The following is a 56534-nucleotide window of genomic DNA, read 5'->3' on the forward strand; positions in this document are numbered from 1 at the left end:
CTGGACCCATGCGGCAGGTCGACACCGGGTGGTAGACCGTGCCCGAGCGCTGTCGGAAATCCTGGATCAGGTCGGCGTCCGACGTGACGGACGGGCCGGGCAGCACCTCCTCCTCGATGATCTCCGCCAGGGCCGGCTGCGCCGCGATCTTGCGCACGAACTTCACCGCGGCCAGCATCTCGGCGACATCCGCTTCGGTGGAATAGGCATTGGCGACGATCTTCGGATAGCCGCGCGGGTTTTGGGACCGGATCATGATCTCGCCGCGGCTCGACGGCCGACAGTTGGAGAGGCCGACCGAGAAACCCGGCCATGGGTCCGGCGTGAGGATCGGCCGCTCGCCGTTCTTCGGAATGACGGTCGAGAAGGCCTGGAAATAGAGCTGCATGTTTGGCCGCGCCATCGCCGGGTCGGTGCGGAAGAAGCCGCCCGCCGCGTTCATCGACAGCGACAGCGGCCCGCTGCGCAGGAGGATGTAGCGCATGCCGACCAGCGCCTTGCCCCACCAGGGGCGCAGGATCTGGTTCAGCGTCGGCAGCCGCCCCTTGAAGGTGTAGTTGATGCCGACGTGATCCTGCAGGTTGGCGCCGACATGGGCGTTGGCGTGTACCACCGGGATGCCGAGGCCCTGCAGCAGCGGAGCGGGACCGACGCCGGAAAGCTGCAACAACTGCGGCGAGTTGACCGCGCCGCCCGAGACGATGACCTCGCTTCCGGCTTTTGCGATATGCGTGCGGCCGTGCTGCTCGTACTCGATGCCGACAGCGCGCGCGCCGTCGAACAGGATTTTTGTCGCCAAGGCGTGCGTCTCGATGCGCACGTTTTTCCGATTCATCGCCGGGCGCAGGAAGGCGCGCGCCGCCGACATGCGGCGGCCGTTCTTGGCGTTGATCTGGTAGACGCCGGCGCCTTCCTGGCTCGGCCCGTTGAAATCAGGGTTGAGCGGCAGACCGGCCTGCCCGGCGGCGGCGAGGTAGCGCTGGGTCAGTGGATGCACCCTGTCTCTGGTGTCGGTGATGTGAACCGGGCCGCCGGCGCCGCGCCATGCGTCGGCGCCGGCTTCGTTGTCTTCGATCGCCTTGAAGACCGGCAGCAGGTCGTCATAACCCCAACCCGGATTGCCAGCGGCCGCCCAGGCGTCGAAATCCTCGCGCTGGCCCCTGATCCAGACCATGGCGTTGATCGAGCTCGACCCGCCGAGGATCTTGCCGCGCGGCCAGTGGTCGGCGTTGCCTGACAGCCCGGGGTCGGGTTCAGCACGGTAGTTCCAGTTGACGGCGGGGTCGAAGAAGGTCTTGCCGTAGCCGAGCGGCATCTGCACGTAGAAACGCCTGTCGCTGCCGCCGGCCTCCAGCACCAATACGGAGAAGCGGCCGCTCGCCGACAGCCGCTCGGCGACCACCGAGCCGGCGGAGCCGGAGCCGACGACGATGAAATCATATGTCTGCATGGCGTGGCTGGTCCCGGGAGCTTGCCGAAGCTAGTCCGGGCGCCGCCTTTGCGTCCCGCGCCCTTCCGGCATGGCTTGTGGAAATTGCGACCGGCCTTTCCTTGCGGTCGCGTCTGCGGCATGAGGGGAGGATCAGGCATCAAGCGAGGTGATCGACGTGACCCGCAACAGCACTCGACCGAATGGCGAACTGACCTTGCGCACGCTGGCGATGCCCGCCGACACCAACGCTGCCGGCGACATCTTCGGCGGTTGGGTGATGGCGCAGATGGATCTTGCCTGCGGCATCCGCGCCGCCGAACGGGCACGCGGCCGCGTGGTGACCGCTGCGGTCAAGGAGATGTCATTCGCGGCGCCGATGAAGGTCGGCGATACGCTCAGCATCTACACCGAGGTGACGCGCGTCGGCCGCACCTCGATGACGCTGAAGGTCGAAGCGTGGGCGCAGCGCTACCTGACCCACATCATGGAGAAGGTGACCGACGCCGAGTTCGTGATGGTGGCGCTGGACGGCGACGGCAAGCCAACGCCGGTGCCTGGGGAATGAACAGCCCTACTTGCCGGAAACCAAAACCGGCTTCATCTGGCCGGGCAGGTTCGCCGCATCGAACCGCGCCCGTGCGGCGTTGACGCGGTCGGTGTTGCTGCGCGCCCATTCGCCGAGCGCGTTGACCGGCTTCAGGAGCTCGCAGCCGAGTTCGGTGAGTTCGTAGTCGACCCGCGGCGGGATCGTCGGATAGACCGTACGCGTCACGAAGCCGTCGCGCTCCAGCCCGCGCAGCGTCGTCGTCAGCATCTTCTGCGAGATGCCGCCGACTGCGGTGCGCAGTTCGTTGAAGCGCAGCGGACCGTCGCCGAGCTTGCCGACCACCAGCACGGTCCACTTGTCGCCGACCCGCTGCAGGATGTCGCTGACAGCGCGGCAATCCTCGCTGCGGTGAATGTGCCTTGGTTTCAAAAAGGTGCCTCCTTGCGGCCCTCCGAGTCAGTATCCTATGTAGTTCAGGTATCCAACGGATACTAGAGCTTCATAGGAGACTGATATGTCCAAACCCAAGATCGCGGTGATCGTCGGCTCGACCCGCGCCACCCGTTTCGCCGACAAGCCGGCGGAGTGGATCGCCAATCTAGCAAAAGCGCGCGGCGATTTCGACGTCGAGATCGTGGACCTGCGCGATTATCCGATGCCGTTCTTCGAAGAGGCGGCCTCGTCGCTTTGGGCGCCGTCGAAGAACGAAGTCGCGTTGCGCTGGCAGAAGAAGGTGGCCGAGTTCGACGGCTTCATCGTGACCGTGGCCGAGTACAACCGCGGGCCGACTGCGGTGCTGAAGAATGCGATCGACTACGCGTATACCGAGTGGAACCGCAAGCCGGTGACCTTCGTGGGCTATGGCGGCGTCGGCGGAGCGCGCGCGATCGAGCAGTTGAGGCAGCATGCGGTCGAGTTGCAGATGGCGCCGAGCCGTTTCGCCGTGCACATCGTCTGGGGCGACTTCATCCAGATCCTGCAGCAGGGGAAGAAGATCGAGGATTTCGAGCACCTCAACCAGGCCGCCGCAACGGCGCTCGACGACCTCGCCTGGTGGGCGAAGGTCTTGAAGCAGGCGCGCGAGGACGACCTCCAGGTCAAGCAGGCCGCCGAATAAGACTGACCCATCCTCCCAAGGCGGGCGCGGGGGCGGCAAGGCGCCGCCCCCCTTTTCATGCCGCGCGGTTCATTTCCTCCCAGCGCGGTGGACGCCCGGCAGCCGCGAGGCGATGACCTTGTCAATACGGCGGCCGTCGAGATCGACGACCTCGAAACGCCAACCCTGGGCATCGACGCATTCGCCCGTCGTCGGCAGCCGGTGAAGGTGCGAGAGGATGTAGCCGGCGACGGTTTCGTAGTCGCGGTTCTCGGGAAGCTCGATACTTAAATGGTCGGCCATCTCGTCGGCCTGCATGTAGCCGGCGAGCAGCCAGGAGCCGTCCTCTCGGCGAACCGCCGGCGGTTCCTCCTCCTCGTCGAGATCGGAGCGGAATACGCCCGTGATCGCCTCCAGGATGTCGGCCGGCGTCACGATGCCTTCGAAATGCCCGTACTCGTCATGCACCAGCGCCACGGGAACGTCGGCCTCGCGCAGCGTGGTGAGCACATCCAGCGCGTCGGCCTGGTCGTGCACGATCGGCGCCGTACGCATCTGCTTGCGGGGGTCGAACGGCTCGCCGGCAAGCAAAGAGGCAAGCAGGTCCCGGGTCTTGACGACGCCGACCATGTTGTCGACCGCACCTTCGCCGACCGGCAGGCGCGAATGCTGCGTCTCCAGGAGCATCTTCTTCGCCGTCGCCTCGTCCCATTCGAGGTTCAGCCAGTCGATTTCGGTTCGCGGCGTCATCACCGCGCGCACGGCGCGGTCGCCGAGCCGCATCACGCCGGCGATCATCCGGCGCTCGTCGGATTCAATGGTGCCGTGATGCTCCGCTTCGGCGACCAGCATCTTGATCTCCTCGTCGGTCACCTTGTCCTCCGACTCCTCCGAGCGGCCGAGCAGCCAGAGAACCGCGCGCCCCGAAACGTCCAGCAGGAAGACCAGCGGCAGTGCAATCCGCGACAGCAGCGTCATGGCCGGAGCCACCTTGACGGCGATGCGCTCGGGATCGCGCAGGGCGATCTGCTTGGGAACCAGTTCGCCGACGATCAGCGACGCATAGGTGATGAGGGCGACGACGATGCCGACGCCGAGCGGGTTGGCGACGCCGGGCGACATGCCGGAGGCGACGAGCAGTTCACCCAGCCGCTGGCCGAGCGTCGCACCGGAGAATGCGCCGGAAAGGATGCCGACCAGCGTGATGCCGATCTGCACGGTCGACAGGAAGCGGCCCGGGTTGGCGCCGAGCTGCAGTGCCCTGCCGGCTCCCTTGACCTCGCGGTCGATCATCGCCTTGAGGCGGGCAGGCCTGGCCGACACGACCGCCAGTTCGGACATGGCCAAGAGGCCGTTCAGGCAGATCAGCGCGGCGACGATCGCGATTTCGACATAAACCATGGGGGTCAGCTGCAATCCGGGCAAATGGGTGGGACGGGGGGCGGTGCGGGCTTCCGCAATCGCTGGCGGGAGTGTCGCGCGTTCATCCCCGCACGACGCCCCGATGGCTTGGCCGGCGCGTCGCCGGATAGCGGGAATTCCTGATCAACCTGCCGTTCCCAGCACGCCGACGATCGCCTTTCCGTCGGTGAAGTAGCGGTCGCCGCCGCCGTTGCGGCCGTCGTCGGTGGCTCCGGATCCCGGGATATCGTAGGTCGAGCGGATCCAGCCGGCAGAGGTCAGGTCGCGCATCAGGAAATCGCGCTCGGCGTCGATGTCTGGCCCGATATGGTGGGTGATCTGGCCGGTGTCGTGGCTGACGCCGACGCCGCGGTCGAAGCTCGCCGAGCCAAGCCACAGCGGTTGCTGGTCGTCCTGGTCCGGTTGCTTGAGCCAAAGGCGAACGTGGTGGCGCTCGTCGGCGCTCGATCCGACCGGCTTCTCGAAGGCGAAATCCTGCCGCCGGCCTTCGTAGATCAGCGTGCTGACCGGCGCATCCGGGTCCGGCCGGTCGAGGATGACGCTGAGGCCGATCTCGATGCTCGTCTTGAGGGTGATCGCGTCGGCCGGACGCCAGCCGGCCGCGGTGAACGCCTGGATGAGATCCTGATGGCTGCCGGCAAGGCCGATGTTGAGCGGATCGCCCGGAATGCCGTCGGTCGTCGTGGTGCGCATGAGCGGCGGCGGCGCGTGATCGTCGCGAAACAGCCAGAAGCCGGGCGCCGCGACATAGGCGATGGCCACGTAGGCCAGAACGACCATCAGCGTTGCGGTTGCGGCCGGGCGGGCCCTTCGTCGCCAGTGCTTTTCGGGCTCGACAGGAGCGGTGGACATTTGCGCGGATTGTACGCGACGCAAACCGCGCTGGGAAGCCGGTCGAGCGAACCGGGCGCTCGCGCTGCCAGATTTTCAGCGGCAGGCGACGCGGCGACGCTCCTTGATGTCGAAGTGGAAATGGTTGCGGTGGTCGTAGTTGTAGCCGGGGCCCAGCACCGTGTTGAAGTACTGGCAGCCGTCAGCGCGCACATTGTTCAGGAACCCGCGTTGGCGGAAGGAGAACAGTCCGGGCTTCTTGACGTCGATGTCGCGGCCGCTGTTCAACTCGATGCGCATGATGTCGAGGGCGTTGCCTTTGCCGTGCTCCGACAGGGTGCGGCTGCCGGCGATCTTGCGGCAGGAATAGCTGGAGCCCTGGTGGATGGTCTTCACGCCGGTGAAGTAGCGGCGGCGGGCGGCCGGTACCAGTTCGTTCTTGGTCCATTGCGCGAAGGTCAGCGCCATGTCGCAGGAAAGGGTGGCGGCGGGTTTCATGTCGACGCTGCCGATGGCGGAAACCTTGACCGGATGTTCGATGCCGCATTGTCCTTCGCTGATCGGCGCCAGGTCCACGAAATCCACCTTCAGCCGCTTCAGTTCGCGCCGGCAGTCGACTTCGTCCGGCGGCATGTAGTCGGTCTGCGGCGCCACCGGGGTATCCATGCGCGGGTAGCCGATCAGGTAGGGGTCGGACGGAACCAGGGTCTGCAAGCCGACGCCCGGGGCCGGCGGGGCGATGACGGCGGCCGTCTCGACACGCGGGACGCCGGCGGTCGAGGCCCCGACGTCGACCGCGGGTTCGAGATTGAGCACGCTTCCCGTCGTGCAGGCCGCGGCCGAAATCGCCAGCAGCGCCAGCACGCCCGCCGCCTGGATGCGGCGTGGCTTGGCTGCTTTTACGGCCTGGGCCGGCTGGCTGGCGCGGCGATGGTCCGCCATCGGGGGAGGGCTCCGAACTCGCAACAATGAAGCAATGATCGCCACCCGCTGCGGCGCGGCCGGGATCATGCCTGGAGAAGCGTCACCCTATTGCCGAAACGTAAAGGAAAGCTCAGCGCCCGGATTCACCTCTGCGGCGAAATTGCGGCATTCATTCGCAGACGGTGCCGCCGTTTCGGCGCGGCGCGAGGTCGAGATGGATGTGTTCGGCGTGATCGGCGTCGCTGCCGGGGCCGAGCACGGTCTTGAAGGGGCCGCAGGCGGCGCTGCGAACAGCGTCGAGGAACTCGGACGATCGTTCGGGCGGGGATGGCTGGACGGCAATCGTCGTGCCGCCAGACAGCGTGAAGGCAGCGATGTCGAGCGCGTTGCCGAAGGCGTGCTCGGAGAGTTTCTGCGATCCGTTGCGCGGCCGGCAGACATAGGCCGACGCATGCGCGACCGATTGCAGCGGCTTGCCGAACGTCCGCTGCGCGGCGGGCGAGACGACATCGCCGGCGAAACGCGCGGCGGCCTCCGCCATGGCGCAGTTCATTTCGGCGCGGGGTTGCAGCTCTATGCCACTGCCGAGCGAACTCACGACGATCGGATAGGGCATCGAACAACCGATCGGGTCTGCTTCGGGCGGCTTGTTGTCGAACTTTACGCCCAGTTCCGCCAACCGTTGCCGGCAGGCGATTTCGTCCTCAGGCAGGTCGCCGGACGGGTTCGGGCGTTCTGCCGAACGCGGGTCGGGCAGAACTGGACCCGGACGGGCCGCGAGGAGCGCGTCGTCGGGTGTTGCGGCCGCCAGGCGGGGATTCGGCTCGGGAACGGGGACTGTTTGCGGCAGTGCTTCGTCGCTTGCGACGGGTTTTTCGAGTGGCGCCGCCGGCGGTTCCTGGACGGTTTCTGCCGGGTCCTGCCGGGGCTCGGCCGTTTCCGCCGAAGCGCGGGGGCTGGGCTCGGGAACGGGAGCCGAAACGGGTGCATAGGCCGTTGCCGCATCTGGCCCTGCCGAGGCGACTGGTTGCGGATCGCCCGGCGGCGTGCCCGCAAACGGTCCCGGCTCGCCGATGCCGTCCGGCTTCTCCGTCGGCACAGGTGCGGTGTCGGGCGTAACCACTTTCGCCTCCGGGCGGGGCTTTCGCCGTTTCGGAGGCTTGTCCCGCGGCGCCTGGAACAGCTTTTCCAGCCAAGCCGGCGCCGCCCGGGCATCCGGAGGAGGGAAAAGGAACAGTCCCGAGATCGAGACGGCAAAGACCAGCCGGAGGATCGAAAGCTTGCCCATGACCGTCAACGTTTCCGCACGACAACTGGTTGCACCGGCCCGGCCCGGCCCAGGCTGATCGCGGTTCACTCGGCGGCGGCCACGCCGATCGCCTCCAGCCCTTCATCGAGCCAGTCGGCAAGCATCGGCATGCCAAGCAGATAGCGGATCGGCCGGTAGTTGCGCCGTTTGGCCTCCGCGACGGCTTCGGCGAATTCCCCCGCTTCGAAGTCGCCGCGGCCGATCCAGGTGAGCGCGATCAGTTCGGCCGCCTCGTCGACGTTCAGCGTCCGCACGATCTGGCGTAGTTCTCGTTCGGTCTGGTCCTCGGTCTCCTCCTCGGCAAGCCCGTCGTGATGGTGGAGATCCTGGGTGTCGTCGAACTCGACCTCGTGTTCCGCGCCGTCCTCGTAGTCGCCGTTGACGGCCGCGCTGACCGTCCGCGCCTTCTCGACGATAAGGCGCACCGTGTCCGGGGCGATCGTCAGGTCCCAGACCTTCTCGGCGCGCTTCGACACAGGCCACTCTCCCTCGTTTCCGGGGATAATAAGCAAATTGGCACGCCGGATGTAAGCTCAGACGAACGCGCCGGCGGATCAGAAGGGAAGGAGCCCGATCGCCCATAGCCAGCCAACCGTCGCGGCGAAGGTTGCAAGCGTCATCGGGATCCCGGAGCGGGCAAAATCAACGAACGAAAGTGTGACGCCCGACATTGCAGCGCGTTCAGCGACGATGATGTTGCAGAGCGACCCCGTGAGCAGGAGATTTCCGGCGAAAGTGGACAGAAGCGCCAATGCCGTGAGAGCACCGTCCGAAAGGTCGGGGACGAGCTTGATCAGCAGGATCACGGCGGGCACGTTGCCGATCGAGTTCGAAGCGGCGAGCGTCAGCGGGGTGAGCACCGACAGGCGGTCGGGCAGGAGACCCTTGGCGGCGAGCCAGTCCAGACCGTCCTGTGAAAGGCCTGTCTTGACGAAGGCGGCGGTAATCCCGAACAGGCAGGCGAACAGCAGCAGGAGCTGCCAGTCGACCGATCCGATCATTGTGCNCCGTTCGAAAGGTCGGGGACGAGCTTGATCAGCAGGATCACGGCGGGCACGTTGCCGATCGAGTTCGAAGCGGCGAGCGTCAGCGGGGTGAGCACCGACAGGCGGTCGGGCAGGAGACCCCTGGCGGCGAGCCAGTCCAGACCGTCCTGTGAAAGGCCTGTCTTGACGAAGGCGGCGGTAATCCCGAACAGGCAGGCGAACAGCAGCAGGAGCTGCCAGTCGACCGATCCGATCATTGTGCGCGAGGACAGTCGGCGCGACATCAGCAAAAGGCCGGCGACGGCGAGCGCCGACAATTCGCGCGGAAGAGGCGTCAGGAAAAGCGCAACCAGCATCACAATGGCGGCGAGCCCCTTTGCCAACTGGAAACGGTCGATCGCAGGCGCTTCCGTGCCGGGGATCGCTGCGTCCACGGCCGGCCTCAGCCGCCATGTGAAGGCGACGGCGATGTAGGTCATCGCCAGCGCGGCGAGCGTCGGCGGCAGGGCGAAGCCGAGATAGGTCCAGAAGTCGAGCCCGCCCGCCTGGCCGATGAGGATGTTCTGGGGATTGCCGATCAAAGTTGCCGCCGAACCGGCATTGGCTGCGCCGGCCAGCCCAATCAGGTAGGGCCGTGGGTCCAGCCGCTGCGAGGCGATGCCGGCCGCGACGACCGGCGTCAGGGCAAAGACGACGACGTCGTTGGTGAAGATCGCGGCCAGCATGCCGGTGGCGGCGATCAGCGCGGCGAGGAGCCGTTTCGGGCTGCGGGCGGCCTGCACGATCCGATGGGCGATCCAGCCATAGAAGCCCGATTGCTCGAACTGCGCGGACAGGATCATCAGTGCGAAGAGCAGCGCTATTGTCGGCATGTCGACCGCAGCGCCGGCTTCCTCAAGCGACAGGTCGCCGGAGGCCAGAAGGATGATCAGGCCGAGCAGCGCGACGCCGGTCCGGTCAATGGCAAGGCCGGGAACCCGGCCGAGCGCCATGCCGAGATAGGCAAGTACGAAAACCGCAACCGACAGGGTGATCATGCGCGTGACTCGGTCGATCGCAGGCACCGGCGGGAATCGCCTGAAGAAGAAATAGCGGAGTTGCCGGGTTTTCGCGCGGGGGCCGGTCGAATATTTTGGCGGACGCGACATCTGGCGGACGCCTGGCTGCGGGCCTGCCGCAAGGCGGCTTCGCAAGCGGCGTTTCGCGCCAACCGTGGAGGATACCCATGTCCCTGAAGGGCAAGACACTGTTCATTTCCGGCGGATCGCGCGGCATCGGGCTCGCAATCGCGTTGAAGGCGGCCCGCGACGGGGCCAACGTCACCATTGCCGCCAAGACGGCCGAGCCGCATCCGAAGTTGCCGGGTACCATCTACACGGCGGCGGAAGACATCGAGAGGGCGGGCGGCAAGGCGTTGCCGGCGCTCTGCGACATCCGCGACGAGGCGCAGGTGGCCGACGCCGTGGCGAAGACCGTGGAAAAGTTCGGCGGCCTCGACATCTGCGTCAACAATGCCAGCGCGATCAGCCTGACCGGCACGCTCGACACCGAGATGAAGCGCTACGACCTGATGCACCAGATCAACACGCGTGGCACCTTCCTGGTTTCGAAGCTGTGCATCCCGCATCTGAGGAAGGCGGCCAACCCGCACATCCTGAATCTTGCCCCGCCGCTCGACATGAACGCGAAGTGGTTCAAGGGACACGTCGCCTACACGATGGCGAAGTTCGGCATGTCGATGTGCACGCTCGGCATGAGCGCGGAGTTCGCCGGAGACGGCATCGCGGTGAACTCGCTCTGGCCGCTGACGGCGATCGACACGGCTGCGGTGCGCAATCTTCTCGGCGGCGAGCAGGTCGCCTCGATGAGCAGGACGCCGGACATCCTGGCGGACGCAGCCTACGCCATCCTCAATCGCCCGTCGCGCGAGGCGACCGGCAACTTCTACATCGACGAGGAGGTCCTGCGCGAGGAGGGCGTCTCCGACTTCTCGCACTACGCGCCGGACGCCAAGGGCGCGCTCGCGGGAGATTTCTTCGTGCCCGACGAGGTGTTCGCGCGCAGCCCGACGAAGGTGGCGCGAACCTTCGGCTAGCGGCCCGCTCGCGTCAGATGTCGAGTTCCTTCGGCTTGCCGTCGGCCTTCTTGCCCGCCTTCAACCCGGTCAGCCGGTCGATGTAGGCAAGCAGGAGGGCGGAGGCGACGAAGGCCATGTGCATGATCGTCATCCACATCAACTGGCCGCTGGTGTAGGTCGCGCTGTTAAGGAAGACCTGCAGCAGGTGGATCGACGAGATGGCGACGATGGTGGAGGCGACCTTCACCTTGAGCGAGCCGGCGTCGATCGTGCCCAGCCAGTGGACGTCGCCGGTTTCGCCGTCGAAGCGGCTGACGAAGTTCTCGTAGCCGGAAATGATCACCATCACGACGAGGCTGGCGACCAGGGCGGCGTCGATCAGGCCGAGCATCTTCAGGATGGTGTCGGTGTCATTCATCACGAGAACCTTGCTCATGAATTCGACGAGCTTCTTGCCGAACGAGACGGCGTAGACCGCGAGCGCCAACGCGAGGCCGACATAGAAGACGACGAGCAGCCAGCGCGACGCCAGGATGATCGATTCGATGGCAAGTTCGATGCGTTTCATGGAAGGACCGGATGCGTTTCGCGCGCTTATTTCGGTCAGGAAGGGTCGCTTTGCAAGGGGCTGCGGCCGTGACCGCGCGGCTTTGTCGCGATGGGGGAGAGGCGAGGCTCGCGGGAGCGGTTCGGTCGTGCTTTCGGCTGCGGGCAGGGCCGGGGCGTAGCCCGATCGTCCGCCGCCGGGCCCGCTAGCCGAACATCAGCCCGCGGACGAGATCGGGGACAACCTGCACTGTCCTCAGGGCGGATTTCAGCTTGGCCTGGCTGGCGCGCGAAAGCGCGGCGACCTCGACCGAATTGGTCACGGGGATACCGGTTTCGAGGTCGCGTGCCTGCTGTTCCAGCATCACCGCCATGAACAGGCGATGGGCGCCCGCCAGTTCGGCCAGTTCCTCGGCGTTGCCCAGTCCGCGCTCGGCCAGGCCGCCGAGCCGCCGTCGCGTCGAGCGCCGGCGGATGCCGTGGCGGATGGCGGCGGTTCGGGCGGCGGTGACGATCGGGAAGAGGCCGTGGAACTTGAGGTCGATGCGGCCGTGCACGGTCTGGAGCCCCCCCAGCAGACCGAACGGGCTCGGCCGGGCGAACAGCTTTTCGCCCATCTGCTTCGCGAAGGTCGGGTTTTCGGCACCCGCCGCAAAGGCGTAGTCGAACAACTCGGCGCCGAGCGAGAGGTCGCCATGGACCGGTCGCTGGTCGAAAAAGATGTCGACGTTGAGGAGGTCTTCTCCCCGGGCGCGCCTGACCCAGCCGTCGATCCGCTCCTTCCATGTCGCCACTGATCCGCGCCAGGCCGCGTTCCTGGCCATGACGCCGCCCGAACAATAGGGGATGCCCGAGAGATTGAGGGTGTCGGCGATTTGCGCGCCGAGGTCGGCGAACCAGCTGTCCTCCGGCCCGTCGGGCTCACCGGTCGCATAGACGATCGCATTGTCCTGGTCCGGCGCCAGCAGGCTTTCCCCGCGGCCGCCCGAGCCAAGGACCATCAGGGCGTAGGGGCAGGGCGGCGGCCCGCGGCCTGCGGCGAGCATGGCCTGCTCGGCCAGTTCGGCGGCGCGGCGCGTCATGACGCGGATTTCCTCGCTGATCACCCCGGCGACGAGGCCGGAGTCGAGATCTTCCTGCACCAGCAGGCGCGCCGCGGTCGGCAGGCTGGCCCATGCCTGCGCCATCTCTTCCGCGCTTGTGGCCGCGCCGATGGCGTCGTCCAGGCGAAATGCGGCCCCGGCGCGCAGTTGCAGCAGGTCGCGGGCGGAGATGACCCCGGCCAGCCGCTCACGCTCGTCGCGCACGGCGAGGTGGCGCAGCTTTAGCCGATCCATGCGGCCGATGGCGCGATAGACGAAGGCGCCCGCCGCAATGCTGGCCAACGGCCGCGAGGCGAAGCCGCCGACCGGCATGGCGAGCGCCTCGGCGCCGTTCCGGGCGATCAGCCGCATGATGTCGCGTTCGGTGACGATGCCGTAGTCCCGCAGCGGGCCGCCCGGAGTTCCATCGGCCGAGACGAAGATCGACGAAATGCCGTGGCGCACCATCGTGTCGATCGCCGCCTGCGCAAGCGTGTCGTCGGGCATCACCACGACATCGGTACGCATCAGGTCCTGTATGCGGTGGCTATAGGCAAAGGGGTCGAGCAGGCTGGCATCCGAGGGGCGCGGCGACGTCACAGGTTCGCTCCAGCCGGCCCGGTAGCCGCTTTCGAGCCGGTCGGACAGGTCGAGGCAGGCGCGCTCGGCCTGCGCCAGGGTGTGGATGCCGCGCTCGGCCAGGCGCGGCACCAGCGCCTTGAAGATGCCGGCCGCGGCCTGCGCGTCGCCAAGCGCCGTGTGGCGGTCGCTGATCGCGACGCCGAGCCATGCCGCGAGCGCGTCGAGCGAGCCTTCTGGCAGGCGCGGATTGACGATCGAGCCGAGCAGCCGCACGCAGAGCGACCTCGGCTTTTCCCATGCAAGGCCGGCGCGCTTGGCTTCGTGCTCCATTACGGCGAGATCGAACCCGATCGAGTGGCCGACGAGCAGCCGGTCGGCGCGAAATTCCCGAAAACGCGCAAGCGCCTCCGCAATTGGCGGGGCGTCGCGCACGGCGTCGTCGCCGATGCCGTGGATGGCGGTGGAGGAGGCGGGAATCGGCACGCCTGGATCGACCAGCGTCGAGAAGGCCGGTCCCGCCCGGGAAGAGCCGGGCGCGATGGCGACGCCGGCGAGTTGCACGATGCGCGCCTTGGCGGTGTCGAGCCCGGTGGTCTCGGTATCGACGGCCACGGCCTCGAGAGCCGCCAGAGGCGTGGCCCCGCTTACCGCCTTTGTGTGCTTCCCCTCCATAGCCCCGCCAGTCTGACATCCGTTTGCCGCTTCGTCACCGGGGCGAAAGTCGCATGGGGCTGAAAATGCGAAACCCGGCCGGGGAGGGGAACCGGCCGGGTTTCTGTCCCAGGGAACGGGACGGGGCAGGGAAGCCTTGCCTTGAATCTGGTGCTTGCCTCCCGCGTTTCAATGGTTGTCCGAAACGCGGGAGGACAATCTCAGTTGGCGCTTGCGACCGGCGCGACGAGTGGCGTGATGCGACGTATCGCGACACGGCGGTTCTCCCGCTCCGGCTCCTCGGTCTTCACCTTCAGGTAGCGCTCGCCATAACCCTGCGTCGCAAGGTTCTCCGGTGGAATACCGAAGACATTGGTGAGCGCGTCGGCAACCGATTCGGCCCGCCGGTCCGACAGCGCCAGATTGGCGACGTCGGATCCGACCGCGTCGGTATGGCCTTCGATGAGGAAGGTTTCCGCCGGGTTGCGATCGAGCAGCTTCTCCATGGCCCGCGCGACGCCTTCCAGCTTCCTCACCTGATTTTCCGGGATGGAGGCCGAGCCGAATTCGAAGGTCAACGTGTCGAGATCGACACGACGGGCTATGTCGCGCACGCGCGCCGAGCGCTTGACCTCGTCGACGGAATACAGGCGCTGCACCCGTTCGACCGGCGGTTGTTCAAGGAACTCGTAGTAGTCGTTGGGGTCGTCGACATACTCGGATTCCAGGATGTACCGGTTGCGCGGGATGTTGAGACGCATCGGCGGAAGGTCGAGGCCGGGATCGCGCCACTCGCGCACGCGGTCGAAATTGTCGTCGTCGACATAGACGAGGACATATTCGCGCCCGTCGGGCATGATGCGGGAACGCCGGATCACGTCGCCGTACCGATTGCGGATCGTGACGATGCGCACGCCGTTGTCGCGCAGGATCGTCTCGCGGACCCGACCTCGTGGCAGATCCTCATAGTAGACGTCGCGCGCGCCGCGCGTCATGCGCGGACGGTCGTTGCTTTCAACGATGACCTGGTTGTTGAGCTGGATGATGATGCGGTCGCCGATCTCGCGAAGCACATCGACACCTTCCGGACGCTCGCGGCGGCGGCGTTCTTCGTCGTCCGGCGCACGGTCGCGCCGCGTGCCCTTCTCCTCGGTCACCGCCTCGATCCGTGCCGGCTGGGCGGCCTCGGTCGCCGCGGCATCCGTGGCGGGTGGCGGACCCTGATCAACGGGCTCGACGGGTTGGGCGGCCTGTCCATCCTGCTCGGCGCCGTCGCGACGGCGCTTCTTCTCCCGCTGATCCGGCGCGGCCTCCTTCTGGCTGTCGAGGATGGGCGCCGCATCGGGATTGCCCGGCTGCGCATCGGGTCCGGCGGTGTCGGACTGCTCCGGCTGTTCGCCGGCCGCAGGGGCCTGCGAAGGCTGCGGTTCAGGCAGAACTTCGGCCGGCTGTTCCTGCTGCTCCATGGTTTCCGGCTGCGCGTCGGGCTGCGCGGGCTGTTGCTGTTCGGCGGGCTCTTCGGCGCCGGGCTCAGGCTGGACGGGCTGTTCCGGAGTTGCCTCTTCCGCCGCAGGCGCCTGTTCCTCGGCTGGGGCTGCTTCGGCATCGGGCTGCGGCTCAGCCGGCGGTGCGGCTTCCTGAGCGGGCTCTGCCTCGGGCATGGGCTCCGGCTCGAGCGTCGGCTGGGGCTCGGGTTCCGGTTCGGGGGCAGCCTCGGGCTGAGGTTCGGATTCCGGCGCCGACTCGGGCTGAGGTTCGGGAGCCGCCTCCGTTTCGGGGGCGGGCTGCTGCTCCTCTTCCAGCTTCTGCTGTTCCTGCGCCGGCGGGCAATCCTCGCCTTCGCACTCGGCCTGCGCCAGAATGATCGGCGCCGACGGCGTGACGGCGGCGCGGAAGGCGGTCTCAGACAGTTGCGCCGCACTCAGCGGCGCGGATGCCATGAGCAGGCCGATCGCCGTGCCCGCCAGTATCCGTGGTTGGCGTTTCATAAATCGCTTTCTCCTGGATGTTTCTCGTCCCTGTCCCGGCCGAAACCCCGAATCGGCGGCTTTGGTTCCCACGGGGCGCCAATTCTGACGCCACCGTCGGGCGGAAGGCCGGCCAAGTCATGGCCAATTCCCGGCCAAATGGCGGCGGACCACGGCGCTTGACCTTGTGCGCCGAAGGCATCACATGCGCGGTATGAGCGAGCCGTTCTGGAAGACCAAGACGCTGGAAGAGATGGACGCCGCCGAGTGGGAATCGCTCTGCGACGGCTGCGGCAAGTGCTGCCTGTCCAAGCTCGAGGACGAGGATACCGGCGAGATCTACTTCACCAGCGTCGGCTGCCGGCTCTTCGATGCCGGAACCTGCCGCTGCGGCGACTACGACAACAGGCTGTCGATCGTCGCCGATTGCGTTCGCCTGACGCCGCAGAACGTTCGCACCATCGCCTGGCTGCCCAGCAGCTGCGCCTACCGGCTGGTTGCGGAGGGGCGCGACCTATTTTCCTGGCACCACCTTATATCTGGCGATCGGAACACCATCCATGAAGCCGGCATGTCCGTGCGCGGTCGCGTCACGGCGTCCGAATCCGAGATGGACGATCCGGAGGACTATTTCGACCACATGCTCGACGGCGAGCCGTAGGCGGCGGGCTGTCAGCCTCGAACCGCTCTCCATGAACCCGGGATGAACGCGCGGTTCCCGCCGCGTTCAGCTTGGCTGGCGCATTCTCGCGCCATCGTCGGTTCCGGCGACACAGACAAGATGGAGAAGACAATGTTTGCCAAGCTCAAGACCGCCGCCCTGTCCGCCCTGATCGGCCTTGGCACGCTCGCGGCCGTGCCGGCCACGGCCCAGGCCGATGATCTTTACCTCAACTATGGCGGTGGCGTCGGTGTTGGCGTCCAGTTCGGCGACTACGACCGCGTCGACTATCGCCGTGACTACCGGTATGACCGCCGTCACGAGCGTCGCGAATACAGGCGCTGCACGCCCGATCGCGCGCTCGACAAGGCCGAGCGCTACGGCGTCCGGCGCGCCCGCGTCATCGACGTCGACCGCCGCACCATCACGGTCGCCGGTCGCAAGTGGGGTGACCGCATCCGCATGACTTTCGCCCGCGCGCCGAACTGCCCGATCATCCGCTGGTAGCGGTGCCGAAAGGCCCGCCTGAACGAACAAGCCCCCGAAGGCCTGCCTCCGGGGGCTTATTCGTTGATTGGGCGCGACCGCGCTACTTCAGCTCGAACGTCATGTTCACCTGTACCCGGTAGGCGTTCTCGCCTGCCTGGATCGGAGGCGCCGCGCCGACACGGTCGAACGCCTTTGCCTCGATCGACATTGGCTGCGCGGCAAAGGACTGGTCCGAGATCTCGATGACCTTGCCGAGGCTTACACCGGCGGCCTCGGCCAGCACGTTTGCCTTGGCCATCGCTTCCTTAACGGCATTCTTGCGCGCTTCCGTGACGGTCGCGGAGGGATCGTCGTTGGTGAAGACGATGCTGCCGCCCTGGTTGACGCCCAAGGACACAGCCTTGTCGATGAGTTCGCCGGTCTTGGCGAGGTCGCGGACACGCACCGTAAGCGTGTTGATCACCTGATAGGCGACCAGGTCGGCCTGTTGGCTTCCGTCGGGCTTGTTCGTGTAGTTGTAGCGCGGCATGATCTGGAGGCCGGCCGTCTGCAGGTCGCGGTCGGCGACGCCGAGACCCTTGATGGCCTCTATCACATCGGTCATGGCAGCGCTGTTGGCGTCGAGCGCCTCGCGCGCCGTCTGGGCCTCGCGCATCACGCTGAGTGAAAGCACAGCCATGTCGGGCGTAACGGTCGCCTCGCCTTCGCCCGTCACGACGATGCGCGGTTGGACCGGCGCTTCGGTTGCCGACGCAGCCACGGGAAACGCCATCGCCGCCGCGAGCCCGAGTGCCATCATTCGTCTGTTCATCATGTCTCCGATCATCAGTTGAGCGTCCGGCCTATGCCGCGATTATGGATGCATTGCGGCGGCGTCAGTTCGATCGTTCCGCGCCCAGCCTCGTTGCCATAGCACGGCCTGCCCGGGCTGCGATGCTGGAGGCTGGCCGAACGCGACAAGAATCTCTAAGACTCCCACACCTGAGGGCCTCGCCCTGCCAGATGAGGGATACAGAAATCGTGCGACGCAGCATCTCAATCGCCGCAATCCTCGTCCTGTCCGCGGCGCCCGCGGCGCTCGCGCAACAGCAGGCGCCTACCGCACCGATCGTCCAGACCGCGCCGGTCACGCTCGCCCCCGTCAATACCCAGGTCGAGTTCGTCGGGTCGGTGGTCGCCGAACAGGAAGTGGCGCTCACGGCCAGGGTCGAAGGGTTCCTCGATGCCGTCAACTTCAAGGAAGGCAGCTTCGTGCAGGCCGACAGCGTCGCCTTCGTGATCGAGAAGGATACCTACGAAGCGGCGCTCGATGGAGCCAAGGCCCAGCTGGAAGCTGCCCAGGCGGCGACGGCAGGGGCCGAGGCCAACCTCAAGCTGCAGGACATCAACCTGCTCAGGCAACAGGAACTGGTGAAGACGCAGGCGGTCTCGCAATCCGTCGTCGACCAGGCGCAGGCCACCCGCGACAGCGCGGCCGCGCAGGTCGACCAGGCGAAGGCCCAGGTTTCGCAGATGCAGGCGCAACTCAAGACCGCCGAACTCAACCTCTCCTTCACCGACGTCAAGTCGCCGATCACCGGGCGGATCGGCAAGGCGAACATCACCGAGGGCAATCTCGTATCGCCGCAGAGCGGAACGCTGGCGACCGTCGTGCAGAGCGATCCGATCCGGGTCGTGTTCTCGATTTCGGACCGCGAATACCTGCAGGCGGTCAAGTCGCTGAAGCCCGACAACAAGGGCGTCGCCTCCAACGCGTCGGGCTACACGCCGAAGCTGACCCTGCCGGACGGCACGGAATACGACCAGCCTGGCAAGATCGCCTTCCTCGACAACACGATCGACCCATCAACCGGCACGATCGCGGTCTATGCCGAGTTCGCCAATCCCGAACTCAAGCTCGTGCCCGGGCAGTTCGTCCAGGTCACCGTGCAGGCCGGCGAGAGCGTCGATCTGCCGGTGGTGCCGGCCTCGGCGATCCTGCAGGACCAGCAGGGCGCCTATGTTTTCGGCCTGGACGATCAGAACAAGGCCCAGATCCGCCGCGTGACGCTCGGCCAGCGTGTCGGCACGAACTGGGCGGTGACGTCCGGGCTGGCGAACGGCGAAATGGTCATCGTCTCGGGCATCCAGAAGGTGCAGGCAGGTGTCACCGTGACGCCGCAGCCGGCGGGGAACTGACCGATGTTCGCCGATATCTTCATCCATCGCCCCCGTTTTGCGATGGTGATCGCCATCGTGATCACGCTTGCCGGCACGATCGCGATGATCAACATCCCGGTCGCTCAGTATCCCGACATCACGCCGCCGACCGTGCAGGTCAGCGCCAGCTATCCCGGCGCCGACGCGCAGACGCTGGCCGATACCGTCGCAGCGCCGATCGAACAGCAGGTCAACGGCGTCGAGGGCATGATCTACATGTCGTCGACAGCCAGTTCGAGCGGTCTCTACACGTTAACCGTGACGTTCGCGGTCGGCACCGACCCCGACATTGCGCAGGTCAATGTGCAAAACCGCGTCGCGCTGGCGACGCCGCTGCTGCCGGATGCGGTGACCAGGCTCGGCGTCAACGTGCGGGCCCAGCAGCCCAACTTCCTTTTGATCGCCAACATCTTCTCGCCGGAGGGCACGCATGACGGGCTCTTCCTCTCCAACTACGCGCAGATCAACGTGGTCAATCCTGTGGCGCGCGTGGCCGGCGTCGGTTCGGCGAACCTCATGGGCGGGCTCAGCTATTCGATGCGCGTATGGCTCGACCCGCAGCGCATGGCAGCGCTCGGCATCACCGCCGACGATGTCACCAACGCCATCCAGCAGCAGAACGTCCAGGCGGCCGCGGGGCTCATCGGCGCGCCGCCGATCCCCGACGACCAGGTGCTGCAGTATTCGATCACCGCGCTCGGCCGCCTGACCAGCACGGACCAGTTCGCCGACATCATCATCCGCACCAGTTCGGCCGGCGCCATCGTCAGGGTGCGCGACATCGCCAAGGTGGAGCTCGGCGCGCAGACCTACGCATCGGAAAGCCGTCTGAATGGCAAGCCGGCGGCGACCATGGCGGTCTATCAGTCGCCAGGCTCCAACGCGCTTGGCGTCGCGTCCGCCGTGAAGGCTGAGCTCGAGGCGCTGAAGAGCCGCTTTCCCGACGACGTCTCCTACGAGGTGATCTACGACTCGACCGATTTCGTGAAGGCGACCGTCCACGAGATCATCTTCACGCTGATCCTGACCGGCTTCATCGTTCTCGGCGTCGTCTTCATCTTCCTGCAGGACTGGCGCGCGACGATCATTCCGGCGCTGACGATTCCGGTGTCGCTGATCGGCGTCTTCGCGGTGCTGCTCGCCTTCGGCTTCTCGGCCAATACCGTCACGCTGTTCGCCCTCATCCTGGCGATCGGCCTGGTCGTCGACGACGCCATCGTGGTGGTCGAGAACGTGCAGCGCGTGATGGAGGAGGAGCCCGGCATCACCGCCGCCGACGCCGCGCACAAGGCGATGGCGCAGGTGACAGGGCCGATCATCTCGACGACGCTTGTGCTGTTCGCGGTGTTCGTTCCCGTCGCCTTCCTGCCCGGGATCACCGGCCAGCTCTACCGGCAGTTCGCCATCACCATCACCGCCTCGGTGGCGATCTCGGCGCTCAACGCGCTGACGCTCAGCCCGGCGCTTTGCGCGGTGCTGCTGCGGCCGCCGCGCGAGGCGCGTGGCCTGTTCCGCCACTTCAACCGCGGGCTCGACAAGACGCGCGACGGCTATTCGGCGATCAACCGGCACCTGGCGCGCCGCACGGTCATCACGCTCGCCATCATCGCCGGTTTCGCCGGGCTCGCCACATGGAGCTTCTATCGCACGCCGACCGCCTTCATCCCGAACGAGGACCAGGGCGTGCTGTTCGCCAACATCCAGCTGCCCGACGCCGCCGCGCTGCCGAGGACGCAGGACGTGCTGACGAAGATCGAGGAGATTTCGCGGCAGACCGAGGGGGTCGCCAACGTCGTCACGGTTTCGGGCTTCAGCCTGCTCACCGGCGCGGTGCAGCCCAACAGCGGCCTCGCATTGATCGTGCTGAAGCCCTGGGACGAGCGCAAGACCGCCGAGACCGGGCTGAGGGCGATCTACACCAGGCTGAACCACGAGTTCGCCGCGCTCGGCGCAGCCAACATCGTGATCTTCCCGCCGCCGGCCATTCCGGGCGTCGGCAATGCGGAAGGGTTCGACATGCGCCTCCAGGCGCTCGGCGGGCAGCCGCCGGAAGAACTCGCCCAGGTGATGCGGTCGTTTATCGTGGAGGCCAATTCGGACCCGGCGATCGGGACCGCCTATTCGACCTTCTCGGCCGAGGTGCCCGGGCTCTTCCTCGACATCGACCGGGTCAGCGCGCAGCGCCTCAACGTGCCGGTCTCGACCATCTTCAACACGCTGGCGGCGCAGCTCGGGTCGGCCTACGTCAACAACTTCACGATCCTCGGGCAGGTCTACCAGGTCAACGTCCAGGCCGACCAGAACTACCGGCGCACCGCCGACGACATCCTCAAGATCTACGTGCGCAGCACCACCGGAGCGATGGTGCCGCTGAGGGCGCTCGCCACGGTGAGAACCGACCTGCAGCCGACGCTGCTGTCGCGCTACAACCAGTTCACGGCGGCGACCATCAACGGCACGCCGGCGCCGGGCGCGTCGTCCGGCCAAGCGCTGGATGCGCTGACCAGGCTTGCCGCCACGGCGCTGCCGCAGGGCTATGCGTTCGAATGGTCGGGGCTGTCCTTCCAGGAAGCGGTGGCGAGCGGCGGCACCGTCGCGGTGTTCGCGCTGGCGATCATCTTCGGTTACCTGTTTCTGGTCGCGCAGTATGAAAGCTGGACGATCCCGTTTGCTGTCCTGGCCTCCGTCGTGGTCGCCGTTCTCGGCGCCATCCTCGGCATCCAGATGGTCAGGCTCGGCCTGAACATCTATGCGCAGATCGGCCTCGTCCTGCTCATCGGCCTCGCCGCCAAGAACGCCATCCTGATCGTCGAGTTCGCGAAGGAGAGCTACGAATCCGGAAAGACCCTGCAGGAGGCCGCGGTGGAGGGCGGGCACATGCGTTTCCGCGCCGTCCTGATGACGGCGATCGCCTTCATCCTCGGCGCCGTGCCGCTCGTCGTCACGTCGGGCGCGGGCGCCGCGAGCCGCATCTCGATCGGCGCAACGGTGGTCGGCGGCATGCTGGCGGCGACCGTCATCGGCATCCTGCTCATCCCATCGCTGTTCGTGCTGTTCGAGAAGATGGGCGAGTTGTTCGGCGGCGCGCAGCGCAAGGAGCCGGCGTCGCCGGAGCAGCCCGCGGCCTGAGCGGCTTTCGTCGCCGAGAATGCGCCGTGTCCCGGCATTGGCCGCGGTCGCGGTGCGCGGCCTTGCCGCCGCCGCAAGGCCGAACCCGCCTTGCCTGACAGACATCGGCAGGCTTCGAATCATGCTCGGCGCGGGTATCTGCGCAACACGATGCAGGCTGACTGGCGCGGCCTGGAACTGGTCGCGGCCCGGCTTGACCGCACGATCTTCAGGACACGGCGCCCGGCGACTTGTGCCCTGCGCCAAAAGCCACTAATGCAGCCGGCGTGGGGCCTGTAGCTCAATGGTTAGAGCCGGCGGCTCATAACCGCTTGGTTGGGGGTTCGAGTCCCTCCGGGCCCACCAAAGAAAACAACCACTTATGAACTTTTGCGTTTCAGGTTCTGAGTGATTCGTGAAGCTCTGGGTAACTAACGGGGCAACATTTCTTCAGGGACCCCTGCGCTTTCCGATCGCCGTATTCGGACCATGCAGCGTCGACCAGCAGGTGGAGATTGGCACCACTTCAATCATTATGTTGATAGATTTTTCAAAGGATATGCGGCGAAGGCGTCCGGCTTCCCCACTAGTGTCGTGCATAGGTAGTGAGGTGGTGCCGGTTTCTGAGACAGGGGCATAAGGTGATCGATCCCGATCACCCACGGCTCTCGATCTGTCGCCAGTGCGAATTGGTCTCGTCTCGCGGGCGTCGTTCTATCGACAGCCGGCCGGCGAGACGCCCGAGAACCTCGAACTGATGCGCATCATCGACGAGGCGTTCATGGAAACGCCCTGGTATGGATCGCGCCAGATGGCCCGGCATCTGCGCCGTCAGGGCTGGTGCGTCGGACGCAAACGGGTCCGGCGGTTGATGCGCAAAATCGGCCTGTCGCCGATCTACCAGGCGCCGAAGACCAGCGAGCCGCATCGGCAGCATCGCATCTATCCCTACCTGCTGCGTCATCTGAACATCGAAAGCCCGATCAGGTCTGGTGCGCCGACGTGACCTATATCCCAATGCGGCGCGGCCTTCTTTACCTCGTCGCCATCATAGATTGGTTCAGCCGCAAGGTGCTGGCCTGGCGGCTGTCGAACACGATAGAGGCCGACTTCTGCGTCGCTGCCCTCGAAGAGGCGATCACCCGTCACGGCCGACCCGACATCTTCAACACCGATCAGGGCAGCCAGTTCACCAGCTTCGCCTTCACCACGACGCTGAAGGATGCCGGGATCCGCATCTCCATGGACGGGCGTGGCCGTTGGATGGACAACGTCTTCATCGAGCGGCTATGGCGCAGTCTCAAATACGAATGCGTCTTCCTCAGCGCCTTCGAGACCGGCAGCGAAGCTCGCAGCGGCATCGGTTCCTGGATCGACTACTACAACCGGCGACGCCCACACTCGACCTTCGGCGGCAGGACACCCGACGAGGTCTATGCTACGGCACAAATGACGGAGCAATTGGCGGCGTAGAAACCAACCCGATCCACCTTAGCCAAGACGCCAAACTGTCTCATCAGGCGGGACCACCTCAATCGTTCTCGCCAACTGTCAACCAAAGGTCCATCGAGATTTTGGGCAGCTCAGCGCCAGGCTGTTCGTTGCCGAAGGCGTCAATTTGCGCCCAGCTATCCACATTGAGGTCGTGCACGGTCAGGCCGTCGGTCTCGTCGCCGAGGAACAGGCCTATCGCGTGAGCAGCCGAGGTCTTGCGGCTGTTGTTCGCACCCACGAAAATCGAAAATATCCTTTTCGAGGTCGATGCGAGAATTCTTTAGTCGGCGAAAGTTGCGAATTCGCAGTGCCTGGGTGTGCATAGTTGTTGTTCCGCGCTCGGAAGATTATCTGATTCACCACAAATTAACCAACCCACATTTTGCTTGTAGGCTGCGAGCCATCCTGGCTTGCCGCTATATTTTTGAAGGTCGAGGGTTTCGTTGCCGGGAATGTCCTATAGCGATGTCCGCTTTGGGAGACGCTTAACGCAAAATAGACGACCGACTAGAGGCGCGAAGCGGTCATTCGCACGCTAATGTCGCATAAGATGCAGACTGGAACAGGTGGAGAATGTTTGTTTCGAAGCTCGGAGCAGAAGGTCCACTGCACCTGCGCAGGATCTGCCGGCAGCGCCCCCTGCATATCGGGAGCTACGCTGTGGGATGAACTACGTTGACGGCGTTCTCGCTGCTCTTGTTATTGCCAAATATTGATAGTTGCCAGCGTGCGCATCAGGTGATCGGACACCAGTTCCTCCGCAAGCTTAGCGTTGCGAGTGCCAATCGCGTCAACGATTGCTTTGAGGTCCTTGTAGGTCTGCTGCCGCACGGCCTGGGGCGCAGGCTTGTCCGTATCCCGCCCGTCAAACAGCACCGCGCGGCGGTCGTCCAGGATGCTCGACATGATCTGCATCAGGAACTTGTTTTGTGTGCTGGCGAACATCTGCCGGTGCAGAGCATAGATCTGCTCCTTAAAATCTTCCCAGGTTGGTGCGGCGAGGATCTGCTCGAGGGTGCGCCGCATGTCGAGGATCTCCTCCTCCTGCACGCGGTTGACTACCAGATGCATCATCGCCGGCTCGAACAGCAGCCGGCCTTCGACGATCTCGGCGAAGGAGGGAACGGTGTCATGGCTTGCGACGCTGGTCTGGTCCATTCGGTCGAAGACGAGGTCGGCATCGTCTGTGAGGTAGGTGCCGCTGCCCACGCGCCTCAGCACCAGCCCCTGCCGCTCCATCATGGCCAGCGCGCTACGCACCGCGGTGCGGCTGGTGTTCAACTGCTGCGCAAGCTCCCGTTCGTTGGGCAGCTTAGCGCCCGGTACCATCTGTCCGTCGCGGATGCTCCTCAGGAGTGCGCGGTAGACCAGTGATGGTGTGGCGCGGTCGTTGGTGGCAATGACGGCGAGCTGCGCGAGCGCAGAATCCGAAGGCATTTGCGATTATCCCAGCGAGAAGCCGCCTATGAGCAGAGTCGCGCTTCTGTTGTCAACCATTTCGGAGCACTGTGGATCGATCAACGCACCACTTCAGCTGGGACGCCGGTTTGCGCCGACTGCGCCAGTGCATCGAGCACAGGTATGGCGTCGAGCGCTTCGCGGTAGTGCTGGACATAGGGCTTGCCCGACAAGGTGGCCTGGACGAAATGGCCGAGCTCATCAGCGAGGTCGCCGGCGATGCGGCCGTTTATTTCCGGCCAGAGATGCGTGTCGCCGCCGCTCGTTCCTTCATCCTCCACGACATAAAGTCCCTGGTCTGTGCAATCCAGATAGGCGGCCGACTTCGTGCCGACGATTTCGAGCGTCGACCGGAAACCGTTCATTAGTCCGTCGGGCCAGGCCCAGCTATAGTCGATGTTGCCGATCGCGCCGTTCTCAAAATTGACCACGGCGTAGAGCGCGTCCTCATTGCCCGTGCCGAGCAACTCGACCTTCTGCGCGTAGACGCGGCTGATCCTCGAACGGGCGATCCATTGCATGGCGTCGATGTCGTGCACGCCCATGTAGAAGAGGATCGAGCTCGACGCGCCGAGACGCTGCGCGGTCGCGCGGATGCCGCTGCGCTTGGCGCGGATATGTATCGGCGTACCGAGCCTTTCGGGCGCCGCTGCATAGAAGGTCTGGACGTAGCGCGGATCGAAGCGAAGGATATGCCCGACCATGAAGCGCACGCCGCTTTTCTCGACCGCCTCGACGATGCGGCGCGCCGTCGCGGCGTCGTGGGCGAGCGGCTTTTCGAGAAGGATCGCCTTTCCGGCTGCCGCCGCGGCGAGCGCAGCCTCTTCGTGCAGCCGGTCCGGCAGGCAGATGCTGACCGCCTCGAGTTCCGGCAGGGCCAGCAGCGCGTGCAGATCGTCGAAGCCTTGCGCGCCCGTTTCGCCGGCGACGGCCGCGGCCCGAGCCTGATCACTGTCGCATACAGCGACAAGTTCGGCCGCCGGGTGGTCGGCATAGATGCGGGCGTGGCGGCTGCCGAAGAAGCCGAGGCCGATGACGCCTGTCTTGAGGGTCCCGCTCATTTCGGCTGCTCCGCAATCGCCCAGCCGCGAAAATCCTCGATGAAGGCGGCGAGTTCGCCGACCACTGCCTCGAAGAATTTTCCGCCGGCGTCCGGCGTCGCGAGCGAGGGATCGCCGAGCGTCCCGGTCGGCGAGAGATCGGCGAAATCGAGATAGGTTCTGATCGCCGAGCCGCCGAGCAGATCGGTGATGAGGTAGGGCGAGCCGGGATCCGGATAGGTCGCCACGGCGCGCTCCATTTTCACGAGTTCGGGCCGGATGTGCTGGATCATCGCGGTCTCGAACTCGCAGGCATGGCCCATGCCGCCCGCCTCCGACCGGCGCAGCGCGGCGATAGCCTCGCGCGCAAGCTGGAAATAGGTGAGCGCGGCGATCCTTGCCTTGCCGTAGTGCCTGTGCCCGAGTTTCGAAGCGAGAAGATCGATGACGCCGCCGTTGCCGCCGTGGCCGTTGACGATGAGGATGCGGCGGAAGCCGTGCGACACCAGCGAGCCGACGATGTCCTCGGCCACCGCCATCAGTGTCTCGGCCCTGAGGGTGACGCTGCCCGGAAAACGCATGTGATGGGCCGAGAACCCGTACCAGGGCGGCGGCAGGACGGCGGTCTTTCCCGGCGACCGTTCGGCGGCGGCCAGCGATACGGCGAGGGCGAGCAGCGTGTCGGTGCCGAGCGGCATGTGGTTGCCGTGCTGCTCCACCGAGCCGAGCGGCAGGATGAACACCGTCCTCTCGCGGTCGAGGCTAGCGACTTCCGGCGAGGTGAGTTCTTCGAAACGCATCATTTCACCGAGAAGGTCGCGGTCTTGAGATCGCACATGGCCGCCAGCGCGTGCCGGCCGCCCACCCTGCCGGTGCCGCTGTCCTTGCCGGACATGCCGCCGAAGGGAATGTGCAGCTCCCAGTAGTTCGAGGTGTCGTTGATGTTGACGATGCCGGTCGGCATTTCCTCGATGTAGCGGAAGGCCCGGTCGATATCCTGGGTGAAGACACTGGAGACCAGCCCGTAGCGGTTGTCGGCCGCGATCTCGAAAGCCTCCTCGTCGCTGTCGATGATGAGCAGCGGCGCCACCGGACCGAACGTCTCTTCGGTGTTGATGAGGGCGTCGCGCGACACGCCGGTGAGCACGGTCGGCTCGAAATAAAGCGGGCTCGGATAGTCGGCGGCTGCCTTGCCGCCGGTGACGGCGGTGGCGCCGCGCTCCAGCGCGTCGGTCACATGGCTCGCGACCTTCGCGGCGACGCCGGCATTGTTGAGCGGCCCCATGGTGACCTCGTCCTTGCGCGGGTCGCCAAGCACCACCGCGCGCGCCGCCGCCGCCAGGCGCTCGGCGAACGCATCGTGGATGTTACGATGCACGAGGATGCGCTCCGACGACGAGCAGACCTGGCCGGCGTTGACGAAGCAGCCGGAGGCCGTCGCTGCCACCGCCCGGTCGAGATCGGCGTCGTCGAGGATCACCACTGGTCCATTACCGCCGAGTTCCATCAGTTGCGGCTTGCCCGCCGTGCGAACGCTGATCTGCTTGCCCGTCGCAGCGCTTCCCGTGAAGCCGACGGCGTCGGTGCCCGGATTGGAGACGATCTCGTCGCCGACGACAGCTCCCGCGCCGGTGACCAGATTGATGACGCCGGGCGGAAGGTCGGCCTCTTCGATGGCGCGCATCAGCGCTACCGCGACAAGGGAGGTCGTCGGGGCAGGTGTCCAGACGATGGTGTTGCCGGCGGCGAGCCCCGGCGCGATGTATTCGACCGGGATGTTCACCGGGAAGTTCCACGGCGTCACCACCGCGTAGACGCCGCGCGGCCGGTAGAAGGTCATCACCCGCTTGGAGGGGTCCTCGGTCGGTATGGTGTCGCCTTCGAGATATTTGACGAGATCGGCGGCGAGGTTGAAGCCGTCCACCGATTTGCCGACTTCGAAGAATGCTTCCGCATAGGGCTTGCCTTGTTCGAGCGTCAGCAGCGCCGCCAGTTCGGCGCGGCGCGCCGCGATCGCCTCGCCGGTACGGCGCATCGCCCTGGCGCGGTCCCAGATCGACACCTTGCGCCACTCCGGCTGCGCCTGGCGGGCGGCGGCGATAGCCTCGACGGCCGCCTGGCGGGAGCTCCAGCTAATCGTTCCGATCGCCGAACCGTCGATCGGCGAGCGCACCGGCTTGATCTCGCCGGCGGCATCGGCCTGCCAGACGCCGCCGATAAAGTTCGAAATTCCGTCACTTCCCATTGATTGGTTCGTCCGTAAGAAAAGCGGTTGCAATTGATCCATATTGGTTTTTATAGTCCGATCCAGGACGCCCAATGTCAACGATCAAAATTGGACGCCACGGGCCGAATGGGGCGCTCAGGCGTCGGCCCAACACGGAGGATGGAACATATGAAAACCAGAACACTATTCGCAGCCGGCCTGCTGGCTTCCGGCATTCTTGCTGCTCAGCCGGGTGCGGCCCAGGACAATATCACGCTTGAATTCGTCGTCTGGAACTACTCGCTGGAGACCATCCAGGACAATGTGAAGCAGTTCGAGGAGGAAAATCCCGGCATCAAGGTAAAGGTCACCGACTACACTTGGCCGGACTATCAGGACAGTCTCGTCTTGCGCTTTCGCGGCGATACACCGACCGACGTGATCTATGGCGGTCAGGATTGGTTGCCGGCCTGGGGCGCTGCGGGTTTCATCGCGCCGCTGGATTCGGTGGCGCCGGCCGGCGCGGTCGACGAACTGAAGAAGGACATCGCCGGCTTCGCGCTCACCGACGTGACCTACAAGGACCAAGTCTACGGCCTGCCATACTACGCCGACACGATTTCCTTCATCTACAACAAGAAGATACTGGCCGACGCCGGCATCGCCGTGCCGACCACGTGGGAAGAGGTGACCGCCGCCGCCGAGAAGCTCAAGGCGGGCGGCATGGAGCACCCGATCGTCTACGAGTACAACCAGGAACTGCCCAATTTCTACGACGCCTTCGTCGCCCAAGCCTATGGCCGCGGCGCCGAACTCTTCGACAAGGACCTGAACCCGCTCTTCGCCGACCCGGAAAACGGGTCGTTCAAGCAGCTGCAGTGGATCGCGGACGCCTATTCCAAGGGTCTCGTGCAGTCGGAGACGCATGAATCGAAGATCATCCCGGCGATGAACACCGGCGCGCACGCCTTCACCATCGTCTACACCTACGTTCTCGCCGCCCTCAACAACACGGCCGACCAGCCGCGGGCCGGCGAGTTCGCGCTTGCGCCGATGCCCGGCACCACCCATTCGACGCTCGGCTTTGCCAAGTCCTATGTGGTGACGGCGAAGGCCGCCGCCGATCCGGCGCGCGGCGAGGCCGCCTGGAAGTTCGTGAACTTCATGGCCGGCAAGCCCTACACCGTGGCCAAGCGCTGGGCGGTGGAGAAGGGTCTCGGCTTCGGCCAGCTGCCGCTGTTCCAGGACAAGGACGTGATCGAGGCCTGGGGCAAGTGGGCCGACGTCAAGGCGCTGGGCGACCAGGCGGCGATCGCCAAGGCCGGCACCTACACCGAGTACAGCTCGGTCTGGTCGGCCTATTTCCGCCCGCTGCTGGCCAAGGCGATGGTCGGCGAGGCGAGCGTCGAGCAGACCATGAAGGACGGCGCGGACCGCTGGAACCAGCTCAAGGAGCAGTTCGCCAATCGCTAGGCTCCGGTAATGCCGGCGGACGGCGTCGAGGCGCCGTCCGCCGCTTCCTGCGAATTTCGAGTTCGGCTGATCCTCCATGTGGACCATCAAACACTTTCCGGCGCTCTGGCTGCTGCCCGCACTTCTGCCGGTGGCGCTGATGACCCTTTATCCGGTCGCCTATGCGTTCTGGACCAGCCTGCATTCGGTGATGCTGCTGTTTCCCGGCGAGCCTTTCGTCGGCCTCGACAACTACAAGCGGGTGGTCAGCAGCAACTATTTCCACGACGCGCTCCGCAACTCGCTCGTCTTCACGCTGATCGCCGCCCCCTTGGTCGTCATCATCGGCACGCTGATCGCGCTTTTCCTGCAGCGGCGCTTCTTCGGCTCGCAGGTCGTGCGCTCCATCGTCCTGCTGCCGTGGGTGCTGCCGGGCGCCATCAGTGCGGTCCTCTGGATCTGGGTGTTCCATCCAAGCTTCGGCGTGCTCAACGGCGTGCTGCGCGACCTGCACCTGATCGACGGCTCCATCCCCTGGCTGACCTCGCCGCGGCTGGCACTCTTCTCGGTCGTGGTCGCCCATGTGTGGACCCAGATTCCGTTCGCCGTCGTGCTGCTCATGGCGGCGCTTTCGGGAATCAACTCGGAGACGCTGGAGGCCGCCGCCATCGACTGCCGCAGCGCGCTGAAACGCTTCCGCTACATTGTCTTTCCCGAGATCAAGGCGATGATCGTCGTGTTGATCGTCTATAACGCGCTCACCGCCTTCACCAGCTACGACCTCGTCTACGCCATGACCGGAGGCGGGCCGGGCACGGCGACCACGCTGCTGTCCTTCCAGATCTGGCGGGAGAGCTTCTCCATGTACGATTTCGGCAGCGGCTCGGCGGTCGCCTTCATCGTCGTCGCTATTTCGGCGGTGCTGATCGTCGCCATCACACGCGCCCTTCCTTCGGACCTGTTCGGGGAGTAGTGGGATGCAGCGCGGCCTCAACCCCTTCCTGACCTTCCTGTTCGCCACGCTCATCGTGATGTTCACCGGCGGCCCGGTCATCCTCTCGCTGATCGGCAGCGTGGTGCCGGACCGCATCCTGCTCGACAGCAGCAAGGCGCTGTTCAGCGAGGGCCTGAATTTCGAGACCTACCGTTATGTCTTCACCGGCCAGCTGCCGGATTCCTACCTTGCCGAGACCGCCAACCGGGCGATGATCTCCGACGCCGCCCGGCAGGTCCCGCAAAGCCTGCTCAACAGCGGCATCATCGCCTTTTCCTCGATGGTGCTGAACCTGCTGATCGGCGCGCCGGCCGCCTATGTCTTCGCCCGCTACGTCTTTCCGGGCAAGAAGCTCACCTTCATGTTCCTCATCCTGTCGCCGCTGGTGCCGGCGGTCGCGCTGGTGACGCCGGTCTACATCATGCTGCAGACGCTCGGTCTGGTCGGCACGCAGGCCGGCATCATCCTCGTCCACACGGCCAAGGCGCTGCCCTTCACCGTGCTCATCCTGTCGGTCTTCTTCCGCAAGATGCCAGCCGAGATATTCGAGGCGGCGGTGCTCGATCACTGCAGCCGCTTCCAGACCTTCTGGCGCATCGCGCTGCCGCTGGCGCTGCCGTCGGTCGGCGCCACCGGCCTCTTCGCCTTCATGCTCTCCTACTCGGAATACATGTTCTCGATGGTGCTTTCGGGCGACGCGGCGACGCGCCCGGTCTCGGTCGTGATGGCGGCGCTTGCGCGCAACACCGACGTTTCGTGGAGCCTGCTCAACACGGCGATCTTCATCGCCATCGTGCCGACGCTGGTGCTGGTCGTCTTCGTCTGGCGCTTCGTGGTCGAAGGCCTGCTCAGCGGCGCAGTCAAGGGATAGGACATGGCAGACACCCACCATCCGCTGAAGGCGCGCCCCAAGGGCGCCAGGCAGCATGCCACCGCCGGGCCCTATTCGCCGGTGCTCGAGGTCGACGCCACCCGGCTCGTCGTGATCTCGGGGCAGGTCGCTGTCGACATGGACGGCGGGGTCGTCGGCGGCACGATCGAGGAGCAGACCCGCGCCACCCTGGAAAATTGCGCCGCGCAACTGGCCAGCGCCGATTGCACGCTGGGCGACGTCTTCAAGGTCAACATCTATCTCACCGATCTCGCCCAATGGGCCCGCTTCAACGCCGTCTATGAGGAGATGATGGCCGAGCCGCTGCCGGTCCGCACGGCGGTGCAGGCGGTGCTGCTGCCGGGTTTCCTGGTCGAGGTCGAGATGTGGGCCGTCAAGTCGAAGGATTGAGGTATTGGCTTCCGTAGAACTCAAGAATGTCGCCAAGTCCTTCGGCCGGGTGGAGGCCGTCCGCGACGTCTCGCTGACCATCGAGGACCGCGAACTCGTCGTCTTCGTCGGCCCCTCAGGCTGCGGCAAGTCCACCCTGCTGCGCATGATCGCAGGACTGGAGGAGATCACCTCCGGCGAACTCATGATCGGCGGCAAGCCGATGAACGCGGTGGCCGCCGCCGACCGCGGCATCGCCATGGTCTTCCAGTCCTATGCGCTTTACCCGCACATGACGGTGGCCGAGAACATGGGCTTTGCGCTCAAGATGCTCGGCACCGACAAGGCCGAGATCGACCGCAAGGTCGCGGAAGCGGCCGGCGTGCTGCAGATCGAGGAACTGCTCGGCCGCAAGCCTAGGGAGCTTTCCGGCGGCCAGCGCCAGCGCGTCGCCATCGGCCGCGCCATCGTGCGCCAGCCGGACGTCTTCCTGTTCGACGAGCCACTCTCGAATCTTGACGCCGGCCTCAGGGCGCAGATGCGCGTCGAGATTGCCCGGCTTCACGAGCGGCTCCGGACCACCATGATCTACGTCACCCACGACCAGGTCGAGGCGATGACGCTCGCCGACCGCATCGTCATCCTCAACCGGGGCAAGATCGAACAGCAGGGCTCGCCGCTGGAACTCTACGAAAGACCGGCCAACCGTTTCGTCGCCGGCTTCCTCGGACAGCCCAGGATGAACTTCATCCCGACGCTCGCCGGGCCTTCGCAGGCGGGCACCACCCTGGCGATCGCCGCTTCCGGCAGGGCGGTGCTGAGGCTCGGCGAGGGCGTTCCGGTCGCGGACGGATCGGAGGTGGAACTGGGCGTTCGTCCGGACGCGATATCGATCGCCGGACCCGGCGACGACCTCGCCGTTCCCGGGAGGATCGTCGTGGTCGAGCATCTCGGGGGCTCCAGCCTGCTTTACGTCCAGGTCGACGGGCTGGATCAGCTGCTGACCTTGGAGCAGCGCGGCAAGACAGATTTCGCCAAGGGACAGGAGATAGATCTCCTCTTCGATCCCGGCCAGTCGCATCTGTTCGACGGCAACGGCGAACGAATTGGAAGCGGCAGGTGACATCGGTGTGCCAGGCGGAATTAGAGAATCCCGCCAAGTTCGCGCGAGAGATTCGCCGCGTGACGCTGGACGACGACGCGCAGCACAGCGAGCTTGTCGAGATCGAAGCGGCTTGCAGGGCCGGAGATGGCGATACCGCCTGGCACCTCGCCGCCATTCTCGAAAACGGGCAGTGCGACGCAACGCATGTCGGGCGCGAATTCGAGGTCGTCGTAGGCGTAGCCGTCGGCTCGGACGCGGGCGAGGGAACGGCGCAATTCGTCCGGATCGGTTATGGTGTTGGGCGCAACCTTGGCCAGCCCGGCAGCGATGATCGCCTCGGTAATGCGCACGTCCCTAAACGCGAGAAGCACCTTGCCAATCGAACTGCAATGAAGCGGCGAGCGGTCGCCAATCTGGAAGTCGACGGCAACGCGTTGCGTACCTTTTGCGCGGTAAACAAGCACAGCCGCATCACGTTCGAGTACCGAGTAGTGAACAGTTTCGCCGGTTTCGTCGGAGATGGCGCGCAGGCAGCTGAGGATGCGGCCGGCGCGCTCGTCTTCGCCGACCAGATGGCGGGCGAGCGACAGCACCTTGAATGTCAATCTGTAGTGTTTTGCGTCGGCTGCCTTTTGTACATAGCCCGACTGAACCAGCGTCATAAGCATGCGGTAGGCTGTGGCGCGATCGGCGTCAATGCCCGTTGCGACGTCCGCGACGGTGACAGGCCGTCGTTGCTCTCCAACAAAATCGAGTACGTTCAGCGCCTTAAGGGCGGTGGCACTTATGTTGGTGTCCAGATCGCTCATTCAGCCGAATCCATTTGTTCAATATTCGTATACACAGACCAAAATCTCCAGACAAGATCACATATCGTTGACGTAATTCTATTCTTGAATTACCCCTGCTTTCTAACGATACGTGGCTTGACCGCGCGTCGATGGGAGGAATTTTTATGGACATGCTGATCGACGGCAGCTGGACGGGTGCGTCTGACGGACAGGTCGATCTCGTGCTCAATCCGGCCACCAATGGTCAGATTGACACTGTGCCCCGCGCCACCGTCGCAGACGTAGAGCGCGCCGTTGCCGCCGCACAGCGCGGCAAGGCGGCAATGTGCGCCATGCCAGCCTGGCAGCGCTACGAGATTCTCGAAGCCGTCGCCCGGCGCATCGAGGAAAACCAGGCCGAGCTCGGCACGTTGCTCTGCCGTGAAAACGGCAAGCGCATCGGCGAAACGACCAGCGAGGTCGGCGTCGCCGCGCGCATCTTCCGCGGCTACGCGGAGGAGGCAAAGCGTATCTTCGGTCGTTCGGTGCCGCTGAACTCCATCCCCGGCCGCGAGAAGTCGCTGGCGATCACGACGCGCGAGCCGCTCGGCGTCGTCGCGGCAATAGTGCCATTCAACTATCCGGTCGAGCTCTGGAGCCACAAGGTGGCGGGTGGGCTCGCGGCTGGCAACGCGGTCATCACCAAGGCGCCTGAAGACTGCCCGCTCGCCATCATCGAAGTCAGCCGCTATCTGGAGGAGGCCGGACTGCCGCCCGGCGCGCATCAGCTTCTCACCGGAGGACGCGATGTCGGCGAGGCGCTGGTCCGCGCCGAGGGCGTGCAGATGATCGCCATGACCGGCTCGACGGCTGCCGGCAAACGCATCCTCGAAGTTGCAGCAGCGACGCTAAAGAAGGTGCATCTCGAGCTCGGCGGCAACGACGCGACAATCGTCTGCGGCGACGCCGATATAGAGGCGACGGCGGCTGCGCTCATCGCTGGCCGCTTCACCTCCGGCAACGGCCAGATCTGCTGCGCGGTGAAGCGCGTGCTGGTCGAAAAGCCAATCTACCAGAAGCTGCTCGACGCTGTAGCGACGAAGACCAGCAAGCTGAAGGTCGGCGATCCGATGGATCCTTCGACAGATGTCGGGCCGCTGATCAATCTGCGCGGCGCCGAACGCGTCGAGGCGCAGGTGCGCCAGGCGGTGGCCGACGGCGCCAAGGTCGTCACCGGTGGTGTCAGGCGCGACAATTTCTTCGAGCCGACCATACTCACCGGCATCGCTTCAGGCACGGCGGCCTTCGCCGACGAGACCTTCGGACCGGTGCTGCCGCTCATTCCTTATGAACGCTTCGAGGATGCGCTGGCACTCGCCAACGACAGCCCGTTCGGGCTGCAGGCCGCGATCTTCACGCATGATCTGCGCAAGGTGATGCGCGCCTATGAGGCGCTCGACGTTGGCACTGTGGTGGTCAACCACACAACCGCGGTGCGCGTCGAAACACTGCCTTTTGGTGGCAACAAGGACAGTGGCAATGCCCGCGAGGGCATTCACGACACGTTGCACGAGATGAGCAAGGAGAAGACACTCTTGCTGCACGAAGTGTTCGGAGCTGCCGCCTGATGCCCCATCTCGCGGTCAGCCATATCGCCAAGGGCTACGACGGCAACCCGGCCGTGCGCGACATCTCCTTCGAGGTCGCGGCGGGCAGGGTGCTGGCGCTTTGCGGCGAGAACGGCGCCGGCAAGTCAACGTTGATGAAGATGCTCTCCGGCGCGACGAAGCCCGATGCCGGCGAGATCCTGCTCGACGGCAAACCGGTGGCGATTGGCGGACCTTCCGACGCGATGGCGCTCGGCATCCGCACTGTCTACCAGGAATTCTCGCTGCTGCCGCATCTCTCCGTCGCCGAAAACATGCTGCTCGGCCGCATGCCGACTCGCGGCCTCTCCTTCGTGGTCGATTGGCCGGAGGCGAATCGCATCGCCGCGCGCGTGCTTGCCGATTTCGGTTTCCCGGAGATCGATCCGACGGCGCTGGTCGGCTCGCTCAGCGTTGCGCGCCAGCAGATCGTCGAGATCGCCAAGGCGCTGGTTGCTGAGCCGAAGATTCTCATCCTCGACGAACCGACCGCCGTCATCTCGGCCGCCGAGGCGTCAAAGCTGTTCGACAAGGTGCGCAGCCTCGCCGCCAACGGGACGACGGTGATCTACATCTCTCACCGGTTGGAGGAGGTCTACGCCATCGCCGACGAGATCGTCGTGCTTAAGGATGGGCGCAGCGTGCTTTCCGGCGAGGTCGTCGAACTCGGCCAGGAGCGCCTGATCAACACCATGGTGGGTCGGCCTCTGTCGGCGATCTTTCCGAAGCGCAAGGGCGAAGCCAGCAGACCGGTGCTCGAAGTGGAAAAGCTCACGTTGGGCGACGTCTTTGACGACGTCAGCTTCGAGGTTCGCGCCGGCGAGATCGTCGGCATGTTCGGGCTGGTCGGCAGCGGCCGCACCGAGATTGCCAAGGCGATCTTCGGCGCGACGCCTGCAAAAAGCGGCACGGTGCGCCTTTCGGGGAAGGACGCAGGTTTTGCGACACCATCAGAAGCAGTGCGGGGGCATGTTGCGATGATCACCGAGGACCGCAAGGGCGACGGGCTGGCGCTTGACGCCAGCGTCATCGACAATGCCGGGCTGGCGAGCTTTTCGCGCTATGCGCCGAACGGCATCATCGATGGAGCGAGGCGGCGCCAGCTCGTTGGCGAGAAGATACGCGAACTGTCGATCAAGCTCGCCGACCCGGCCCAGCCGGTGCGCCAGCTGTCCGGCGGCAACCAGCAGAAGGTGGTGCTCGCCAAGTGGCTGCTGGTCGAGAACATCCAGCTCTTCATCTTCGACGAGCCGACGCGCGGCGTCGACATCGCCACGAAGGTCGAGATCTACCAGATGATCCGTGACCTCGCAGACAGCGGCGTCGCAGTGCTGATGATCTCCTCCGAGATGCCCGAGGTGCTTGGCATGGCCGACCGGCTGCTCGTCGTGCGCGACGGGCGGATCGTCGCCGAACTCCTGCCGAAGAACTTCCAGCCTGAAACGGTGTTCGCCCATGCGGCGGGCATCGAAGCCGGCGAGGCGAGACCGGAGCGGCTCCATTGACCGAGATCGCGACAGTGTCCGCCCATCCGCAACCTGCCTTGCTGCAGCGCTTCAGCCGCGCCGATCTGCTTTTCGTCGCTGCGATCCTGCTGCTCATCGTCTTCGCGGCGGTGGCGTCGGAGGCGTTCCTGACGCAGCGCAACCTCGTCAATATCTCGCGCCAGCTCGTCACCAACGGTTTCCTCAGCCTCGGCATGCTGATGGTGATCCGCACGGGCGGCATCGACCTTTCGGTCGGCTCGGTGTTGGCGCTCGCCGGCCTGCTCGCCACCGGCCTGCAGGAACACATGCATTTCTCGGCGGCGATCGCGGTCGCGCTGGCGATGGGGGCTGCGGTCGGCTTCCTCAACGGCTGGCTGACGGCGCGCTTCAACCTGCAGCCCTTCATAGTGACGCTGGCGACGATGGGCAGCCTGCGCGGCCTGACCTATGTCTACGCCGACACGCCGCGCTATCCCGTCGACGAGATGTTCCGCGCACTGATAGGCGGCGCCTTCGTCGGGCCGATCCCGGTCAACTTCATCATCTTCGCACTCGCCGCACCCAGTGTCTGGTTCTATCTGAACCACACCGTCTCGGGCCGTGCCGCCTTCGCGCTCGGCGTCAACAAGGAAGCGGTGCGGCTCGCCGGCGTCGACGTCAACAAACACCTCATCTTCGCCTATGTCGCCTGCGGCCTGTTCGCGGCGATCGCCGGTGTGCTCTTGGCGTCGCGGCTTGGCATCGCGCAGCCGAGCGTCGGCATCGGCTACGAGCTCGACGCCATCGCAGCGGTGGTGATCGGCGGCGGCCTGCTCGGAGGAGGGGGAGGGACTGCGGTCGGCGTGCTCGGCGGCGTGCTCGCGCTCGCCGTCGTCGACAATGTGCTCAACCTCTTCAACGTCGACTCCTACTACCAGCAGCTTCTGAAGGGCTTGATCATCCTGGTGGCGGTGCTCGCCAGGCGCAAGAAAGCTTAAGCCGCCGGCACGGCCGGCTCATCAAAGGGAGAGGATCACATGAGACTTATCGGGAAATTGAGAAACGCGGCGATCGGTGGCCTTGCGCTGACCGCGCTTGCCGCTGTGCCCGCTTCGGCGCAGGACAAGGAGATCAAGGTCGGCATGGTGAACCTGTCGCTCTGCTGCGCCTATTTCGTCGGCATGGACGCCGCCGTGAAGGACGAGGCGAGCCACTTTTCCAACGTCAAGGTGCTGTCGACCGACGCCAAGGGCGATGTCGCCAAGCTGACTTCGGATGTTGAGGATCTGCTCAACCAGAACGTCGACGTGTTCATCATCTCGGGCGCCTGGATCGAGGCGGCTCCCGCCGCGCTCGAAGCCATCAACCAGGCCGGTACGCCGATCGTCATGGTCGACCGCATGCTCAAGGGCGGAGACTTCACCGCCTGGGTCGGCCCTGACAACCGCGCCATAGGCGAGGGCATCGGCGACTACATCGTCAAGCGCCTGGACGGCAAGGGCAAGGTGGCGGTTATCCGCGGCGGTCCGGCCGACAACACGATCGGCTCCAACCGCTCGGAAGGCGTGCAGTCGAAGTTCCGGAGCACCGGCATCGAAGCGGTCGTCGCACCGGGCTGGGGCGAGTGGAGCGCCGACGGCGGCTTCACCCAGATGGAGGACATGCTCTCCAAGAATGACGATCTCAACGCCGTCTTCTGCGAGAACGACTCCATGTGCCTCGGCGCGCAGAAGGCCATCGCCGACGCTGGCAAGGCCGAGCAGATCTTCATCACCTCGGTCGACGGCGAGATGGGCACGCTGAAGGAGATCATGCGGGAAGGCTCGAACTACGGCGCGACCGGCCGCAACTCCTCCGACCAGATCGGCCGCGCCGGCTTCAACCGCGCCATGGCGATCGTCGCCGGGGGCGCGCCGGAGAAGGAGACCGCGCTGCCGTCGCCGATCATTACCATGGACAATGCGATCAAATTCTACGACGAAAACAGCAAGTTCTAGCGCGGCGTCAAGCACGGTTCGGGCCTAGCGCTCAGCGGGCCCGAGCCCTTCTTCCCACGTACGTAAGCCTGCTGCGCGGCTGTTTGTCCCAGGGGACCTGTGCCGGCTGCTTTGCATATTTCACTAGGATAGGCGGTATCACCGATGCCTTTTGGCTCGCTCGGCTTGGGCTGAATGGTGCGCGATCCAGCGTTAAACGTCTCTGTTGTGCGCGCGTGCGTACAAGCGTTGCTGTGGCATCGGTGGCGTCCGCGTTTTGGCGAATGGGTCGGACCTGGGAATGACTGCCATGTGCGCGAAGCGCACGCTCGTGGTCAAGCTGGTTGTCTCCGTCAGAGCCTTTCGGCGATAGACAGTCTCTGGCGGGCGGCACGATCGGTAGCGGATCATCTTGCGGTCCGCACCGACGAAGGAACAGGCCCGCCGCTCCGACAGGCCCACAACGGCCTGCAGATGCGCGACGGCTTCGCGCTTGGCGGGGAGCCCTACCATCTTTTGACAGGCTCCTTCAGCGCCGCGGCCTCCAGCATCTGGTCCGCCAGCAGCTTCTTCAGCTTCGCGTTCTCGTCTTCCACAGCCTTCAGGCGCTTGGCGTCGGATACGTCCATCCCGCCATACTTCGCCTTCCAGTTATACAGCGTCGCCTCGGAAACCCCGTGCCTGCGAGCAAGATCGCCAGCCTTCGCGTCCGCCTCATGCTCGCGCAGAACCGCAATGATCTGCTCTTCCGTAAATCGCTTCCGCTTCATCAGTCCGTCCTTCGATCAAGGGCCGGACTCCAATCTCAGATGGAGGAAAAACTCAGTGGCAGGTCAACACGGGTAGATGTCGGAGAGGCCTGTCGTTCACCACCCTCTGCCTCAACCAGAACCGTCCAATGGGAAGCTTGGCGTGTTCATGGTGAGGCTTCGGGGAAGGCGCTGGCGTCGCCACTATTGGCGCGTCAAACCCCCACAAGGCCGATCAATCCCAAAACCTGGCAGTCCGACGGCGGCTGGGTTGCCCAGCATGGCGGCAAACATGTCCCCATCCCAGTTGGCACAGATCAAAGCATGCCGACAGATACTCGCGAACCACGGGTCGTTTTACCGCGATCTGGTTTTCAAATTGGCGTAGACTTATTTCGATTGTAAGCGGGGGACCCCTTTGCTGGGCTTGTCGTAGACGCGTCCAAGTGATGAACCAGGGCAAAATCGCGGGACGGTTGGCCACGGCATCTTTGCTGTTGTTGTTATTCTTGGTGCTATCCAGCCTTCTCCAATTCGGAACCGGGATCAATTGAATGGTTTGACCTTGCGAAGCAGATCGACTGTTTTTCCGCCACTTTACTGCACCTAAGATCTTTCCCGACCGAGCAACCCGGTTTCGAGGTGGAGCCGATACCGATCCGAGCGGAAGAGCAGAATGGCGTATTCGACCGGCAGTCCCTCGGCGGTATCCGAACGCCGCCGGACGACGAGCAACGCCGCGCCTGCGACCAGTTCCAACTGCGCGGCGGCATCGGCTTCGGCCTGGGTCGCCTCGATCGTTTCGCGCGCGCCGGCGACCTTTACACCGCATTTCTCGTTGAGCCATCGATAAAGCGAGTTGGAATTCAGTTCCTCGATAGTCGGCGGCGCGACTTCGCCGAAGATGCCGAGCGGCAGCCAAGACAGTGCAAGTCCGACCGGCTGTTCGTCCGCTCTCAGCACACGGCGGGAATGATAGATCGGCGAATTTACACGAATGCCCAAGGCCTCGCTCACCTCGACATTGGCACGCGCGCGCCCGGCGAAGATCGTCTGGTAGGAGGGCCGCAAACCGCGCTGACGCATGTCTTCGGAGAATCCGTACATCTCCATTGCCGGCTGCTCGACGCGCGGCGCCAGAACGATAGAGCCCCTGCCGGATTTACGGACAATCAGCCCTTCCTGCTCGAGGCTGTCTAAAGCGGTACGGGACGTCGCCCGGCTTATGCCGAACACCTCGTTCAGCTGGCTTTCAGACGGCAGGGCGTCGCCGGCCGCGAAGGTGCCGTCGGCGATCGCTTGGCGCAAGCGCTCCGCGATCTGGAACCAGAGCGGAAGAGGGCTGGACTCTTGAAGCGGTTTGTTCCACATCTAGGACATATCGTACGAACGTCATGACATTTGAAGGGGCGTAACCAACATTGCATCGCCGCACCCAGCCTCACCCGGTTCGTCCCTTTCGATCGAATGCGAAGACAGATTGTTCGAGGAAGCCATAACGCAAATCAGAATTGGATGAAAGGCAGCGCCGCCCGGGCTTCCGGGCAGCAAGACAGATGCCGGAACTCCCAAGAGAACAAGAGGGTCGCTCAACGTCCCCAGCGAGATCCACCTACCAGAAAAGGGAATTGTCGATGTTGAAGAGATCACTACTTGGCTTGTCGGTCGCACTGTTTGCGCCGATCTTCGCTCATGCGCAGGATGCCCAGCCCATCTCGGGAAAAACCTGCGAGCAATTGCTCGCTCAATACAAGCAGTTGCCTTTCACCGACGTCCTTCCGCTCGATGAAGGTCCGGTCCTCATCGACGGAAACGAGAAGGCCATCACCATCGGCTTCTCGCAGACCGCCTTCAACCATCCCTGGCGCGTGTCGATGCTGGAATCGCTGCAGGCCGAGGCATGCCGCCACCCCAACGTCTCGCTCGTCGTCCTCGACGGTAATGTCGACGTCGCCAAGCAGAGCAACGACGTCCGCGATCTTCTGGTGCGCGGCGTCGACGCCGTTCTGCTCAGCCCGGTCGAATCGGCGGCGCTCGTTCCCGCGGCCCGCGCCGTGACGGATGCTGGCATCCCACTGATCGTGATGGATCGAGACGTTCCCGCCGAAAAGACGCTCTTCATCGGACAGAGCAATGTCACGATGGCCGAGCAGGTGGCCGAGAAGATGGCGGCCGACCTGGGTGGCAAGGGCAACATCGTCGTCCTGACCGGCCTCAAGGGCTCCTCGCCGGCTGTCGACCGCAACAAGGGTATGGAGAACGTGCTGGCGAAGTATCCCGACATCAAAGTGCTCGCGGTCGGCGACGCACAGTGGATCCGGGAACCGGCGGTGCCGCTCATGGAAGACTTTCTGACGGCTCACTCGGACATCAACGCCGTCTTCTCCCATGCGGAGGAGTCATCCTGGGGGGCCCAACTGGCGGTCGCCCGAGCCAACCGATGCGCCGACGGCATCCGCCACTATACGTTCGACGGCTCGAACGCCGGCTTCAAGGCCGTCAAGGAAGGCACCTTCGGCGCGGACGGCAACTACACGCCCTTCATTGCCGACATCGGTCTGCGCGCCGCCCTCTATAAGCTGACCGGCAAGGAGATCCCGGGTGCTGGCGCCTATGACGCCCCGGGCAGCCGCCTCCTGCTGCCGGATTCCCCGACCGTGGTCGCAGCCAATGCCGATGAATGGATCGGCCGGGGCTGGGGAGATTTCGAGCCGACCCCGGATCCGTGCAAGAAGTGAGCATTGTGGAAGCCTGTCTGGACGGACAGGCTTCCTCCACGGGGACAGAACGCTCATGCCGATTAGCCGCGACAGGCGATTGCTCGAAGCGCGAGGGCTGACCAAGGCCTTCGACGGCAACGTCGTGCTGAAGGACGTCGACCTCACTCTTCACCCAGGTGAAGTGCATGCCATCGTCGGCGAGAACGGCGCCGGCAAATCGACGCTGATCAAGATGCTCGGCGGTGTCCATCGGCCGGACGCCGGCCGGCTTCTGCTCGACGGGAAGGAAGCAACTCTTCGTTCGCCCGCCGATGCGATAGGGCGCGGCGTCGTGGTCATTCATCAAGAGCTTTCGCTCGCCCCCCACCTCTCGGTGGCCGAGAACATCTTTCTCGGCCATTTTCCCCGGACGCGCCTTGGCTTCGTCGATCGCCGCAGGATCCGTGACGAGACCCGCAATCTGCTGCAGCGTCTTCACATTGATATCGACCCCCGGACGCTCGCAGTTGACCTGTCGATCGCCCAGCAGCAGATGATCGAGATCGCCAAAGCGATCTCCTTCAATGCCAGGGTGCTGATCCTCGACGAGCCGACGGCTGTCCTCGACGAAGCAATGGTCGGGACACTGTTCGACCTTGTTGCCAAGCTCAAGGCCGACGGGCTGGGCATCATATTCATCTCCCACCACCTCGAAGAAGTCCTGCGGATTGCTGACACGGTGACCGTTCTCCGCGACGGCCAAAAGACGGGCGCCAGCGTGGTGTCCGACATCGACCAGAACTGGCTGGTGTCGAGGATGATCGGCCGCGACTTTCCGGAATTCTCTGCAGGAACGCGCAAGATCGGCGAACCTGCCCTCGAGGTGAAGGGCCTAACACTTTCAAACGTCTTCGAGGACGTCTCCTTCACCGCCCACAAGGGTGAGATCGTCGGCTTGGCCGGACTTGTCGGCGCCGGGCGCACGGAGGTTGCCCAGGCAATCTGCGGCGTGAGGCGCCCGACCTCGGGAGAAGTCCGCGTCTTCGGTCGCAAGGTTTGTCTGCGCAATCCCAAGGCCGCGACCCGGCTGGCCATGGCGTATGTCAGCGAAGACCGGAAGGCGCTCGGACTGATGCCAAATCGCCCAGTCAGAGAGAATACAACGATTTCAAAGCTGTCGCGCTTTCGGCGCTTCGGCTTCATACGGCTGGGCATGGAACGGGCTTACGTCAGCGAGATGATCAGAAAGCTCGACATCCGGCTGGCCGGGATGAACGTCGAGATCCGCACGCTGAGCGGCGGCAACCAGCAGAAGGTCCTGATCGGACGCGCGCTGGCCATCGACCCCAGGATACTGATCTTCGACGAGCCGACACGCGGCGTCGACATCGGCGCCAAGAGCGAGATCTACGCCATCATCGAGGAATTGGTATCCAACGGTATCTGCGTGGTCCTCATCTCATCGGAACTCGAGGAAATCCTCCGCCTCTCCGACAAAGTCGTCGTCCTCCGGCGGGGGCGCGTGGCGTCCACCCTGAGCCGTGAGGAGGCGACCGAATCCACAATAATGCATGCAGCCGCCCTTGCGGGTTGAACAACGAGCGGACGGTAATCGATGACGATAGCATTCTCCTCGAACGTGGCTTCCTTTGCTAGGATCTGGCGGCGGGTAGGCGTCTTTGCCGCGCTCGTCCTGTTGATCATCGCCGCATCGATGCTGTCGGACCGCTTTCTGACGCTGCCCAATCTCCTTAACATCCTGCGCCAGGTGGCCATTGTCGGCATATTGGCCATAGGCATGACCTTCGTGATCCTTACCAAGGGCATCGACCTCTCGGTCGGGTCGCTGCTCGGCATCTCGGTCGTGCTCTATGCCGGGCTGCTGGAGGACTACAGCATGGCGGTCGCCATCCCGCTAGGGCTTGGCGCGGCCATGCTGGCTGGACTGGTCAACGGAATCGGTGTCGCCTTTGCGCGCATACCCCCTTTCATCATGACGCTCGGCATGCTGTCCTTCGCCAGGGGGCTCGCCTTTATCTACACGGGCGGCACGCCGATCCCGATCCTCAACGAGAACTTCTACAGCCTTGGCAACGGCTATGTGGCCGGCATTCCGATCCCGTCGCTTATCCTGATCGCGGTAGTCGTCGTGAGCGCCGTCATCCTGTCGACTACCCCGTTCGGCCGCAGCATCTACGGCATCGGTTCAAACGAGGAGGCCGCGCGCCTGTCGGGCGTTCCTGTCAATTCCTACAAGGTCATCGTCTATGTCATTTCCGGGCTCGTCTCCGGCTTGGCAGGGCTCGTCTACGCATCGCAGCTCAGCATCGGTACGCCAATCGCCGGACAAGGCTATGAACTGGACGCGATTGCCGCCGTGGTTGTCGGCGGCACCTCGCTCTTTGGCGGGAAGGGTACGGTCGCAGGCACCTTCATTGGCACTCTCATCATCGGCGTCCTCGCAAACATCCTCAACCTGACCGGCGTCGATCCCTATGTGCAGCAACTCTTCAAGGGCGCGCTGATCGTCGTTGCCGTTTATGTCATGTCCAGGACGGACCGAGCTTGAATATGCAGGATGCACGGTCGACCTCGTTGCTTCCGCTCGCTGAGCTGCTGGCCAAGCTCGAACCCGACATCGAGAGGCTCAGGCCACTCGTCGACAGTTACATCACTGGCGAGCGCATAGCCCGCTATCTCAAGGTGCTTGCCGACACGCCGGCGCCGTCGACGGCAGCGAGCGCAATGCGGGCTCCCGTGCTGAGAGAGCTGCTGGAAGGGGATGGAGCGCACGGCAAACGGCTTGCGTTGGACGCCAACCATGGGAATACGGGCAACACTGTTATCCTGACGGGCTCGGCTGCCGGGTCCAAACCCCTCTGGTATTTCGCCCATCTGGACACGATCAGCTATCTTGCCGGTCCGGCCGATGGCGACCGGCAGCCTTTGGTGCCCTTCTGTTATCACCTAACCCAGGACGGCCGGCGCGACGCCCTCTGCTATCGTTTCGACCTTCAATGCGCACGCTACATGGTGGCGGCCGATGGCTTCCTCGAATCTGAAGCGGGCCGGCCCTACTTCCGGCCAAACAATCCGGGGTTCAGGCTGGTCAGCGGCGACCGTGTCGTGCCGGTTACCTCCTGCGCGCCAGACGCCGACGGGCATTGGACCGGCCATTTCGACAATGCAGGAGGCGTCGCGGCGCTCGCCGTCGCCGCTCCCGTTCTGGCCGAAGCGGGCTTCGATGCCATGCTCGCGTTGCCGGACGAGGAGGAGGGACCGCATGGTTCGGGCAACCAGGTCATCGGCCGTGGCGGTTCGCGCCTGATCGATCGCCTGCCGCCCCCCGACCTCGCCTTGGTAGCCGACATGCAGCAAGCCGGCGACAATGCCGGCCTTGGCAGTACCGACAACAACACTGTGCGGTTGGGAAAGGGCGCTGTCCTCAGCGAATTCTCAAGCCTTGGCCGCGGCGCGGTAACGCCACCTCATCTTCTCGGTCTCGCTCGTCACCTTGTCCGCCTGATCGACAGGCGCGGGGTGAAGGTCCAGGAGCCGCAGAACAGCTACACCTCTCGCAGCGACGACGTCAGTGTGATGCTGAAGACACCGAACATCCTGCTTCTCGGTTTTCCCGGCCTGGACCGCCATTTCGACACGGGTCTCCCCAAGGCCAATCCGCGCGATATTGTCGATTTGTCCAAGGCGCTGGTCTACGCGGCCCTGCTGCGTCCGATCATTCGCACCATGTCCGACCAATCCCGGAGCGTCCGTTGATTGACATCACCACGATTGGCTGGCTGACGATCGATGACATCGTCCTCACCAACGGCACATGCAAGATGGCTTCGCGTGGCGGCGGCGCGTTGTACTCGGCGGTCGGGGCGCATATGTGGAATCCCAAGGTCGGCATCCACTCGGTTGCCGGGCGGCCGTACTACAAGGACACGCTGACCCAGATCGAGGCGCGGGGGATTGATGCATCCAGCATCATGCGCAGCGAAGGCAATGGGCTGGAACTCTGGCTTCTTCACGAAAGCGAAGTCCACAAGCAGCAGATCCCCAAGCTGTCGTCGTCGAACGCGCTTGGGCTCGATGCGGAACGCGGGCCGGTCAACGGTCCGCATGCGCAGGCACTCGGGTTCCATCTTGCACCGCAAGGGCCGGAAAGCGGCGTCGCGAACGCACGCCGGATAGCCGCCTTCCCGCAGAAGCCGATCGTGACGATGGACATCCTCGCGGACAGCTTCGTCAACGCCACGCTCTACCACGACTTGGATTTCCTGGAACATCTCACGGCTTTCCTGCCGAGCGAGATGGAGATCGCCCGCATCTGGCGCCCGGGTTCCATCGAGGGCTGGCTGAAGGAAAACGCCGTGCGGCACCGCTGCCATATGGTCGCCAAGCTCGGCGAACGCGGCGCGCTTGTCTGCGAAGCCGCAACCGGTGTGCTGACACATGTTCCTGCATATGCCGCCGCCGTCGTTGACACCACTGGAGCGGGCGACGGCTTTTGTGGCGGCTTCGTGGCGGGGCTGGTGGCGGGAGAAGACGCCGTCGCAGCCGCCGCCATGGGAACGGTCTCCGCTTCCTACGTGGTTGAAACCTACGGCGCTCTCGAGACCTGCATTCCGTCCGACGAGCAACGCAAGGCCAGGCTCGACGACATCCGTGCAGCGACGCGGGCGATTTCCTACTGAACAAACTGGACAAGAATTGATGCAGATATCCGGCAGCCGACCTTCCGCACTCGAAGCGATTTTCAACACGAGGATTCCGCTTATCGGCGACGTCCACCTACCGCCACTGCCCGGAACGCCGCGCTACCGCAGCGAGACAATGATCGCAATCATCGATCGGGCGCTTCGCGACGCAGAAGCCTTTGAAAAGGGCGGGATGGACGGCATTATCCTCGAGAACCACGGCGATATCCCGTTCCTCAAGCCGAACGAGATCGGACCTGAAATCATCGCTGCGATGGCGGCGATCGCCGCGCGCGTCGCCGACGCCGCTGGCGTGCCCGTCGGTATCAATCTGCTCGCCAACGCGTCGCTCGGTGCGCTCGCGATCGCCAAGGCCAGCGGCGGGCGCTTCATTCGCGTCAATCAATGGGTCAACGCCTACGTCTCGAACGAGGGCTTGGTTGAGGGCGAAAGCGCCAGAGCGCTTCGCTACCGCAAGCAGATCGCAGCGGAGGATATTGCCATCTTTGCCGACGTGCACGTCAAGCACGGGTCGCATGCAATCGTCAGCGACCGGCCGGTCAGGGAACAGGCAGGCGATGTCGAATTCTACGATGCGGACGTCGCGATCGCCACAGGGAACCGAACCGGTGAAGCGGTGCCCCAGGATGAGATATCGGCGATCCGCGAAGGAACGCGCCTTCCCGTGATAGCTGGCAGCGGGATAACCGTGGGAAACGCCTCAACGATCCTGCCGCTGCTTGACGGGGCGATCGTCGGGTCGAGCCTTAAGCAAGGGGGCGTTTGGTGGAACCCGGTCGAACTCGGACGGGTCAAGGCACTCGTGGAGGCCGTGAAGCCATTGCGCACGGGATCGCCGCGATGATCGGCGATGAAGCCTGGATCACCGGTGCCCTCGCCGAACTGGTCTCGACGCCCTCCCTCTCCGGCAACGAGAGCGCGGCGCAGGAGATCGTGAAGCGCTTGATGCGCGAGGCGGGCGCCAACGACGTTCGCGCCGTGCCAGTCGATGCGGCTAGGCTGGAAGAACGCTATGGATTCCGCACGCCGACGCCGACGCAAGGCATGTTCGCGCTGGTAGGTTCGTGGGGCGATCCTGCAACAAGACCCTTTGTCGTTCTAAATGGCCACGTGGATACCGTTCCGGCGACCGCCGGGTGGGAAATCGATCCCTATGAACCGCGGATTGCCGAGGGCTGGATGAACGGCCTCGGTTCGGCGGACATGAAGGCGGGCGTTGTCGGAGCGATTGCGGCGGTGGCGCGCGCAAGGGCGGCCGGGAGGCTTCGGGGGTACGTCGAGATACACTCCGTCCCAGACGAGGAAGATGGAGGCGGCACCGGTACCCTTGCATGCGTCGACGATATGCTGTCGGGCGGACGGATTCCTGATTTCGCGATCGTCTGCGAGCCGACCAGCGTCGAGATCGCGACGGCGCAGGTAGGCAGCCGCGCGATGCATTTCACCTTCGGGGGCGCGCAGTCGCATGCCAACATGAAACCTTCGGGCGCGAGCGCGGTCGAGGCCGCGATCGACCTAGCAATGCGTCTCGGGCAATGGGCGGAAATGCCGCATCGGCTTATCCATCCATTGCTTGGAGCGACCTCTGTGAACATCGGCCGGATACACGGCGGCATCGGCGCCACCAGCGTCGCGCCGGACTGCGAAATGGAGGTGTGCTTCACATATCACCCGAATGACGAGGATGCGCTGATTGCCGAAATCGACGCGATCGTCGAGGAATGGCGGGAGCATCAGCCTCCAGCGATCACGATGGAGTTCCGCGAGCTCCATAACGTGCATCCGTTCGCGACGGATCCGGACCTTGGACCCGTGCGCGAACTTGCGCGTGCGCTCGGTCGGGACGCTGTGCACCCCCGCGGCTTTCCTGCCGGCTCCGACGGCAGGCTGATCAGTCGCAATCTGAAATGCCCGACTGTCATATTCGGGCCGGGCGACTTCAACCGCATCCACAAGATCAACGAAGCTGTACGACTCACCGAAATCGTTGCCCATGCAGAAACGCTGGAGAATTTTCTTTCCACGGGACATTAGTTCGCCTAGTCCGCGCGAATTCGCCGAATCTGTAGGATCGACAACCAGAAGGAATCCAGATGTCGAAGAAACGCATTCTCTTCGCCGGCGAGAGCTGGACGAGCTACGCAATACACACCAAAGGCGCGAGTTCCTATACGACCTCGGGCTACGACGAAGGCGCAACGGTGCTGCTAGGTTCGCTGAAGGATGCAGGTTACGACGTTACCTACCTACGCAACCATGAAGCGGTCGAGGCTTTTCCCTATTCCGTGGAAGAGATCACGGAACGCTTCGATCTGGTCGTGCTCAGCGATCTGCCGGCCGATTCGCTGCTGCTGCCGCATGCGGTCTTCGTCAAAGGCGAGCGCCGGCCGAACCGTCTCCGCTCGCTGACGAAGTTCGTTGACCAGGGCGGCGGCCTGCTGATGATCGGCGGCTTCATGTCGTTCGCTGGTTTTGAGGGGCGCGGCCGTTATGCGATGACCCCCCTGGCCGACGTCCTTCCCGTCGAGATCGCCAGGGGCGACGATCGTGTAGAAGAGCCGGAAGGCGTTACGCCGACCGTTGCCAAGGACCACGCGATCCTCGCGGGTATCGATGGGGAATGGCCGTATTTCCTCGGCTACAACCAGTTCAAGGCCAAGTCCGGCAGCGATGTCTTACTATCGGTCGGCGACGATCCTTTCCTTGTTGTCGGTCAGCACGGACAAGGGCGCGTCGCGGCCTTCGCTTCGGATTGCTCGCCGCACTGGGGAAGCCCGCAATTCATGGCTTGGCGCCACTACGCGACGTTCTGGTCCCAGCTCGCCGGCTGGTTGAGGCGCGCCTGAGCCGGTAGCACAACCCACATGCCCAGCTTGGAAAACGAGCGACCCTAGCCTCCAAAAACGAATGGCTGCTGAAAGAGCTCGAGAGGCGCTATCCGACCGGTCAGCGCCTCTTTGAGGGACTATTCGTCGTTGCGTTCCTGGCCATTTCCGGTCTGTCAACCGGGCATGGTCATCCCAGTTCTTTCTGCTTCTTGCCGTTTGGCCGTCAATGTCGCAACAGCGCCGCCAGTCATCGTCTTCGCGTCGAACTGCCGATTTGCCTACCGAGACTATTGCGCGTGATGAGATGGCGAAGTCTGCTCTTGCTGACGCTACGGGGCGCATTGAACAAACTGGCGTCACTCGACCATGAAGCGCGAACTGAGCGGAAGGCTGGCCGCTCCGACCGCCTTGGGGGAGGGTGCAATCGTGCCGGCGATCACCTTGACGCCCGACGAGGCTTCCAGTTTGCGGCAGACGCCGGCGCAGACCTGTCGGGGCGCGGTAGAAGACACAACGGCGGTGTCGATTTCGACGAACTGGCTGACGGCGTCTAGCGAGTGAGCCATTTGGTCGACCAGCCGCTTTTCCCAGTCGGCGAGCAGGTCGCCAAGGCCGGACCAGTCTGCTTCGATATCGCGCAGCAGCGCAACCGGCCGACCTTCCTCCGCGAGTTGTCTCTCCAACGCAGCGATGCCCACGTCGAAGCTCACCGGCGAGTTGCCGTTGTAGATCTGGTGGTTCAACACGAGCCGCCCATGCAGGTTCGCGCCGAGATAGAAATACATGTAGTCGGTGAGCGGCTTGGCAGCGCCGAACATGCTCTCGCCGCTGGCGGCGGCCGTAATGTCGTTCTGGACGAACACCGACACGGCCAGATGCTGCTCGATCTCGTCCTGAAGAGCCTTGAAATAGGCTTCGCCGTTCCTTCTGTCGGCCACGCTGTGTGGCAGAGCAAGACCGACGCCCGCCAGGCGCTCACGCGCCTTTCGGGGCAGCATCTCGATTGCCTCGCGGATGGTAGTGAGGAACTCCGAATGATTGCTGACGCGGTCGACCTCCGGGTTCGGTAGCATCGTGTGGAAGCGGACTTCGCCGACGAAGTCGATCATGACGACGTCGGTATGGTCATTGCCGACGCTGATGCCGATTGAGAACGCGCCTTCAGGGTTGAGAACGATGGGCACCGTAGGCGGGCCGACGCGACCCTTCTGCGCCTCGCCCTTGGCGACCAGTCCCTCCTGCTCGAGCGAGCGTACGAGCACAGAGACCGTCTGGGCGGACAAGCCGGTACGCTCGCCGATCTCTAGGCGGGTCGTAGACGCCTTCTGTAGCAGAAGGGAGAGCACAAGCCGCTCGTTGTAGCTGCGCACGCTCACCGCGTTCAGGCCGGAGGCGCGGTCAGCGATCCGGAGCGGGTTTGGGGGCGCGAAGCGCATGTCAGGCATGGGCTTCACTCATTTTCGCGACGTCGTGGTTCATGGCCAGCCGATCGCCTCCACTTCGCGCGCGAGAGCCAACCCGAGTGCCCGGTGCGCGTCGTGGTTGATGTGGAATCCGTCCAGCGGGTCGCAGGCCGCCACGGATCCGGCGTCGAAGAAATGCACTTCGAGAGAATCGGCGATGATCTCGAACTGAAGCGCCAGTTCGCGGGATTTTTCTGGGCCGCCCCTGAAGATTCCTTCCCATGCCTTGATGTCGTCGAGCATCGGAGGCGGCGCGACGACCAGGATTTCGGGAGCGCGACCGCCGGGTCCCGGCGCAAGTTCTTTGATGTCGTGGATCAGGCATCCGATGCCCATGGCGACCTCCGAGGCCGGTTGAGAGAAGCGCGCCTTGAGGTCGTTGGTGCCCAACATAACGATGATGAGGTCGAGCGGCGCGTGGCTCATCAGGCAAGGACGAAGATATGTTCTGCCGTTCTTGCCTGCGCCTTCGATGGGGTCGTCTCGAACCGTCGTCCTGCCGCTGAGGCCTTCCTCGATTACGTGCCAGGCGTCGCCAAGTTCGCCTGCCAGCACGCCCGGCCACCGCTGATGCAGGGCGTATCGGTCGAGCGTCAGCCCGCCGGGGATCTGGCCGTGGGTGTTGGAGTCTCCGTAGCACAAGACCGTGCGCATGGTGCCTGTCCAATTAGCCTAGCAAAAACAAAGATATGGTGCCGCTGCAATCGCTCCTTAATGGCCGCATACATGCCACCGAAGGGCCGTCCTGACAAGCGCCATAGGATATTCATTCAATCTGAATAACTATTGACACCCTCCGCCGTGCGTGATTTTGTCCAAGCCGGGAGGAGGAACTTCCAACAGGTTCGTGAAGTCGGCAAGCGCTGTCGAAGGGCCATTGGCGCACTTCGTGGCGGTGGTTTTGTGTGGCCGGATTCCGTTCTCGATGCGACCCGCCAGCCTTGTCTGCACAGCGGACGGGCTGGTGGCGGCCTGGACCGTGGGGGCAGTGGAGAGCCAGCCCCAATGCGTCGGGCGCACTGATTTACTTTGAGCTCATTACGGAGGAGCGCTCGATGAATATCCTTATAGGTACTGTCGCCGCGGCGGCGCTGATAGCCATGACGGCTGCCGCACCTGCCCTGGCCGAGGACGTGCAACTGATGGACGGCGTGACCGCGCGAGGCGGCGACAATCCACTGTCCGACGCCGGCAAGTTCAAGAAGGATTGCCCCTGGGTGATCGGCATGAGCCACTTCGGCGTCAATGCCAATACCTGGACCGTCCAGGTGGCGCACGAATCGGAGGCTGCGGCCAAGAAGAACTCATGCATCGAGAAGTTCATCCTGCTCGACGCCGGATTCGATCAGAAGAAGCAGGTCGCGGACATCGAAGACCTGATCGCTCAGAACGTCGACGCGATCATCGTCCAGCCGGTGACCTCGACTTCGGCCGATGCTTCGATCGCCAAGGCCGTCGCCGCCGGTATCCCCGTCGTTCTGCACACCGGGCGCATTGAGGGCGACGCCTACACCACCGAGATTCAGGGTGGCGCCGAGCATTTCGGCAAGGTGATGGGTGACTGGCTGGTGCAGAAGGTCGGCAACGACGGCAAGATCTGGGTGCTGCGGGGCTTGGCCGGCCATCCCGAGGACACCAATCGCTACAATGGCTTGAAGCAGGCGCTGGAAGGGACCAACGTCGAGATCATCGCCGAACAGCATGGCGACTGGCAGTATGACAAGGGCAAGAGCGTCTGCGAGACCCTTTACCTCAACAACCCTGAAGTCGACGGCATCTGGTCTTCCGGCGCCGACATGACGCGCGCCTGCGTCGACGTCTTCAAGCAGTTCGGCGCCGCCATTCCGCCGATCTCGGGAGAGGGCAACAACGGCTTCTTCGGGCAGTGGATCCGTGACGGTTTCGACTCGATCTCGGCCGAATACGCGCCGGCCCAGGGCGCTGCCGGTGTCCGCGCCGCGATCGCTCTGCTTGAAGGCAAGCAACTCTACAAGCACTACGACTACAACCCGGATGGCTGGGGCATCGAGAAGGTCAAGCAGTACTACCGCGACGACCTTTCGGCCAACGTCTGGTGGCCGACCGAACTGCCCGAGGAAAAGCTGAAGGAACTCTACGGCAACAACTAACCCTCCCAGGGTGGCGCGCCTGGCGGGACGGTAGTCCCGCCAGGCGATCCGCTTAGTGTTTCGGGGCTTTGCCGGCAGGAGGCGACGATGACCGAGCTTGTTGAGATGGCGGACATCTCGAAGTCGTTCGGCGGCAGCATTGCCGTTGATCGGGTTTCGTTCGCGTTGCAGGCAGGTTCGGTGCATGCCTTGATGGGTGAGAACGGCGCCGGCAAGTCGACGCTGATGAAGATTCTCGCGGGTGTGCACCAGCCAGATAGTGGCGCTATCCTTCGGGACGGCCGCAGAATCGTTTTCGCCAACCCCAGGGAGGCGCTCGAGGCCGGCATCTCGACCGTCTTCCAGGAATTGTCGCTGCTCGCCAATCTCACCATTGCCGAGAACATGTTTCTCGGCCGGGAGCCAGTGACCCGTCTTGGCCGCATCGACTACGCCCGCATGAACGCCGAGACCGGCAAGGCGCTTCGTGAACTAGGGCTCGATCTCGACCCCGAGACGCTGGTGGCGGACCTCTCCATCGCCGAGCGCCAGTTCGTGGAGATTGCGCACGGAATCGAGGCGGACGCAGCGGTCTTCATCCTCGACGAGCCTACTGCCGCACTGAACGCCGCCGACGTCGAGGTGCTCAATCGCCACATCCGCAGGCTGCGCGATGAAGGCAAGGCGATCGTCTACATTTCCCACCGCATGGAGGAGATCTTTCAGGTCTGCGATACGGTGACCGTGCTGAAGGACGGACGATGCATCGGCACGCGACCGCTCGCCGGCATGACGCCTGCCGGGCTCATCGCCATGATGGTCGGGCGCGAACTTCAGGATCTGTTTCCTCCCCGTGCTGTGGACACAGGCGACGTCGTCCTGGATGTACGCGACTTCAGGGTCGGACCCGAAACCCGCCCCTTCTCGATGCAGCTTCGCGGCGGTGAGATCGTCGCTCTGGCTGGTTTGGAAGGGCAGGGCCAACAGAGATTTCTGCGTTCGCTCGTCGGTCAGTTCCAGCCCTTTTCAGGCGAGATCATGATCAAGGGCGAGCGACTTTCGCTACCGGCGTCTCCTGCCGCCGGTATCCGCAGGCTGAAGGCAGCGGGGGTGGGGTTCATACCCGAGGATCGCAAGGACGAAGGCCTGTTCCTCGGATTGTCCGTCGAGCACAACATCGCGATCGGGCTGCATGCGCGGCAGAACGAATGGTCGGTTGCCAAGAACCACCGTCAGACCGTTGCTGACGCCATCCGCGACCTCAACATCAGGGCTGCCGCCGGTGCGGCCGCGACGGTCGGCGCGCTGTCAGGCGGCAATCAGCAGAAAGTCCTGCTTGGCCGCTACCTTGCTACCAAGCCGGACATCCTGCTGGTGGAGGAGCCGACGCGCGGCGTTGACGTCGGCGCGAAGTCCGAAATCTACAAACTGCTCAGGGACTTTGCCAATGCGGGCGGAGCCGCGTTGGTCCTGTCGCGCGAGACGCTCGAACTGATCGGTCTATGCGACCGCATCTACGTCGTACACGGCGACACAGTCGTATCGGAACTGCCCGCATCGACAGCGACCGAGCACGACATCCTCGACGCGGCGCTTGGCGCATGACGCGGCAGGCAAAGGGCTCCACCATGAACAAGCCGTTTGCGAAACGCTTGACCGAAAGCCGCGGCCGACAGGGCCTGTGGATCCTTCCACTACTGCTGCTCATGGCCATCGCGGTCGTCCTCTCGCTTCGCACAGGACAATTCCTGACGCTGCAGAACCTTGCCAATCTGATCGCGCAGGCGATGCCCCTCGTGATAACGGCGATCGGCCAGATGTTTGTGATCGTCGTCGGTGGCCTGGACCTATCGGTCGGATCGGTGATCAGCTTCACGACGGCGGTACTTGCGCTCGACGCCCCGGGTTATGTCCTCGTGCCGGCGGTCTTCGTGCTCGCCGCACTTATCGGTGCCACCAACGGTCTGGTGGTGACGCGCCTGAACGTCCACCCGATCATCGCGACCCTTGCAATGCAATATGTCGTACTGGGCGTCACGCGAATCCTGCGACCCGTGTCCGGCGGAACAGTGCCAGATACCGTGATCTCCTCGGTGGCGGGTTCGTTCCTCGGCCTTCCGATGCCTGTGTTTTGGGGCGCGGCCGTAGTGCTGCTAGCGTGGAAGCTGTTGCACGGATCGCGGTTCGGGCTGCATCTTTTCGCGATCGGCGGCGGCATTGCAGCGGGCACCGAAGACGCGGCCCGCAACTTTGGCGTGCCTACGCGGCGCAACATCATGCTCGCCTATGTGGCCTGCTCCTGCTTCGCTGCGCTTGCCGGAGTGTTCCTGGCCGGTCGCATCGTGTCGGGCGACCCTAATGTCGGCCTGCTGTTCGAGCTCGACGCCATCACTGCAGTGGCGATCGGCGGCACGCAGCTGTCGGGTGGCATAGGAAGCCTGCACGGAACTATCGTCGGGGCGCTCGTGCTTGCGCTGATGTCCAACGGCATGAACTTGCTCAACGTATCGCCGTTCATCCAGACGGCGATCAAGGGCGGCATTCTGCTGCTCGTCGTGGGTCTGCAGTCCCGCAAGAAGATGGGGCTCTGATCATGGCCGCACTGCCCGGCGCCGGAATCGCCCAGCGCATCCTGCGCGTTCCACCCGCATACTATGTGTTCGGAGCCCTGTTGCTCGTCCTGTGGGTCGCCAAACCCAACATGCTGAATGCGAACGTGATGGGCATCTTTATCCGCCAGGTTGCCCCGCTCGGTGTGTTGGTGCTCGGTCAGCTTCTTGTGATGCGGGTCAAGAGCATCGATCTTTCCGCAGGCGGCGTGATCCTGCTGATCAATTACTTCATATCCTCGGGCATCTTCGCCGGGGCCTCGCTCCCCTTCTTCATCGCCCTAGCCCTAGCTACCGGTACGCTGGTCGGGCTCTTCAATGGCTACATGATCGGTATCCGCCGTGTCTCCGCCGTCATTACCACGCTTGCGGTGAGCATCATCCTGGTCGGCGCTGTCCAGTTTTTGTCGAGCGGCAAGCCGCCGGGGGACGTGCCGAGGATATTCAACGAGGTCTACAACGTCCGCCTCGGGCCCGTGCCTGTGCCTGTCCTGTTCTGGTTCGTGTTGACCGCGCTGATGGCCGCGTTCCTATCGAAATCGGTATTCGGGCGCTATGTCGCTTCAGTCGGCGAAAA

50 protein-coding genes, 1 tRNA gene and 2 pseudogenes (2 of these 53 cut by a window edge) are annotated in these 56534 nt (G+C 64.4%); 30 read left to right on the forward strand and 23 right to left on the reverse strand.

Annotated elements, in window-relative coordinates; all coding sequences use genetic code 11:
* A protein-coding gene (locus ABUE31_RS01435) for a GMC family oxidoreductase (RefSeq protein WP_367721689.1) crosses the window boundary here: on the reverse strand, positions 1-1450 show its 5' portion. The gene continues 167 nt to the left of window position 1, outside the view; only the first 1450 of its 1617 coding nucleotides appear in the window; the start codon lies at positions 1448-1450; the stop codon falls past the left edge of the window.
* A 211-nt stretch (positions 1451-1661) separates the two neighbouring features.
* On the opposite strand from ABUE31_RS01435, the gene ABUE31_RS01440 reads away from it, so the two are divergent.
* Positions 1662-1997: an acyl-CoA thioesterase gene (locus tag ABUE31_RS01440; RefSeq protein WP_367722498.1), complete on the forward strand. Its 336-nt coding sequence runs from the start codon at positions 1662-1664 to the stop codon at positions 1995-1997.
* Between the two features lie 6 nt (positions 1998-2003).
* Here the strand turns inward: ABUE31_RS01440 and ABUE31_RS01445 are convergent, their stop codons facing one another.
* On the reverse strand, positions 2004-2408 hold the full coding sequence (locus tag ABUE31_RS01445) for a winged helix-turn-helix transcriptional regulator (RefSeq protein ID WP_367721690.1): 405 nt from the start codon (positions 2406-2408) through the stop codon (positions 2004-2006).
* 85 nt (positions 2409-2493) lie between these two features.
* On the opposite strand from ABUE31_RS01445, the gene ABUE31_RS01450 reads away from it, so the two are divergent.
* Positions 2494-3096, forward strand: coding sequence for an NADPH-dependent FMN reductase (locus ABUE31_RS01450; protein WP_367721691.1), 603 nt, complete (start codon positions 2494-2496; stop codon positions 3094-3096).
* 69 nt (positions 3097-3165) lie between these two features.
* Here the strand turns inward: ABUE31_RS01450 and ABUE31_RS01455 are convergent, their stop codons facing one another.
* The 7 genes from ABUE31_RS01455 to ABUE31_RS01485 all read right to left on the reverse strand — a co-directional run bounded on the left by ABUE31_RS01455 (position 3166) and on the right by ABUE31_RS01485 (position 9695).
* On the reverse strand, positions 3166-4476 hold the full coding sequence (locus ABUE31_RS01455; protein WP_367721692.1) for a hemolysin family protein: 1311 nt from the start codon (positions 4474-4476) through the stop codon (positions 3166-3168).
* Between the two features lie 144 nt (positions 4477-4620).
* Positions 4621-5277 carry an LssY C-terminal domain-containing protein gene (locus ABUE31_RS01460; protein ID WP_367721693.1) on the reverse strand — a complete coding sequence of 219 codons (657 nt, stop codon included), beginning with the start codon at positions 5275-5277 and terminating at the stop codon, positions 4621-4623.
* 147 nt (positions 5278-5424) lie between these two features.
* Entirely contained in the window at positions 5425-6270 is an 846-nt protein-coding gene (locus ABUE31_RS01465) for an extensin-like domain-containing protein (protein ID WP_367721694.1), read from the reverse strand.
* 151 nt (positions 6271-6421) lie between these two features.
* The gene (locus ABUE31_RS01470) at positions 6422-7540 is read right to left on the reverse strand and encodes an extensin family protein (RefSeq protein WP_367721695.1); all 1119 of its coding nucleotides are present in this window, start codon (positions 7538-7540) and stop codon (positions 6422-6424) included.
* 65 nt (positions 7541-7605) lie between these two features.
* The gene (locus tag ABUE31_RS01475; protein WP_367721696.1) at positions 7606-8037 is read right to left on the reverse strand and encodes a DUF3775 domain-containing protein; all 432 of its coding nucleotides are present in this window, start codon (positions 8035-8037) and stop codon (positions 7606-7608) included.
* A 78-nt stretch (positions 8038-8115) separates the two neighbouring features.
* Positions 8116-8562 carry an SLC13 family permease gene (locus tag ABUE31_RS01480; RefSeq protein ID WP_367721697.1) on the reverse strand — a complete coding sequence of 149 codons (447 nt, stop codon included), beginning with the start codon at positions 8560-8562 and terminating at the stop codon, positions 8116-8118.
* Positions 8559-9695, reverse strand: a complete 1137-nt coding sequence (locus tag ABUE31_RS01485) for an SLC13 family permease (RefSeq protein WP_437344056.1) — start codon at positions 9693-9695, stop codon at positions 8559-8561. Before ABUE31_RS01485 ends, ABUE31_RS01480 begins: the two co-directional genes overlap by 4 nt.
* 77 nt (positions 9696-9772) lie before the next feature.
* Between ABUE31_RS01485 and ABUE31_RS01490 the strand changes: the two genes are divergently transcribed.
* On the forward strand, positions 9773-10642 hold the full coding sequence (locus ABUE31_RS01490; RefSeq protein WP_367721699.1) for an SDR family oxidoreductase: 870 nt from the start codon (positions 9773-9775) through the stop codon (positions 10640-10642).
* Between the two features lie 13 nt (positions 10643-10655).
* Here ABUE31_RS01490 and ABUE31_RS01495 read toward each other — a convergent pair whose 3' ends face one another.
* The 3 genes from ABUE31_RS01495 to ABUE31_RS01505 form a co-directional block, all read right to left on the reverse strand.
* Positions 10656-11192, reverse strand: coding sequence for a TIGR00645 family protein (locus ABUE31_RS01495; protein ID WP_367721700.1), 537 nt, complete (start codon positions 11190-11192; stop codon positions 10656-10658).
* 184 nt (positions 11193-11376) lie between these two features.
* Positions 11377-13506 carry a DUF294 nucleotidyltransferase-like domain-containing protein gene (locus ABUE31_RS01500; RefSeq protein ID WP_367721701.1) on the reverse strand — a complete coding sequence of 710 codons (2130 nt, stop codon included), beginning with the start codon at positions 13504-13506 and terminating at the stop codon, positions 11377-11379.
* Between the two features lie 200 nt (positions 13507-13706).
* Positions 13707-15473 (reverse strand): OmpA family protein, encoded by a 1767-nt coding sequence (locus ABUE31_RS01505; RefSeq protein ID WP_367722499.1) that lies wholly within the window; start codon positions 15471-15473, stop codon positions 13707-13709.
* 193 nt (positions 15474-15666) lie between these two features.
* Here ABUE31_RS01505 and ABUE31_RS01510 point away from each other — a divergent pair, with 193 nt between their 5' ends.
* Together ABUE31_RS01510 and ABUE31_RS01515 are read left to right on the forward strand one after the other, a co-directional pair.
* A complete protein-coding gene (locus ABUE31_RS01510) occupies positions 15667-16113 on the forward strand; it encodes a YcgN family cysteine cluster protein (RefSeq protein WP_367722500.1) in 447 nt (148 codons plus the stop codon).
* A 132-nt stretch (positions 16114-16245) separates the two neighbouring features.
* Entirely contained in the window at positions 16246-16620 is a 375-nt protein-coding gene (locus ABUE31_RS01515; protein ID WP_367721702.1) for a hypothetical protein, read from the forward strand.
* Between the two features lie 82 nt (positions 16621-16702).
* On the opposite strand, the gene ABUE31_RS01520 is transcribed toward ABUE31_RS01515, so the two are convergent.
* The gene (locus tag ABUE31_RS01520; protein ID WP_367721703.1) at positions 16703-17413 is read right to left on the reverse strand and encodes an SIMPL domain-containing protein; all 711 of its coding nucleotides are present in this window, start codon (positions 17411-17413) and stop codon (positions 16703-16705) included.
* A gap of 209 nt (positions 17414-17622) precedes the next feature.
* Between ABUE31_RS01520 and ABUE31_RS01525 the strand changes: the two genes are divergently transcribed.
* From ABUE31_RS01525 to ABUE31_RS01540, 4 genes and pseudogenes are all read left to right on the forward strand, one after another.
* On the forward strand, positions 17623-18780 hold the full coding sequence (locus ABUE31_RS01525; RefSeq protein WP_367721704.1) for an efflux RND transporter periplasmic adaptor subunit: 1158 nt from the start codon (positions 17623-17625) through the stop codon (positions 18778-18780).
* 3 nt (positions 18781-18783) lie between these two features.
* On the forward strand, positions 18784-21930 hold the full coding sequence (locus ABUE31_RS01530) for an efflux RND transporter permease subunit (protein ID WP_367721705.1): 3147 nt from the start codon (positions 18784-18786) through the stop codon (positions 21928-21930).
* A gap of 269 nt (positions 21931-22199) precedes the next feature.
* Positions 22200-22275 (forward strand) — tRNA-Ile (locus ABUE31_RS01535).
* Positions 22276-22547: 272 nt separating this feature from the next.
* Positions 22548-23382 (forward strand): annotated as a pseudogene (locus ABUE31_RS01540) (IS3 family transposase); the annotation flags it as partial.
* A 58-nt stretch (positions 23383-23440) separates the two neighbouring features.
* On the opposite strand, the gene ABUE31_RS01545 reads toward ABUE31_RS01540, so the two are convergent.
* From ABUE31_RS01545 to ABUE31_RS01565, 5 genes are all read right to left on the reverse strand, one after another.
* Positions 23441-23641, reverse strand: a complete 201-nt coding sequence (locus ABUE31_RS01545; RefSeq protein WP_367721706.1) for a hypothetical protein — start codon at positions 23639-23641, stop codon at positions 23441-23443.
* Positions 23642-24102: 461 nt separating this feature from the next.
* A complete protein-coding gene (locus tag ABUE31_RS01550) occupies positions 24103-24840 on the reverse strand; it encodes a FadR/GntR family transcriptional regulator (protein ID WP_367721707.1) in 738 nt (245 codons plus the stop codon).
* 80 nt (positions 24841-24920) lie between these two features.
* Positions 24921-25922 (reverse strand): Gfo/Idh/MocA family protein, encoded by a 1002-nt coding sequence (locus ABUE31_RS01555; RefSeq protein ID WP_367721708.1) that lies wholly within the window; start codon positions 25920-25922, stop codon positions 24921-24923.
* A complete protein-coding gene (locus ABUE31_RS01560; protein ID WP_367721709.1) occupies positions 25919-26701 on the reverse strand; it encodes a creatininase family protein in 783 nt (260 codons plus the stop codon). The genes ABUE31_RS01555 and ABUE31_RS01560 overlap by 4 nt, the downstream gene beginning before the upstream one ends.
* Positions 26701-28146: an aldehyde dehydrogenase family protein gene (locus tag ABUE31_RS01565; protein ID WP_367721710.1), complete on the reverse strand. Its 1446-nt coding sequence runs from the start codon at positions 28144-28146 to the stop codon at positions 26701-26703. Before ABUE31_RS01565 ends, ABUE31_RS01560 begins: the two co-directional genes overlap by 1 nt.
* A gap of 150 nt (positions 28147-28296) precedes the next feature.
* Here ABUE31_RS01565 and ABUE31_RS01570 point away from each other — a divergent pair, with 150 nt between their 5' ends.
* From ABUE31_RS01570 to ABUE31_RS01590, 5 genes are all read left to right on the forward strand, one after another.
* Positions 28297-29580: an ABC transporter substrate-binding protein gene (locus ABUE31_RS01570; protein WP_367721711.1), complete on the forward strand. Its 1284-nt coding sequence runs from the start codon at positions 28297-28299 to the stop codon at positions 29578-29580.
* A gap of 76 nt (positions 29581-29656) precedes the next feature.
* Positions 29657-30532 (forward strand): carbohydrate ABC transporter permease, encoded by an 876-nt coding sequence (locus ABUE31_RS01575; protein WP_367721712.1) that lies wholly within the window; start codon positions 29657-29659, stop codon positions 30530-30532.
* Between the two features lie 4 nt (positions 30533-30536).
* Entirely contained in the window at positions 30537-31424 is an 888-nt protein-coding gene (locus ABUE31_RS01580; protein WP_367721713.1) for a carbohydrate ABC transporter permease, read from the forward strand.
* Positions 31425-31427: 3 nt separating this feature from the next.
* On the forward strand, positions 31428-31835 hold the full coding sequence (locus ABUE31_RS01585) for a RidA family protein (RefSeq protein ID WP_367721714.1): 408 nt from the start codon (positions 31428-31430) through the stop codon (positions 31833-31835).
* A 4-nt stretch (positions 31836-31839) separates the two neighbouring features.
* Positions 31840-32937, forward strand: a complete 1098-nt coding sequence (locus ABUE31_RS01590) for an ABC transporter ATP-binding protein (protein ID WP_367721715.1) — start codon at positions 31840-31842, stop codon at positions 32935-32937.
* A 20-nt stretch (positions 32938-32957) separates the two neighbouring features.
* Here ABUE31_RS01590 and ABUE31_RS01595 read toward each other — a convergent pair whose 3' ends face one another.
* Positions 32958-33728 (reverse strand): IclR family transcriptional regulator, encoded by a 771-nt coding sequence (locus ABUE31_RS01595; RefSeq protein WP_367721716.1) that lies wholly within the window; start codon positions 33726-33728, stop codon positions 32958-32960.
* A 146-nt stretch (positions 33729-33874) separates the two neighbouring features.
* Between ABUE31_RS01595 and ABUE31_RS01600 the strand changes: the two genes are divergently transcribed.
* Genes ABUE31_RS01600 through ABUE31_RS01615 form a run of 4 tightly spaced genes read left to right on the forward strand, consistent with a single transcriptional unit; the run spans position 33875 to position 38798 of the window.
* Positions 33875-35317, forward strand: a complete 1443-nt coding sequence (locus ABUE31_RS01600; protein WP_367721717.1) for an aldehyde dehydrogenase family protein — start codon at positions 33875-33877, stop codon at positions 35315-35317.
* Positions 35317-36840, forward strand: coding sequence for a sugar ABC transporter ATP-binding protein (locus ABUE31_RS01605; protein WP_367721718.1), 1524 nt, complete (start codon positions 35317-35319; stop codon positions 36838-36840). The genes ABUE31_RS01600 and ABUE31_RS01605 overlap by 1 nt, the downstream gene beginning before the upstream one ends.
* The gene (locus tag ABUE31_RS01610) at positions 36837-37799 is read left to right on the forward strand and encodes an ABC transporter permease (protein ID WP_367721719.1); all 963 of its coding nucleotides are present in this window, start codon (positions 36837-36839) and stop codon (positions 37797-37799) included. Before ABUE31_RS01605 ends, ABUE31_RS01610 begins: the two co-directional genes overlap by 4 nt.
* Positions 37800-37838: 39 nt before the next feature.
* Positions 37839-38798: a substrate-binding domain-containing protein gene (locus ABUE31_RS01615; protein WP_367721720.1), complete on the forward strand. Its 960-nt coding sequence runs from the start codon at positions 37839-37841 to the stop codon at positions 38796-38798.
* A gap of 345 nt (positions 38799-39143) precedes the next feature.
* On the opposite strand, the pseudogene ABUE31_RS01620 reads toward ABUE31_RS01615, so the two are convergent.
* Positions 39144-39547, reverse strand: a pseudogene (locus ABUE31_RS01620) (transposase); the annotation flags it as partial.
* Positions 39548-40132: 585 nt separating this feature from the next.
* Positions 40133-40897 (reverse strand): GntR family transcriptional regulator, encoded by a 765-nt coding sequence (locus ABUE31_RS01625; RefSeq protein WP_367721721.1) that lies wholly within the window; start codon positions 40895-40897, stop codon positions 40133-40135.
* Positions 40898-41160: 263 nt separating this feature from the next.
* Here ABUE31_RS01625 and ABUE31_RS01630 point away from each other — a divergent pair, with 263 nt between their 5' ends.
* The 8 genes from ABUE31_RS01630 to ABUE31_RS01665 all read left to right on the forward strand — a co-directional run bounded on the left by ABUE31_RS01630 (position 41161) and on the right by ABUE31_RS01665 (position 49795).
* Entirely contained in the window at positions 41161-42264 is a 1104-nt protein-coding gene (locus tag ABUE31_RS01630; protein WP_367721722.1) for a substrate-binding domain-containing protein, read from the forward strand.
* A gap of 124 nt (positions 42265-42388) precedes the next feature.
* Positions 42389-43819 (forward strand): sugar ABC transporter ATP-binding protein, encoded by a 1431-nt coding sequence (locus tag ABUE31_RS01635; RefSeq protein ID WP_367721723.1) that lies wholly within the window; start codon positions 42389-42391, stop codon positions 43817-43819.
* Between the two features lie 21 nt (positions 43820-43840).
* Complete coding sequence (locus tag ABUE31_RS01640; protein WP_367721724.1) at positions 43841-44794, forward strand: ABC transporter permease; 954 nt, start codon at positions 43841-43843, stop codon at positions 44792-44794.
* Positions 44791-46002, forward strand: a complete 1212-nt coding sequence (locus ABUE31_RS01645) for a zinc-binding metallopeptidase family protein (RefSeq protein WP_367721725.1) — start codon at positions 44791-44793, stop codon at positions 46000-46002. The genes ABUE31_RS01640 and ABUE31_RS01645 overlap by 4 nt, the downstream gene beginning before the upstream one ends.
* Positions 45999-46925 (forward strand): carbohydrate kinase family protein, encoded by a 927-nt coding sequence (locus ABUE31_RS01650; RefSeq protein WP_367721726.1) that lies wholly within the window; start codon positions 45999-46001, stop codon positions 46923-46925. Before ABUE31_RS01645 ends, ABUE31_RS01650 begins: the two co-directional genes overlap by 4 nt.
* A gap of 19 nt (positions 46926-46944) precedes the next feature.
* Entirely contained in the window at positions 46945-47793 is an 849-nt protein-coding gene (locus ABUE31_RS01655) for a BtpA/SgcQ family protein (protein WP_367721727.1), read from the forward strand.
* The gene (locus tag ABUE31_RS01660) at positions 47790-48983 is read left to right on the forward strand and encodes a M20 family metallopeptidase (protein ID WP_367721728.1); all 1194 of its coding nucleotides are present in this window, start codon (positions 47790-47792) and stop codon (positions 48981-48983) included. Before ABUE31_RS01655 ends, ABUE31_RS01660 begins: the two co-directional genes overlap by 4 nt.
* Before the next feature lie 59 nt (positions 48984-49042).
* A complete protein-coding gene (locus ABUE31_RS01665) occupies positions 49043-49795 on the forward strand; it encodes a glutamine amidotransferase (protein WP_367721729.1) in 753 nt (250 codons plus the stop codon).
* Between the two features lie 338 nt (positions 49796-50133).
* Here the strand turns inward: ABUE31_RS01665 and ABUE31_RS01670 are convergent, their stop codons facing one another.
* The gene (locus ABUE31_RS01670; protein ID WP_367721730.1) at positions 50134-51222 is read right to left on the reverse strand and encodes an ROK family transcriptional regulator; all 1089 of its coding nucleotides are present in this window, start codon (positions 51220-51222) and stop codon (positions 50134-50136) included.
* A gap of 30 nt (positions 51223-51252) precedes the next feature.
* Complete coding sequence (locus ABUE31_RS01675) at positions 51253-51894, reverse strand: SGNH/GDSL hydrolase family protein (RefSeq protein ID WP_367721731.1); 642 nt, start codon at positions 51892-51894, stop codon at positions 51253-51255.
* 446 nt (positions 51895-52340) lie between these two features.
* Here ABUE31_RS01675 and ABUE31_RS01680 point away from each other — a divergent pair, with 446 nt between their 5' ends.
* The 4 genes from ABUE31_RS01680 to ABUE31_RS01695 all read left to right on the forward strand — a co-directional run.
* Positions 52341-53369: an ABC transporter substrate-binding protein gene (locus tag ABUE31_RS01680; RefSeq protein WP_437344074.1), complete on the forward strand. Its 1029-nt coding sequence runs from the start codon at positions 52341-52343 to the stop codon at positions 53367-53369.
* Positions 53370-53456: 87 nt separating this feature from the next.
* On the forward strand, positions 53457-54953 hold the full coding sequence (locus ABUE31_RS01685; protein ID WP_367721734.1) for a sugar ABC transporter ATP-binding protein: 1497 nt from the start codon (positions 53457-53459) through the stop codon (positions 54951-54953).
* 23 nt (positions 54954-54976) lie between these two features.
* Positions 54977-55939, forward strand: coding sequence for an ABC transporter permease (locus ABUE31_RS01690; protein ID WP_367781864.1), 963 nt, complete (start codon positions 54977-54979; stop codon positions 55937-55939).
* 2 nt (positions 55940-55941) lie between these two features.
* Positions 55942-56534: the 5' portion of an ABC transporter permease gene (locus tag ABUE31_RS01695; protein WP_367721736.1), read on the forward strand. It continues 364 nt past the right edge of the window; 593 of the gene's 957 nt are visible here — the first part of the coding sequence; it begins with the start codon at positions 55942-55944; its stop codon lies off the right edge, out of view.

The organism is Mesorhizobium marinum, assembly GCF_040813675.1.
Taxonomy (GTDB): Bacteria; Pseudomonadota; Alphaproteobacteria; order Rhizobiales; family Rhizobiaceae; genus Mesorhizobium_K; species Mesorhizobium_K marinum.

Excerpts from the sequence above, each read along its gene's own strand:
- ABUE31_RS01615 (WP_367721720.1), top strand. The coding sequence starts at position 37,839 with ATGAGACTTATCGGGAAATTGAGAAACGCGGCGATCGGTGGCCTTGCG.
- ABUE31_RS01440 (WP_367722498.1), top strand. The coding sequence starts at position 1,662 with ATGCCCGCCGACACCAACGCTGCCGGCGACATCTTCGGCGGTTGGGTG.
- ABUE31_RS01455 (WP_367721692.1), bottom strand. The coding sequence starts at position 4,476 with ATGGTTTATGTCGAAATCGCGATCGTCGCCGCGCTGATCTGCCTGAAC.
- ABUE31_RS01465 (WP_367721694.1), bottom strand. The coding sequence starts at position 6,270 with ATGGCGGACCATCGCCGCGCCAGCCAGCCGGCCCAGGCCGTAAAAGCA.
- ABUE31_RS01515 (WP_367721702.1), top strand. The coding sequence starts at position 16,246 with ATGTTTGCCAAGCTCAAGACCGCCGCCCTGTCCGCCCTGATCGGCCTT.
- ABUE31_RS01505 (WP_367722499.1), bottom strand. The coding sequence starts at position 15,473 with ATGAAACGCCAACCACGGATACTGGCGGGCACGGCGATCGGCCTGCTC.
- ABUE31_RS01630 (WP_367721722.1), top strand. The coding sequence starts at position 41,161 with ATGTTGAAGAGATCACTACTTGGCTTGTCGGTCGCACTGTTTGCGCCG.
- ABUE31_RS01600 (WP_367721717.1), top strand. The coding sequence starts at position 33,875 with ATGGACATGCTGATCGACGGCAGCTGGACGGGTGCGTCTGACGGACAG.
- ABUE31_RS01570 (WP_367721711.1), top strand. The coding sequence starts at position 28,297 with ATGAAAACCAGAACACTATTCGCAGCCGGCCTGCTGGCTTCCGGCATT.
- ABUE31_RS01595 (WP_367721716.1), bottom strand. The coding sequence starts at position 33,728 with ATGAGCGATCTGGACACCAACATAAGTGCCACCGCCCTTAAGGCGCTG.
- ABUE31_RS01670 (WP_367721730.1), bottom strand. The coding sequence starts at position 51,222 with ATGCCTGACATGCGCTTCGCGCCCCCAAACCCGCTCCGGATCGCTGAC.
- ABUE31_RS01520 (WP_367721703.1), bottom strand. The coding sequence starts at position 17,413 with ATGAACAGACGAATGATGGCACTCGGGCTCGCGGCGGCGATGGCGTTT.
- ABUE31_RS01665 (WP_367721729.1), top strand. The coding sequence starts at position 49,043 with ATGTCGAAGAAACGCATTCTCTTCGCCGGCGAGAGCTGGACGAGCTAC.
- ABUE31_RS01555 (WP_367721708.1), bottom strand. The coding sequence starts at position 25,922 with ATGAGCGGGACCCTCAAGACAGGCGTCATCGGCCTCGGCTTCTTCGGC.
- ABUE31_RS01575 (WP_367721712.1), top strand. The coding sequence starts at position 29,657 with ATGTGGACCATCAAACACTTTCCGGCGCTCTGGCTGCTGCCCGCACTT.
- ABUE31_RS01565 (WP_367721710.1), bottom strand. The coding sequence starts at position 28,146 with ATGGGAAGTGACGGAATTTCGAACTTTATCGGCGGCGTCTGGCAGGCC.
- ABUE31_RS01510 (WP_367722500.1), top strand. The coding sequence starts at position 15,667 with ATGAGCGAGCCGTTCTGGAAGACCAAGACGCTGGAAGAGATGGACGCC.
- ABUE31_RS01675 (WP_367721731.1), bottom strand. The coding sequence starts at position 51,894 with ATGCGCACGGTCTTGTGCTACGGAGACTCCAACACCCACGGCCAGATC.
- ABUE31_RS01605 (WP_367721718.1), top strand. The coding sequence starts at position 35,317 with ATGCCCCATCTCGCGGTCAGCCATATCGCCAAGGGCTACGACGGCAAC.
- ABUE31_RS01470 (WP_367721695.1), bottom strand. The coding sequence starts at position 7,540 with ATGGGCAAGCTTTCGATCCTCCGGCTGGTCTTTGCCGTCTCGATCTCG.
- ABUE31_RS01495 (WP_367721700.1), bottom strand. The coding sequence starts at position 11,192 with ATGAAACGCATCGAACTTGCCATCGAATCGATCATCCTGGCGTCGCGC.
- ABUE31_RS01655 (WP_367721727.1), top strand. The coding sequence starts at position 46,945 with ATGCAGATATCCGGCAGCCGACCTTCCGCACTCGAAGCGATTTTCAAC.
- ABUE31_RS01550 (WP_367721707.1), bottom strand. The coding sequence starts at position 24,840 with ATGCCTTCGGATTCTGCGCTCGCGCAGCTCGCCGTCATTGCCACCAAC.
- ABUE31_RS01585 (WP_367721714.1), top strand. The coding sequence starts at position 31,428 with ATGGCAGACACCCACCATCCGCTGAAGGCGCGCCCCAAGGGCGCCAGG.
- ABUE31_RS01685 (WP_367721734.1), top strand. The coding sequence starts at position 53,457 with ATGACCGAGCTTGTTGAGATGGCGGACATCTCGAAGTCGTTCGGCGGC.
- ABUE31_RS01560 (WP_367721709.1), bottom strand. The coding sequence starts at position 26,701 with ATGCGTTTCGAAGAACTCACCTCGCCGGAAGTCGCTAGCCTCGACCGC.
- ABUE31_RS01580 (WP_367721713.1), top strand. The coding sequence starts at position 30,537 with ATGCAGCGCGGCCTCAACCCCTTCCTGACCTTCCTGTTCGCCACGCTC.
- ABUE31_RS01460 (WP_367721693.1), bottom strand. The coding sequence starts at position 5,277 with ATGGTCGTTCTGGCCTACGTGGCCATCGCCTATGTCGCGGCGCCCGGC.
- ABUE31_RS01690 (WP_367781864.1), top strand. The coding sequence starts at position 54,977 with ATGAACAAGCCGTTTGCGAAACGCTTGACCGAAAGCCGCGGCCGACAG.
- ABUE31_RS01490 (WP_367721699.1), top strand. The coding sequence starts at position 9,773 with ATGTCCCTGAAGGGCAAGACACTGTTCATTTCCGGCGGATCGCGCGGC.
- ABUE31_RS01660 (WP_367721728.1), top strand. The coding sequence starts at position 47,790 with ATGATCGGCGATGAAGCCTGGATCACCGGTGCCCTCGCCGAACTGGTC.
- ABUE31_RS01530 (WP_367721705.1), top strand. The coding sequence starts at position 18,784 with ATGTTCGCCGATATCTTCATCCATCGCCCCCGTTTTGCGATGGTGATC.
- ABUE31_RS01480 (WP_367721697.1), bottom strand. The coding sequence starts at position 8,562 with ATGATCGGATCGGTCGACTGGCAGCTCCTGCTGCTGTTCGCCTGCCTG.
- ABUE31_RS01640 (WP_367721724.1), top strand. The coding sequence starts at position 43,841 with ATGACGATAGCATTCTCCTCGAACGTGGCTTCCTTTGCTAGGATCTGG.
- ABUE31_RS01625 (WP_367721721.1), bottom strand. The coding sequence starts at position 40,897 with ATGTGGAACAAACCGCTTCAAGAGTCCAGCCCTCTTCCGCTCTGGTTC.
- ABUE31_RS01450 (WP_367721691.1), top strand. The coding sequence starts at position 2,494 with ATGTCCAAACCCAAGATCGCGGTGATCGTCGGCTCGACCCGCGCCACC.
- ABUE31_RS01680 (WP_437344074.1), top strand. The coding sequence starts at position 52,341 with ATGACGGCTGCCGCACCTGCCCTGGCCGAGGACGTGCAACTGATGGAC.
- ABUE31_RS01500 (WP_367721701.1), bottom strand. The coding sequence starts at position 13,506 with ATGGAGGGGAAGCACACAAAGGCGGTAAGCGGGGCCACGCCTCTGGCG.